Below are 52,452 nucleotides of genomic sequence, written 5' to 3'. Positions count from 1 at the left end.
ATAAGGCACCTGGCTTACCATGAGAAAACAGGTGTAAGGTTTGGGTATCTTTTACTACCGCCTGTGTTAAGAGTTGTGCCTCTGGTAAACTTGCTTCTACAAAAACAGAAGATGGTTTATTAAGGGTATTTATTAGAGTAACCTTTTGAGCTTCCTCTACAACATTTGTAATCTTAATATTACTTGCTTGTAATACATTAAAATTAGAAATCACAGTGAGTGTGATTAGCATTTTAAAACCTATTGTTGCTAATTTTTTGCAGTGCGTAAAGTTATCTTTCATGATACCTATTAATTAATTTTTGTACTATAAAAGTGTGATTAAAATCTTACAATACCTAATAAAATGTATTATTTGTTATTTTTGGCACAACAGCAAACTATACAATTCCGTTTTAGTAATCTATCCTATCTGTCTGTTTTTATGAATTTTAATGGCTTACAGGGCGTGTTTTATGATTGGTTTTTAAACTAAAACGACCCTATTTTTTTGTAATATTCGGTTTAGACTTATAAAAATTAAATTTAAAAAAATCGGATGAAATGCTATTTTTAACCGTTAAACTACAACTTGCCAAACGATGCCTTACCAAAGGCTGAAGCCATTAATTGAGATAATAATTCATTATTTTTTAATATTTACCCGCATAACCCTATAGCGTACTGCCTCGCATTATGTTGTAGAATCTCTATATAAAAAAGTTCTTTACAGAGTTATTTAATTATAAAAGACAAAGGGCGTAGTTTGTTTATTTTCTCTATCTGTGAGTTTCTAAATTGGTAATTAATGCGGTCTATGAGAATAGATTTAGCCCTACTACAACAGCACCAAGAAGCTCTGCACCTTCTTTATCTAATAAACCACCTCTTGTTGCTGGACCTAATGAGACTTTTCCCAATATCTTTAATTGGTATTGCTGTATAATCTTAGGATGTAACGACCCTATTTACTAGGTCTTCAATAGATTTTACATAACCTAAACCAGGCACTAAATATTCAGCATTATTAATTTCAATAGTTTGTGCAGCAATGTTTTTATTACTTTCCTTATCTGCTTTTACAACCTGATGCAACCCAATGTTATATTGACGCATCAATTCTGGATTAATATCTACTTGGTATTCTTGGACATAACCACCAATGGAAGCTACTTCAGAAACACCACTTGCAGAGGATAGCGCATATTTCAGAGGGTAATCTTGAATACTCCGTAATTCTTGTAAATCCCAACCAGCAGTAACGTTTCTGTTTTTATCACGTCCTTAGAGCGTGTGCCAAAATATATGCCCTAATTCTGTTGCTTCTGGTCTCAAAGCAGCATTAACACCTTAAGGTCACAAACCACTTGGTCATGAGTGTCGTTTTTTGAGACTACGATTTCTGCTCCCGTAAAATTCTATATCTTCTTCAAAAAATGATATAGATACTTGAAAAGCCAAACTAAAAGAGAAAGATTACGTCCAACGCATTATGTAAAGGTTAAATCTCTGAAGCAAAAACTGATTCGCTTACAAGATCTTTATCTTGATGGAGAATTCAGTTCTACCGAATATCAAAAAGCTAAGTTTCGTAGTCATGGGCAATTAAAGGAGCTTAAAGATATGGAACAGTCATTTGAAAAATTAAAAAACTTGAATCCTTCGACAAGCAATTTGAAGTGTGTGATTTAGATTAAAAAAGACAACTCGTAGGATCGATTTTTCCAATTTTCCAAAAAAGTTTCTATTTGAAAAACTTCAAGTTCGAACCAAAGGTATATATCCAATTCTTCTCACAATTGCTAATGTGCATAGGGTCTTTAAAGGTAATAAAAAAAGGGACAAACCAAATAATATTGATTTGTCCCCGGATGTACTCAAGGTGGGAATCGAACCCACACTTCCGAAGAAATCGGATTTTGAATCCGACGCGTCTACCAATTCCGCCACTTGAGCCTTAAAATTGGATTGCAAAAATAGAAAATAATTTCTGTCAATCAACTAAAAATACTAGGTTTTATGTTTTTTGCTAGGCAAATATTTTTCTAAATTTGAATATATTTTTACAACTGCAACAAACTAACATAATACAACACAAAAAATGCCTTACGACTCAACTGAAGCAAAAATTTTTACTTGTACTCAAAGTAAATTTTTAGCTAAAAAAATTGCTAATGCCTATGGCGTTAAGCTTGGTAATGTTATCACATCTAGATACAGCGATGGCGAATTCCAACCATCTTATGAAGAATCTATTCGCGGCACCAGAATATTTATAATTGGATCTACACACCCAGGACCAGAAAACTTAATGGAAATGCTTTTGATGATTGATGCTGCCAAACGCGCATCAGCAAGACATATTACCGCTGTTTTACCTTATTTTGGATGGGCAAGACAAGATAGAAAAGATAAACCTCGTGTACCTATTGCAGCAAAGCTTGTTGCAAAAATGTTGGAAGCTGCTGGAGCTACACGTATTATTACAATGGATTTACATGCGGATCAGATTCAAGGCTTCTTTGAAAAGCCAGTAGACCATTTATTTGCTTCCACTATATTTTTACCGTATCTCAGGTCTTTAAATTTAGATAATCTTACTATTGCTTCTCCAGATATGGGAGGCTCAAAACGTGCTTATGCTTATTCAAAAGCTTTAGAAAGTGATGTTGTCATCTGTTACAAACAACGTGCTAAAGCAAATGTAATTTCTCATATGGAGCTCATTGGTAACGTTACTGGAAAAAATGTAGTGTTGGTCGATGATATGGTTGATACTGCAGGGACGCTTACCAAAGCTGCTGATTTAATGATGGAACGCGGTGCCTTAAGTGTTAGAGCAATTTGTACGCATCCTATTTTATCTGGGAGTGCCTACGAAAAATTAGAAAACTCTAAACTTGAAGAATTAATTGTTACAGACTCTATTCCTTTGACTAAAGAAAGTAAAAAATTAAGGGTTTTGAGTTGTGCAGACCTCTTTGCTGAAGTTATGCAAAACGTACATTATAATAAGTCTATAAGTTCTAAATTTGTAATGTAAACTTTCTAGGGTTTAAAAAACTAAATTTAAAAAAGGATAATTGGTAATATATTAGTACATTTGCAGCCCTCAAAAAGAGGTATTTAACTATTACAAATTAAACTTTTAAAAATGAAATCAATTACAATTAATGGATCTCAAAGAGAAAGCGTTGGCAAAAAATCAACAAAAGCCTTACGTAATGCTGGTCAGGTTCCTTGCGTTATATACGGAGGAGACAAACCATTGCATTTCTCTGCACTAGAGTTGGCATTCTCTAAACTTGTATACACACCAGACGCGCATACTGTTGTGATTGCCTTAGATAATGGAGAAACTTATAATGCAATAATGCAGGATATTCAGTTTCACCCAGTGACAGACAGAATTTTACATGTAGACTTCTATCAAATTTTTGAAAAGAAAGAAATTACAATGGATATTCCTGTTAAAACCGTTGGTAGCTCTAAAGGTGTTTTAAATGGTGGTAACTTAAGGGTTCCTTTCAGAAAGCTTAGAGTAAAAGCTATCCCTTCTAAATTACCAGAATTTATAGAAATAGATATTACGCCATTAAAAATTGGAAGTAAATTCTATATTTCTGAATTAAAGAATGATGACTTCAAATTACTGCACCCAGACAATGTTGTTGTTTGCCAAGTAAGAAGAAGTAGATTAGCAGTTATTGATGTTGAAGAAGATGAAGATGTAGAAACTACAGATGCAGCTCCAGCAGCTGATGCAGCGCAATAATAAAGTAGATATATACTTTTTTAATATATTAAAAGAAGCATTCTGTAATTCAGGATGCTTTTTTACTTTTGAATAAAGAAATAAGATGATGTTGAAATGGTTGACTAACCTTTTTAAAGCAAAAGAAAAAATTGACCCGATGAAAAAATTCTTAGTAGTTGGTTTAGGGAATGTTGGTGATAAATATGAAAATACACGACACAATATCGGATTTAAAATTCTCGATGAATTTGCTAAAACCGAGGAATTTTCGTTTTCTACAGATAAGCTTGGTGATATTGCTACCTACAAATTAAAAGGTCGGCTATTTATTTTCTTAAAACCTAGCACATATATGAACCTAAGTGGAAAGGCCATAAAATATTGGCTTGAAAAAGAAAAAGTTCCCTTAGAAAACTTACTCGTTGTAACAGACGACCTTAATTTACCTTTTGGAACATTGCGTTTAAAAACTAAAGGAAGTGATGGCGGCCACAATGGACTTAAAGACATACAGGATAAATTACAAACCACAAAATACAATCGATTTAGATTTGGTATCAGTGATAGTTTTTCAAAAGGCAGACAAGTAGATTATGTATTAGGCGAATGGTCTAATGAGGAAGAAAAACAATTACTAGAAAGACTTAAAAAGTCTATCGAAGTCATAAAGTCTTTTGTCTTATCTGGGATGAAAAACACAATGAATACTTTTAATGGTAAATAAAAAGGCTTCTCTAACGAGAAGCCTTTTTAAATATAAATCTGTTTGACTTTATTCGATTAGTTCGCTTTAGGAAAACTAATACGTATAAGAACTTCATGAGTTCCATCATTAGTGTTATTTAAAACTTCTCTTGAAGAACCTTCATAGGCATAACCTAAATCCATCCAATCGGATAAGTTGAACATTAACATTCCTGCCCAACCTCCAGTTGTTCTATACATAGCCGCTAATTCTAAACGCTCATTATATCTAAAAGCTCCTGTTAAGTCTGCCGCAATTGGAGCTCCACCAACGGATCTTACCATTGTAGATGGTCTAAATTCCCAATCACTTGAGATATCGAAGTTATAACCACCTGACAAATAAAAATGTGTTTTTTCATTAGCCGTAGTTAAACGACCGTTCTCCAAATTAATACGCTCACTTAAGAGTATTCTAGGAATAGATAATGAGACAAAATATTTATCATTCACTAAATAAGCACCAGCACCTACATTTGGTCTAAATCCAGTATCTAGATTTCCTAGAGCTGGATCTACAGGGAATGCTAAATTAGCTAATCCGCCACGGTCAAAATTATACGTACTTCCTCCTGCTTTGATTCCTAAAAATAAATTAGTAGCATCATTAAGCTGTAACTTATAAGAAAAATCAACCATGAAACTTGTGTTGTTTTCTACAAATACATTATCGTTAACAAGGCTAAGCCCTAAACCTACTTTATCACCTAAAGCTGTTTCAAAAAATAATGTCTGAGTTTCTGGAGCATCATTGACATTAATCCACTGACTTCTAAAGTTAGCTGTTAATCTTGATACACCATCAGCCCCTGCATAAGCAGGGTTGATAGCGTTCATTGTATATCTATACAGTGCGTAGTTTGGTTGTTGTTGAGCGTACATAACTCCAAATAACAACAATGCACCTATTTTTATTGAGTTTTTAAGAAAATTCATTGTTTTGGTTTTAATTAATTAATAGGCTTACTTAGAATATGATTACCATCCAACCTTTAATGATTGTATCTCCTGTACCTCCTTGGTCTAATATATAGTAATAAGATCCTGCTGGTAATATTTTACCTCCAGGTCCTGTACCATTCCAATCATTATTGTAATTGTTGGAAGCAAATACCTCATCACCCCATCTACTAAAGACTTTTACCTTAGTGCCAGGGAATCTTTGGATATTAATAATCGTCCAAGTATCGTTAATTAAATCTCCGTTAGGTGATAAAACATCGTTAGCTGTTAAGCCATCACAAACATCTCCCGTACCATCAAGGTCAATATCTGCCTGATCTGTGTTAGCCGTAAAAGGACAGTTATCATCTTCATCTAATACATCATCATTATCATCATCCGGATCACAAATATCTCCTATACCATCGCCATCGTTATCTGCTTGATCTGCATTAGGTGTAAATTGACAGTTATCATCAACATCTAATACGCCATCATTATCATCATCGTCATCACATAAATCACCTTCTCCATCTCCATCATTGTCGGCTTGATCATCGTTAAACACCAATAGACAATTGTCTACGTCATTTAAAACACCATCACCGTCAAAATCTTCTAAATCTACAAGTCCACATATATCTATAGACCAAGAGTTAAATGAGCCTCCGTCTCCGTCAACCATATCAACAACGGCTAATCCCCAAGTACCTCTTGACATTGTGCCATTGAATGTAGATAATGGTGTGTCTGGTATAAACTCCCCAGCAAATGGTCCTGAACCAGAACCTATTGGTGTTGTAGCATCATCGTCAAATACAGTATTCTCATAGTTATCAGAAGTGCCTCCGTTTTCAAAAGATAAGAAAATAAAGTCATCTATACCAGATGGAGGAATCAACGCAATTCTAACATCACCGTTCCAGGTATGAGTTATATCTACAGTAACATTTATATCTTCAATCATAAAATTATCTTCAACAAATACCTCAGAAATATAAACCTGTGGTTCATCCTGTTCTTCGGCAATTGCTATTGGCGTATCTTCAGATACTGCTGAATCACATACTTCTTGACACGCTTCACCTTGACCGTCATTATCTAAATCGGCTTGGTCAGGGTTAAAGGTATCAGGACAGTTGTCTTCATCATTAAGAATACCATCACCATCTCTATCAACGTCACAAACATTACCAATTCCATTACCATCATCATCTGCTTGATCAGTATTTGCCGTATCAGGACAGTTATCATCTGCATCAGCAATACCATCAGAATCAGCATCTGGTTGTGGCAAAATAGTACACACTTTTAAAGACCAGTTGACAATAGAACCGGTATCTCCACCTACTCCATCGGAAACAAAAAGTGACCATTCTCCTCCACTTGCTTCTCCCATGAACGCTGACAAGTCACCTTGTGGAGCAAACGTATCTGTAAAAGGAGCAGAAGCAAAATCTATAGAGTTACTAGAATCATTATCAAAAACAGTGTTTGTAAAGTTATCACCATCTCCTCCTACTCCTGAGGCTAAAACCACTGAAGTGCCAGCAGGACTAACTAAGCTTATAGTTAAATCATCAACCCAGGTATGCGTTATATTTACTGTTACAATTACAGAATTAACTGTGGCTGCTTCGTTAACGAGCAAAGAAGAACTAACACCTATTGGTGTATTATCTGGGATATCTAAAGGAACATCGGTAGAATCAAAATCGAAACACTCGATGTCACATAAATCTCCTATTCCGTCTCCATCCAAATCAGACTGGTCTGTATTTGCAGTTTCTGGACAGTTGTCATCTACGTTAAGTACAGAGTCACCATCTACATCATCATCACATATATCTCCAATATTGTCACCATCTAAATCTGCTTGATCAGCATTGGCTGTTGCTGGACAGTTATCAACTGCATCAGGAATACCGTCTCCGTCAGCATCTGGTTGTGGAGCACCGCATATTTCCAATATCCAATTATTTATAGTTCCAGTATCGCCAGAAAAAGCATCAAATGCTGTTAAAGTCCATGTTCCTGTTGCAATAGTTCCATTGAGTACAGACAAATCTCCTTGTGGAGCGAAAGTTCCTGTAAATGGTGGTGCTCCATCATTAATAGACGTGGCAGCATCACTATCAAAAACAGTGTCTGCATAATCGTCGCCGTCACCACCTAAAGCACTTGTAAGTGTTATTTGATCACCTGCTGGACTTGTTAAAATAAGTGTAAGATCAGAAACCCATGTGTGCGTTATATTAACAGTAACATTAACATCTGTTATTTCTGTAGCACTAACAATTTCTAATACAGAATTGGCTGGTGGACCATTTTGTGGCCCAAAGAATCCTGCTCCATCTGGAATAGCAACTGGAGTGTCTGTTGAATCATAATTTGTACATACAATATTTGCAGTAATAAAACTTGCTGTTAGGTATTCTCCTGGTGTACCACAGTCATTTACACCTCTTACTCTCCAAAAATATTCTGTATCTGCCATTAATGAAGTAGGAGAATACACTGTCATTGGAGCATCTACAACGCCTCCTTCTGCTATTGACGAGAATCCTGCATCAGTAGATACGTCAACCTCGTAAGCAAGAGCATTATCATTAACTTCCCATGATAACTCTACACTATCAGCATTTAAATCTGTTGCTGCGTCAGCAGGTGCAAGTAAAACTGGAGCTGCTATCATATCATTAAATACTGTGACATCTACAGGAACACTTTGAGATAAAGCACCAGATGTTCCTACAATATCAAAAGGATAATTACCAGTAGCTAATGTAGAAATCCCTGAAATTATTACTGTTACCGAAGTTCCGTCTGCAGTCGCAGAAGCAGGGCTAAATGCCGCTGTTACACCCATTGGTAACCCTGTTGCAGAAAAATCTGTTGGGTCTGTAAAACCAAGGAATGTATTATAAGTAAATGTGTAAGATGTTGTATCTGTTGGCAAACATACTTCCGTAGAAGAAGGGTCATCTGCAGTTAATACGTATTCAGACTCTTGAATAGAAAAATCTGCTGTATTAATTGCATAAAAGATGTTATTAGCACCCTTAACCATAACTCTAGCAGTTGATGTATCACCTCCAGTTATTGGTACTGATATATCTGCAGTTCCTGTATTTGGATAAGTGCCCGCTGCAAACGGAAACGTCATACCTCCATCTGTAGAAATAAAAACATCTACGTCTGTAGCATCAATACCGTTGGCGTCTGTTCCTGCCACATCCCATGTAATAGTTTGTGTAGAGCCCGCATCCCAAGTTTCATTTGTTGTTTGAGACGTTACGGCAAACGTAGCTCCAGTATCTACAACAGTAACCGTCATCTGATCAAAACTAGATTGTGGATTCTGACCTACGCCATCTGCCTCAGAACGATCTCTTACTATAAGTGCAAAGTTTAAGTCTCTATCTACAGTAGATACCGTTTCCCATGTAGAGTTGTCCGGAGAATCTAAGGGGTTAGTTTCGGTTAACTGACCTGCTAACACTCTTTCTCTTATTGGCATATTTCTAACAGGCGATGTGCTTGGAGGTCTAGATCTCCATACAGCACCATTGGTCTTAGTAGGGCCAAAATCTCCTGAAGTAGTTACACCATTATCTATCTGTTCCCAATTATATGTGAGAACATCTGAAGCGTCTGCGTCCGTAGCAGAACCTTCTAACATAAATGCTGCATCGCCTGGAATAGTATAATCTGGACCGGCATCTGCAACTGGAGGGTTGTTAGTTAAAGTAATTTCTGTTTGACATGTTTTAGTATCTAAGTTATTTAATACTTGATCAATACTTGCATAATGAAAATAAGGATCGCTATGATTTTGTACATCGTTAGCACCAGTAATACCTGCATAGCCCATTATAGTAGTACCACTGCCTGGCTCCATATTAACACCTGTACCTTCAGAATTAAAAGACCACGTGTGGTTTGCTCCCATTTGGTGCCCTATTTCATGAGGTACATAATCGATATCAAAAAAGTCATTCATGTATGGACCACCATCATTATCTAAAAAATCATGTTGTGAAAAACCAGAACCTTTAGCTCCGTCTTCACAAACACAACCAATACAACCTGCATTTCCGTTCTTAGGCCCAAAAGCAAATAAATGACCAATGTCATAATTTTCTTCACCAACTTCATTAGTCAATGTTGTTTGTAATGCGCCATTCAAACCACCAGCACCATAAGGGTCAGTGGCTGGATTAGGAAAAACTAATTCAGTTCCTGTAACCAGTGTAAAAGTGACAGCCATGTCTACTTCAAAAACTTCATTATTTCTGTTTAGAGTTGACACCACTTGCGCTAAACCATCTTCTTGTGCATCACCATTAGTATCATCACCATCATCCCAAAATTCTGTGTACTCACCATTTGTTGAGATAGCCATTCTAAAATCTCTTAGTATTTGGTCGTTAGCATCTCTACCAGAAATACCATTTGCATTTATAGGAAGTACTTCTGCGGAAGTTAAACATTCAAAATCCTTGACACTATTAACAATTGTACCTCGGTTGTATGAGATATAATCAGATGTATTTCCTTTACTTGTAGGCACCGTAAAAGATGTTGGCTTATCTAGATAAGATAACATAGTCTGAAGTCCTTGAGGTGTAACACTAAAACGTGCTCTTACTCCTGGCTCATCAACGGAATATCCAATATATGTTTTAATATTTGGATACCTTGCTGACAATTCAGCTGATAAAATAGGAGCTTCAACAACTCTAAATGGTTTTACCTCACCATTTTCGTTAGGTAAATAAATAATAGTTCTAGAATTGCTTACCGCATTTCGCATAGGAGCTCCAACCAAACCTGCTTTGAAGGTATTAAAGTCTAGATGGTAAGTCTCGTAATGTTCTTCATTAAGATTAGCATGCTTTTGCGAACTTTCAACACTTGTTTTTGACACGCTTTGCCAATAGTTTTGGCCAAATGCCGAAAACACACATGTAAGCATCATAACTGATAAAGCTAAATGTAATTTGTTTTTCATTTGAAGTGAATTTGATTAATATATCAAAGTCTTTTATCCAAACAATATTATATTTGGAGTAAAGACTTTAAAAAAGGTTAGTTAAAAAAAGAATATAAATATTTTGTATGAGGGGTTAAAAGTAATTTTTTTATCATTCAGATTGAATTAGTTTAGTTTAGTTTAACAAATATGGACTCAAATTTATACTTTTTTTTCACATATCCTTAACAAAAAATAAAAAATCTGTCAATGTCGCTGAATAATGATCTTTTCTCTAAAACTTTAACAATTGGAACCTTTGATGGTGTGCACATTGGCCACCAAAAAATACTCGAAAAAGTAGTTAATCTATCACAAGCTAATAATCAAATCCCTAGTGTATTAACTTTTTTTCCACATCCCAGAATGGTACTCCATCAAGACAAATCTATAAAGCTTCTTAACACCATTTCTGAACGAAAATTATTGTTAGAAAAGTTTGGAATAGAATTAATTTGCGTCAAAACGTTTACAAAAGAGTTTTCTAAATTATCGGCAGAAGAATACGTCAAGGGTATATTGATAGATGAGTTAAATGCCAAACAAATTGTCATTGGTTACGACCACCATTTCGGAAAAAACAGAAGCGCTAATATCACCGATCTAAAAAAGTTTGCGAAAGAATTCAATTTTGAAATTGAAGAAATCTCAGCAAAAGATATCGAAAATGTGACCATTAGCTCAACAAAAATCAGAAATGCATTAGTTAATGGCAATGTATCTCTTGCTAATTCCTATTTGGGTTATAATTATTTTTTAACCGGTAGAGTTGTAAAAGGGCAAAAAATTGGTCGTACGCTCGATTTCCCAACAGCAAACATATATATAGAAGAAGACTATAAATTGATTCCGAAAGATGGAGTTTATGTCGTGAAAGCAAAGATTGAAGATACGCATTACTTTGGTATGATGAACATTGGTTTAAACCCAACTATAGAAAATAAGCCGCGATCAATCGAAGTTCATTTTTTTGATTTTAAAAAAGATGTTTACGGAAAACAAATTGTCATTGAAATGCTCACAAGACTTAGAGACGAACATAAATTTAATTCTATCGACGCACTAAAAACTCAACTTAAATCTGATAAAAAAAATGCGCTAGCTTATATAAAATCAAAAAATGAATACGTTTCTTTTTAAACATATTGATAATTCGTCACTTATTGTTTTTAGGATTTTCTTTGGTCTACTCTGCTTCTTAGAATCTGTAGGTGCAATATTTACAGGTTGGGTAAAAAACACACTGATTAATCCCCAATTTACATTCAACTTTATGGGTTTTGATTGGCTACAACCCTTACCCGGAAACTGGATGTATGCTTATTATATCTTAATGGGAATTTTTGGACTCCTAATTATGTTTGGTTATAAATACCGTTGGAGTGCCTTAGGTTTTGCCATAATGTGGGCTGGTACTTATTTTATGCAAAAATCATCTTACAACAATCATTACTACTTATTGTTTCTCTTAAGTTTTATCATGGTTCTTTTACCTGCTCATAAGTATGCCTCTGTAGACGTAAACCTCAACCCTAAACTCAAACGCATGTCCATGCCCAATTGGTGCCGTTGGGTGTTTATACTTCAATTATTTATAGTCTACACCTATGCATCTGTAGCCAAAATTTATCCTGATTGGTTAGACGGCTCTGCCGTTAGGTTATTAATGCTAAACAAGTCTCACTTTCCGATTGTTGGAGAACTGCTTCAGCAGAATTATATGCATTACTTTATTGCTTACTCTGGTATTTTATTTGATGGTCTTATAATTCCGCTTTTGCTTTACAAGCCAACCCGAAAGTATGCCTTTTACGCTTCTATATTTTTTCATCTTTTCAATTCTTTTGTATTCCATATTGGCATATTCCCTTATTTGTCATTAGCTTTTTGCCTCTTCTTTTTTGATGCTAAAACAGTTAGAAATCTATTCTTTAAAAAGAAAGAATTATATACAGAAAATCATATTGAAGTTCCCAACTACAACACTATTCTGAAGATAGGTTTTGGTATTTATTTTATAATTCAGATGGCGTTGCCGCTTCGTCATTATTTTATAGAAGACCATGTACTATGGACAGAAGAAGGTCATCGCCTATCATGGCGAATGATGCTTAGATCTAAAAGTGGACGTATTCATTTTAGAGTTGTTGATAATGCTACAAATACCATTATCCCCATAAAACTTGATGATTATCTAACTAAAAAACAACAACGAAGTGTTAAGACAAAACCCGATTTTATCTGGCAGTTTTCGCAACGCTTGAAACAAAAATTTGAAGCTGAAGGCATACTTGTTTCTATCTATGTGACATCTTATTTGAGCGTGAATGGCAAACCATCAAAACGTTATGTTAACCCAGATGTTGACTTGGCAAAAGTTGAATGGAATCAATTTAAACATAGCACTTGGCTTTTACCTTCAAAATAGGGTAGTAATAGTTTTACCAGCCGTAAAATCTTTTTACTTTTGCGGTTTGATAATTAGCGCAACTTTAAGCGCAAAAAACAGTAACTATGTTACAAGTTTCTTATATAAGAGAAAATAGCGAGGACATCGTAAAGCGCATGACCGTTAGAAATATCGACGCCCAACCAATCATTGATGCTGTCTTAACTTTTGATGAGCAGCGCCGCAAACTGCAGACAACTCTCGATGCTACAAAAGCCGAAATGAATACACTTTCTAAAGAAATTGGAAATTTATTCAAATCCGGACAAGCAGAAAAAGCTAACGAACTCAAAAATAAAACCTCTGAGCTTAAAGAAACTATTAAAACCGTTGAGCAACAACTTAATGAGAAAGCTGATGCATTAAATGAACTGCTTTATAAAATTCCTAATGTTCCAAATCTGTTAGTTCCTACAGGAAATTCAGATGAAGACAATTTAGAAACTCTACGCGATGGCAAAATGCCTCAACTTCATGATAGTGCCTTACCGCATTGGGAACTGGCAAAAAAATACAACATCATCGATTTTGAGTTGGGTAATAAAATTACGGGTGCTGGTTTCCCCGTTTATAAGGGTAAAGGTGCACGCTTGCAACGCGCTTTAATTGCTTATTTTTTAGATAAAAATACCGAGGCTGGGTATACTGAATACCAACTACCTCATTTAGTTAATGAAGCTTCTGGTTTTGGCACAGGTCAATTACCGGATAAGGAAGGTCAGATGTATCATGTTATGGAAGACAATTTATATTTAATTCCGACAGCAGAAGTTCCCGGAACTAATATTTTTAGAGATGTAATTCTCAGCGAAAATGAATTACCTATTGGCATTACTGGCTACACACCTTGTTTTAGACGTGAAGCAGGTAGTTATGGTGCTCATGTTCGTGGGCTTAATCGTTTACATCAATTTGATAAAGTTGAAATTATTCGCGTTGAGCATCCTTCAAAATCTTATGAAGCTTTAGATAGCATGGTTGCTCATGTACAAGACATTTTGAAAGAATTGGAATTACCATATAGAATTCTAAGACTTTGCGGTGGTGATTTGACTTTTGCTTCTGCGTTGACTTACGATTTTGAAGTGTTTTCTGCTGCGCAAGAGCGTTGGTTAGAAGTGTCATCAGTTTCAAATTTTGAAAGCTTTCAATCTAACCGATTAAAATTACGCTTTAAAAACAGTGATGGTAAAAACGAATTAGCTCATACATTGAACGGAAGTTCTTTAGCTTTGCCCCGTATTTTGGCAAGCATTTTAGAAAACTACCAAACGGAAGATGGCATTAAAGTCCCTGAGGTATTAATTCCGTATACAGGTTTTGATAAAATAAGTTAGTTTTTTACACATAAGATAAAATCAAAAAATGCCCAAGTAACCTTGGGCATTTTTTATGATACCATTTGCAATATCTATAAGTCCCATTTGTTATATTTACAACTTATGAGGTTTCAGAAATACATAATTATTCTTTTTATCTCTGTTTTTTCTTTCAATTTTGCACAAGTGCAGGAAATGACTAAAAAGCAAGAACAGGATCAATTAGATTTGGCAGATACATATTTTAAGAAAGGCCAGTTTAAAAAAGCACTGCTTTTATATAATACACTGTATAAAGCTAAGCCTTATAATTATATCTATAAGTATGTCGAAACCTTTCAACAATTAGAACAATACGATAGCGCTAAAGTAGTTTTAGAAAAACGCTTAAAAACCAATCGAGTTCCATACCTAGTTGTAGAACTAGGCTATAACTATCAACTATCTGATAGTATCGCCAAGGCCGAAAGCCTTTATAAAGAAGCAATTGGCGCCCTAGATGAACGACCAACTTACGTATACAGTATAGGTCAACGTTTTGAGAAACATTCACTTTTACCACAAGCTATAAAAGCTTACAAGAAGGCGACAGAATTATTACCAGAAAAGAACTTTAGCATACAACTAGCGCGTATTTATGGCGACTTGGGTGATTTACAAAATATGTTTTCGAGTTATCTCGATTATGTCTCCTACAAGCCAAATGCACTAAATAATATAAAGCGAAATCTGAGTCAGTTTATTTCAGAAAATAGAGATACCGAGAGTAATAAGTCACTTCGCATTTTATTGCTTAAAAAAATTCAATCAAATCCTGACATCTATTGGTACGAATTATTGAGTTGGCTATATGTGCAGGAGAAACAATACAATAAATCTTTTGTGCAAGAAAAGGCTTTGTACAAAAGAAATCCTGAAAGCCTAGACAGAATTATAGACTTGGCCATTACAGCCAGAGATGATGGAGATAACGAGACAGCTACATCCATTTTCAATTATATTTTAGACACATCACAGGAAAAAGATGTCTTATTATTAGCGCATCAATCTTTACTTGAGATACAAACAAAATCAGCGTCCAAAAAAGAATTAGAACATGTAAACAAAAGATACCTAGAGCTTTTTGAAACCTTTGGAACCTTTGAATCTACTTTGTCGCTTCAGTTGTCTTACGGTCAGTTTTTGGCCTTTGATTACAACCAACCTAAGGCAGCTTCAGAATTTTTGAAAAAAGCTTATAAATTAGATATTTCGCCGTTTCAAGAAGGCATGGTAAAATTACGCTTAGCAGATATTTTAGTTCTTCAAGAAAAATTTAATGAGGCTCTTATTTTCTATACTCAAATAAAAACTAGCCTAAAAAATAGTACGCTTGCACAAGAAGCTGCCTATAAAATTGCGAAGACCAGTTACTACAAAGGTGATTTTGAATGGGCAGAGTCTCAACTCAAAGTCTTAAAAGCTTCAACTTCCCAATTGATTGCCAATGATGCTTTGGATTTAAAACTGTTGATTTCTGACAACAAGTGGGACGATAGCACTCAAACAGCTTTAAAATATTACGCAAAAGCAGACTTATTTGCCTTTCAGAATAAAACAAATGAAGCCATAAAACTACTAGATAAAATACTAACTGAACACATTGGCGAAAGTATTATTGACGAAACTTTATACACACAAGCTAGATTGTACGAATCGCAACAACAATACGAAAAAGCAGAAATAAATTACCAAAAAATCATAGCCGATTATCGCGAAGATATCTTTATTGATGATGCTTATTATCATTTAGCAGAGCTCTATAACTTACATCTAGAAAAGCCTGAAGAGGCAAAAGAGCTCTACGAAAAAATTATCTTTGACCATGAAGACAGTATTTATTTTGTCGAAGCCCGAAAGAAATTTAGGATGTTGCGAGGAGATACCATAAATTAATCTATAATTTTCAATAAACATCAGATAATCTCTCAAAGACCAAAGTCTAATTAAATCTTGCTAAATCTCCACCCTCAAGCTTCGGGACTAGATTACAAAAAGGATTACCTTTGGTCTTTAGAATTTTAATAGTATGATTATATACAACGTCACCGTAAACATAGACGATTCCGTTCATGACGAATGGTTAATTTGGATTAAAGAGCACATCCCAAAAGTTTTGTCTACTGGAAAATTTGATAGAGCTACCTTTTCAAAAGTTTTGGTCGATGAAGAAATGGGAGGGCAAACCTATTCCATTCAATTCCGTTCATATTCCCGAAAAGCACTAGACACCTATTACCGAGACGATGCAGATAGATTGCGTCAAGACGGTCTAAAGCGTTTTGCCGATAAAATGGTAGCCTTTAGAACAGAACTAGAAGTTGTTGATGAATATGCTGTAAATTTTAAATAATCATGAATTGATTATCCTTTTTTAATCATAAATTGAAAAATATAATGATTTCTCTGTCATTTCAAGCGTGGTCACAGAGCGTGGTCACAGAGCGTAGTCACAGAGCGTAGTCGAAGTGTAGTCGAAGTGTGGTCGAGAAACCGTAAGGTTCAGCGTAGCTAAATCTAAAATATTGTTTTACAAGGCATTTCGACTTTAGTTTATTCTCAGTACTCAATGTGACAGAATGAGTTTGAAATTTTAATTATTACTCATTACGGACATTTAAAATCATGAATAACTTAATATATAATAACAAAACGCTACTAATAGCAATAAGTGTACTAATTATAGCATCAGGAGCAATATTAACATATTTGCAGTATAATATTGAGCCTTGGGAAACAGTTGGTGGATTTCTTTGTGGACTTGGTTTAGGGTTATTACTTATTTTTATTTCATTAAAGAAACCTTTGGATTAATCATATGAGCGTAAAAGCAAAAAAACACCTCGGTCAACATTTTCTTAAAGATGAAAATATTGCCAAAAAAATAGCAGATACTTTATCTTTAAAAGGTTACGATGATGTATTAGAAATTGGCCCTGGTATGGGCGTGTTAACCAAGTATCTACTTGAAAAAAACACCACAACTCACGTTATAGAAATAGATACTGAGTCTGTAGATTACCTAAAAAACAACTATCTCCATCTCGCTGATAGAATTTATGAAAAAGATTTTTTAAAATACAACCTAAACTTAGTATTCAAAGGAAAGCCGTTCGCCGTAATCGGTAATTTTCCCTATAATATTTCTTCACAAATAGTCTTTAAAACCTTAGAGATGCGTGCCCAAATTCCGGAGTTTTCTGGAATGTTCCAAAAAGAAGTTGCCTTACGCATTTGCTCTAAAGAAGGTAACAAAGTATATGGTATACTTTCTGTATTAACACAAGCTTTTTATGATGCAAAGTATTTATTTACTGTACCTCCAAATGTTTTTAATCCACCTCCAAAAGTAGATTCTGGAGTGTTATTATTAACTCGTAAAGAGAATTATACCTTGCCTTGCGACGAAAAATTATTCTTTAGAGTTGTCAAAACAAGTTTTCAGCAACGAAGAAAAACATTGCGTAATAGTTTAAAAATATTTAATCTATCGGATAATTTAAAAGCAAATACTATATTTGGGCAACGCCCAGAACAATTAAGTGTTGACCAATTTATTGAGCTGACCACTTCAATTGAAAATGATGAAAATTAATTTTTAAGAATTAAACTTCTTAGTGGAAGAAACTCAAGAAAACATCCAATTTCAACTTACTGACGAGCTTTTAGAAAACGTTCAGTTACTTATCTCAAATCAAGATGACAAGGGATTAAAGGTGCTTTTAAATGAGTTTCACTACGCAGACATTGCTGAGATTTTAGATGAGTTAAATTTTGATAAATCCATCTATATTATTAAGCTTTTAGATAGCGAGACCACATCAGATATTATAACGGAGCTTGATGAAGATGTCCGAGAAAAAATTCTTGAAAACCTTTCTACAAAAGAAATTGCCGAAGAGGTTGAAGAGTTAGATACCGATGACGCAGCAGATATCATTGCAGAATTACCAGAAGAACGTCAAGAAGCCGTTATTTCCCAGATTGAAGACCAGGAACACAAGGCCGAAATACAAGAACTTTTAGCTTACGATGAGGATACTGCCGGTGGTCTTATGGCTAAAGAATTGGTTAAAGTTTATGGAACTTGGACAGTAGCTGGTTGTATACGTCGTATTAGAGGACAAGCAAAAGATGTGACAAGAGTACACTCTATATATGTTGTCAATAAAGAAGAAAAACTTATTGGACGTCTTTCGCTTAAAGACTTAATTACTGCTAAAAGCGATGAAAAAATTGCCGATATCGCCAAAGATAATGTCGATTGGGTAAATGTTAATGATGGTGCAGAAGATGTAGCAAAAGTAATGGCAAAGTACGATTTGGAAGCCATACCAGTCGTAGATGACGAACAAACCCTAGTTGGACGTATTACGATTGATGATATTGTAGATGTACTTAAAGAAGAAGCCGATAAAGACTACCAATTAGCTGCTGGTATTACCCAAGATGTAGATTCTGACGATAGTATTGTAGAATTGACAAAAGCACGTTTACCATGGTTATTTTTAGGTTTAGTTGGTGGTATAGGTGCTTTTTTAATAATGGAAGGCTTTCAGGAAGCTTTTAAGGGCGAAGCTTTTGTACTTTTCTTTTTTACACCACTAATAGCGGCTATGGCAGGAAATGTTGGTGTACAATCTAGTGCCATTATCGTTCAAGGTTTAGCCAATGATGATGTAAGAGGCAGTGTAAATAATCGATTACTTAAAGAGATGTTTTTAGCAGCTTTAAACGGAGTTATTCTTGCTATATTTTTATTTTTATTTGTTTGGGCAACTAAAGGAGAAATTAACACAGCTTTTGCTATTTCAGTTTCACTAGTCGCTGTTATTATAATGGCTGGTCTTATTGGCACATTTGTCCCATTATTTTTAGATAAACGTGGAATTGACCCAGCTATAGCAACAGGACCTTTTATAACTACGAGTAATGATATCCTTGGCATTTTACTCTACTTTTGGATTGCCAGATTAATTCTAGGTATATAATTCGCCTTGCTTTTGTAACTTTACTATATTAAAGCAATAAATATTGAAGACAAACACGCACTTTTCACTAAACAATGGCACCCACATCGCATCGCAATGGTGGATAACATGCAAGTAATATTAGCCAAGATTAAAGGCGAATTTGTATGGCATAGTCACGAAAATGAAGATGAGTTATTTCAAGTTGTAAAAGGCACACTTTATATGCAGTTTAGAGATAGAACCGAAATTGTAAAAGAAGGAGAACTCATTGTAGTGCCAAAAGGTGTGGAGCATAATCCATGTACTAAAAATGACGAAGAAGTACATCTTCTACTCTTCGAAATGTTAAACACTGCGCATACAGGTGATATAGAACATGAAAAGACCCAAACAGAATACCCTTGGATTTGAAAATACTTCACATAGACACCAACCACCAACTCCTCATAAATCAACTTAACGATTTAGGCTTTACCAATCATGAAGATTACACCTCATCTAAATCTCAAATTGAAGCTAAAATATCTGATTACGATGGCATTATTATCCGAAGCCGATTTAGCATTAATAAACAATTTTTAGATGCTGCCAAGAATTTAAAGTTCATTGGTCGTGTTGGCGCCGGCTTAGAAAATATAGACTGTGATTATGCAGAATCTAAAGGTGTGACTTTATTTAATGCCCCAGAAGGCAATAGGAATGCTGTTGCTGAACATGCTTTGGGCATGCTATTATCCTTGTTTAACAAACTCAACAAAGCAGACAAGGAAGTTAGACAAGGCAAATGGTTACGAGAAGCTAATCGCGGTATTGAGTTAGATGGAAAAACAGTTGGACTTATTGGTTATGGAAATATGGGTAAAGCTTTTGCTAAAAAACTTAGAGGTTTTGATGTTAAAGTCATTTGCTATGACATTAAACCAAACGTTGAAGATGAGAATTGCACTCAAGTTTCGCTAGAAGAATTGAAAGAAAAAGCCGACGTTCTAAGTTTACATACACCACAAACCCCATTAACTCTAAAGATGATGAATACTGAATTCATTAATAATTTTAAAAACCCTTTTTGGCTCATAAACACAGCTCGTGGCAAAAGTGTTGTTACAGAAGATTTAATAAGCGCATTAGATTCTGGAAAAATTTTAGGTGCTGGTTTAGATGTTTTAGAATATGAAAAAACATCTTTTGAGGATTTGTTTAAAGTTGAAGAACCTAAATTTCGATGGATGCGAAAAGGAAAAAAAAGTAACTTGCCTGAAGCTTTTCAATACCTCATAAATGCTGACAATGTAATTTTAACGCCACATGTTGCAGGCTGGACCAATGAAAGCAAAGAGAAATTGGCGCAAACTATAGTAGATAAAATCAAAGCAAAATTTTGCTAATTTTATTGTATGAAGAAAATCATACTTTTAAATGAAAGTTAGCGCTATTTGGCACTTTAGTATGACATAAAAGTAGCAACAAGACAATAGATTTGTGACCTAATTTTAAACTAAAAATCATGAAACGCACCATTATTAAATTTGGCGGTTACAGCTGTTTACTGCTAATTGCTGTATTTGGGATTTCATTTCTATTTGAAGACCAAATGGATTTTTCAACAAGTGAAATTTTTGGATACGCAACCATAGTCTTATCCTTGTCTTTTGTTTTCTTTGGCATTAAAAATTATCGCGATAAAGAAAACAATGGCATTATAAGTTTTGGCAAAGTACTTAAAATTGGACTTCTAATCACGCTTTTAGCTTCACTTACTTTTGGGCTTATTAATGTAATTTATACTGAAGTCATAAATCCAGAATTTTCAACTGAGTACTATAATTATTCCGTTGAAAAAATAAAAAAAGAATTACCCACAGAAGAATATAAAGCCAAAATTGAAGAACTAGAATCTCAACAAGACCTTTTTAGAAATCCCCTATTTAATTTCGTAGTAATGAGCTTGACTGTTTTTATTATTGGTTTTATTATTTCTTTAATTTCAGGGTTAATTTTACAACGTAAAAAATAAATCAATCATATTATGCAATACAAAGCTGACTCCCCAGAAGACTATATAAGTCAACTTCCTGAAGAACGGAAAGCTCCAATCACAAAACTTCATAACCTTATAAAAGATAATATGCCAAAAGGTTTAGAATCCGGAATGAGCTATGGTATGTTGGCCTACTTTGTGCCTAAATCTGTCTACCCAGCAGGGTATCATTGTAAGCCTTTTCCACCACTACCATTTCTAAATCTGGCATCACAAAAAAACTTTATTGCATTTTACCACATGGGGATCTATGCAAAAAAAGAACTGTATGATTGGTTTGTTGCAGAATACCCTAAACACTCAGACTATAAATTAGATATGGGTAAAAGTTGTGTGCGTTTTAAAAAAATAGACGCTATTCCTTATGATTTAATTGAACAGTTATTAGGAAGAATGTCTATTAAAGAATGGATTGACATTTACGAATCTACTATTAAAAAATAAAACTAATGAAAAAACGCGTCACAGGAATTGGTGGATTATTTTTTAAGTCTAAAGACCCAAAAGCCTCAAAAGATTGGTACAAAAAACACTTAGATTTTAATACCGATAATTACGGCTGTACCTTTTGGTGGAAGGACAAAGAAGGAAATGATGCAACCACACAATGGAGTCCATTTAAAGATGATACCACCTACTTTGAACCTTCTAAAAAAGACTTTATGTTTAACTATAGAGTCGAAGATTTAGAAACTCTTATAGAAACTTTAAGAGATGAAGGTGTAACAATTGTTGGTGATATGCAGACCTATGAGTATGGAAAGTTTGCTTGGATACTTGACAACGAAAACAATAAAATAGAATTATGGGAGCCCATTGATGCGGCATTTAAATAATTTGAATTGTTTTTTTGTTATTTTAAACGCTAATAAATATTAACCTTAAAACAAAAAACTATGTCAGACGATAATAAAAATTTAGGAGACGACCTTAACGATATGATTGGCGATGCCAAAGACAGCGCAAAAAAAACGGGCGATAAAATAAGCCAAAAAGCTAGTGAATTAGCAGACGATGCCAAAAAGCTTGGTCAGGAAGCTAAAGAAAAAGCTAGTGAGTTTGCTAAAGACGCCAAAGAAAGTGCAGGGAGCTTTGCTTCTGGTGCACAAGAAGTAATGAACAACAAAAAAGTTCTGGCTGGAATTATGGCAATACTTTTTGGGGCGCTTGGTGTACACAAATTTATCTTAGGCTATAATACTGAAGGTGGAATTTTACTAGGCCTTTTTATTGTAGGTCTAATTTTATCCTGTGTTGGTATAGGTGTTCTATTGGCTTGGCTATTAGGTATTGTTGGACTTATTGAAGGTATAATATATTTAACTAAATCCGATGAAGAATTTTACAATACCTACCAAGTAGGTAAGAAACCTTGGTTTTAGAGAATTATAATAATCATAAACTAAAAAACTCAGAATTTTATTCTGAGTTTTTTAGTTTTCTGTAAGTCCATAATCTGATGGTAAGGCATCACCAATACGTTGACTACCCATAAAACCTCCAAAAAGCACCACAGGAATGGGCGCATAATTACCGTATTTATCTACTGAAAACTGAATACTATCAGTTGTTTGAATAACCGATTCAGATAAGTCTTTGTAAAAAATATCTAGCCTTTTCTTTAAGCTTATAGTTTTGATACCATTTTTATTTGCTTCGGAAATTGTAAAAAATTTATAAGGATTTACTTTATATCCTTTCTTACCAAATATATAACCTTCTTCTTCAAATTGTTTGTGATATAAAGCTCGCATAAAATGCTGTATCGACCCTTTATAGGCTTTTAATCTATTTTTAAAATTCTTTTTCTTTCTTCTAGTATTTAAATCTTTATAAAATGAGGTTCCCGTATAGATAACCGATTCGGCATTCCAGTTTCCTATGACTATTTCACAATCTACGATATCAAAACTAAGCTCGTATTGTAGACTTTTATTTTTAACTAATACTGGTTTTTTTGACCACGCCATTAAGGTTCTCTTTTGCTTATTATATCTAAATCTTAAATCATTTTCATTTAATATTTTACAAGATTTACCAAATTCAGATTTACCCAAAAACTCCTTTCTAAACCATTTCAATTTTTGAGCTCTAGGCATTCCATCATCAGTATCTATAACGACTTCGTCTAGTTGATTTACGGATGCTTTAAGTTCTACTTTAATATCAGAAGAATTTCTATAATCTGAAATAAAGACTTTTTCATATCCTAAAAACGAAATAACTAAAGTAGATTGAACAGCATCATTATAATCTATAGAGAATTCGCCCATCTCGCTAGTGGTTGTTCCGATAGTTGTATTATCAAAATAGACAGAAACAGTCTCTAAAGGTTTTTTTGTTGTTGCATCTAAAACTTTACCTTTTAAGGTTTGAGCATGGGTTATTAAGCAAGATAAAAGAAGTAAAACAGAAGTTATTCTACTTGTCATTATTGTCCATAAATTTACGTTCTAATTCCGATTGAAATTCTTCCATAACTGGTCTTACAGTACTTTCTGGTAAGTCGGCAATTTTAATATACATCAATCCATCAACAGCATTATTAAAAAGTGGGTCTACATTAAACGCTACAAGCTTAGCGTTCTGTTTTATATATTTTTTTAGTAATACAGGAAGTCGTAATGCGCCAGGCTCTACTTCATCGATAATTTTATCGAACTTATTTAAATCGGCTTCGGTAGCATCAAAAACAAAGTCTTTATCTGCGTCTTTCAGTTTTACTTTGAATTCTTTTTTAGGATGAACATACTGTGCCACATAAGGGTCGTAATAATGTGATTTCATAAACTCAATCATCAAACTCTTTGAAAAGTTTGAAAACTGATTACTAATACTAACACCGCCAATTAAATATTTATGTTCTGGATAACGCAAGGTGGTATGCACAATGCCTTTCCATAGTAAAAATAATGGCATTGGTTTTTGCTGGTATTCTCTTATAATAAATGCACGACCCATCTCAATAGATTGACTCATCATTTTATACAATTCTGGCTCAAAACGGAACAAATCCTGAAGGTAAAACCCATCAATTCCATAACGCTCAAAAATCTTAGAACCTAAGCCCATACGGTAAGCTCCAGCAATTCTTTGTGTATTAGCATCCCATAAAAACATGTGGTGATAATAGGTATCAAAATCATCTAAGTCAATAGATTCATTGGTTCCTTCACCTACTTCTCTAAAAGTAATTTCTCGAAGTCTGCCAATTTCTCTCAGTATGTTTGGTATATCTTGCGCAGAGGCCAAATACACCTCGTAATTTTTACTCGTAAGTAACCTACAATCCTTTTCTCTTAAATGGTTAACCTCATTAATCATAGTTTGAGAATCCACAGGCGTCACTATTCGCTTAGCAAGTTTTGGGACTTTTAATGACGATTGAATATTGTCTAAAATTTTTGGTTTATCCTCAAAAGCACGAGATAACATATATGTTTTCTGTCTTAAGAAATCTGAAAAATCCTTTAAATCACTATGTCCCTTTTGGTCTTTCACTGATATAGATTTACCAATTCTGACTTTGATGACGCGACGTTTTTGAGTTAATAATTCTGATGGTAGCTTCGCCGTCCTGAGTGTGTCGCTTATTTTGGATAGTCTGTAAAATAAGCGGCTATTTTTAGCATGAAAATAAATAGGAACAACAGGAACTTCAGCCTTTTGAATCAATTTCATAGCTGCATCTTCCCAAGGTTTATCAACAACTAATTTTCCGTCACGATATGTAGACACTTCACCTGCTGGAAAAACTCCGAGCGGATGACCATCGCGTAAATGCATAATCGCATTTTTAAAGCCTGTGATACTACTTGCAGCGTCCTTTCTGTCTTCAAAAGGATTTACAGGCATAATGTATGGCTTTAAAGGCTCAATTCTATGTAATAAAAAATTGGCTATAATCTTAAAATCGCTTCGCTGCTCAATCATCAATTTAAGTAATAAAATACCATCAATACCACCAAGCGGATGGTTAGAAACTGTAATATATGGTCCTTCTTTGGGTAGGCGTTTTAAATCTTCCTCTGGAATTTCAAATTTTATCTGAAACTCATCAAGGATTCCGTCTAAAAACTCAAGTTTATTAAGATTTTTATTACGGTTATAAATTCTGTTGAGTGTAGATATCTTTAGGACTTTCATCAATATCCAACCTGCAAAAGTTCCCATAAATCCATACTTATCTGCATTAATGGCTTTTGCAACTTCTTTAGCGGATACTAATCCTGTGTTTGATGATTTAGTCATAAAAACAAATGTAGTAAATGTTTAGGTAGTTACTATTTGAACGGTTTTTTGGGTTAATTGTTTCAGTAATACCGTTTTATCCTTTTCAAGATTTCTAATAGCGTCTTCATTAAAATACCTAATCGTATAAAGATTCACATTTTTGTGCGCTGTGACTTTAAACTTTGCTTTTAAATGCTGAAGCAACTTTTCAAGAGTATTATATGTGTTTTCTAAACAAACTGAAAAGCTAATTGCCGAATTCTGAATGACATCAACCTTCATTTTATACAAATGTAAAAGGCTGAAAATTTCACTTATATTTTCTTCTACGATATATGAAAAATCAAGTGATGACAATGATATCAATACCTGGTTTTTCTTAACGATAAAGCAAGGGATTTCTGGCTCTATGGTTTTACCTTTACTCACACTTGTACCATCTTCTTGGGGATTTAAAAACGATTTTACATAAAGCGGAATCTCCTTTCGTTGCAATGGCTGAAGCGTTTTTGGATGAATTACAGAAGCGCCATAAAATGCCAACTCAATGGCTTCTCTATAAGAAATCTGGTTAAGCAGCTGTGCATTTTCAAAATAACGTGGGTCGGCATTTAATACCCCTGGTACGTCTTTCCAAATAGTAACGCTTGTAGCATTTAAACAATAGGCAAAAATTGCAGCTGTATAATCACTACCTTCACGTCCTAAAGTGGTTGTAAAATTATTGGTGTCACTCCCTAAAAATCCCTGAGTTATATTTAAAATATTGGTATTTAGATTTCTTGCTATCTGCTCTTGAGAGATATCCCAATCTACATTTGCGCGTCTATAGTAACTGTCTGTTTTAATGAACATACGTACATCTAACCAGTTATTATTGAGTCCTATTTCATTAAGATAATAACTAATAACTGTGGTAGAAATAAGCTCGCCAAACCCTATCGTTTGGTCATATACGAAGTTATAATCAGGTGATTTATTGACCTTTAAAAAATTCTCTAACTCTGTAAATAAAGACTTTACAGCTTGAAAAACAGGATGCCTTTCATTCTCAAAAAGGTCTAATAAAATCTGATTATGAAATTTTTTTACATCTTGTAAGGCACTTTGAAGCTCTGCTTTATTCTCAAAATAATTTTTGATGACCAACTCCATAGCATTGGTGGTTTTTCCCATAGCCGAAACTACAACAAGTGTGTTATTATAGCCTACAGTTTTTAAAACCGAAGCTACATTTCTTACACCTTCAGCATCTTTAACCGAGGCTCCACCAAATTTGAATATTTTCATCTATAATTTACTGATATAATCATCAATAGCTCGGCTATCCATCTGCACCACATCCCAATCTCGCATTACGTTAGCTCCTTTTTTCTTATAAAATTCTATGGCTGGCTCATTCCAATCTAATACTTCCCATGAAATGCGTTTTACGCCTTTTTCTTTTCCATATTTAACCACTTCATCAAGTAGTAAACTTCCTAAGCCTTTTCCTCGAGACGCTTGACTTACAATTAAATCTTCAAGGTGAATGACTTCACCCTTCCAAGTAGAATATCTCGTGTAAATTAAAGCTAAGCCTTCGACTTTGCCTTCAACCTCAATAACAAAACAAACAAATTTTGGGTGCTCTCCGTAGCCATCTCTAACGAGTTGCTCGACAGTAACTTCTACTGCATCTGGTTCTTTTTCAAAAATTGCCAATTCTTTAATGAGTTCGTAAACCCTTGGCATATCATCCTTGGTGGCAAGACGTGGTTGATTCATAAGTTGTGTAATGGTTTTCAAATATAGCTGAAAAGAACCATTTAGTTTAAATAATTTCATTTACGAAAACGTTATAGTTGGGAAAAAAAGCGATATTTGTCAAAAATTAAATCCATTTATATACGCATGTCTCAACGCAACCAGACCTTAGGTGAATTCATTATCGAAAATCAATCCTCTTTTAAATACACTTCTGGTGAGTTATCCCGACTTATAAATTCTATAAGATTAGCGGCGAAAGTGGTAAATCATGAGGTAAATAAAGCTGGTTTAGTGGATATTATTGGCACTGCTGGTGACACAAATATCCAAGGCGAAGACCAACAAAAACTAGACGTTTACGCCAATGATACATTTATAAAAACCATGACCAAGCGTAATATTGTTTGTGGCATTGCTAGTGAAGAAGAAGATGATTTTGTTGCTATTAATAGCCAAGATGAAAATCATCAAAATAAATATGTGGTTCTCATCGACCCACTTGATGGCTCATCTAACATAGACGTTAATGTCTCAGTAGGTACAATTTTCTCTATATACAGACGTGTGACTCCTGTTGGTACACCAGTGACTATTAAAGATTTTTTGCAAAAAGGAAACCAACAAGTTGCTGCTGGTTATGTCGTTTACGGTACCTCGACAATGCTAGTTTACACAACAGGACATGGTGTTAATGGCTTTACCTTAAATCCTGCAATTGGCACATTTTACCTATCACATCCAAATATGCAATTTCCTGAAAATGGCAGTATTTATTCTGTAAATGAAGGTAACTACATACATTTTCCTAAAGGTATAAAAGACTATATTAAATATTGCCAAATGGAAGAAGGTGACCGACCTTACACATCACGTTATATTGGGTCTTTAGTATCGGATTTTCATCGTAATATGATAAAAGGTGGTATCTATATGTACCCAAAAAGTTCAATGAATGCAAAAGGGAAACTTCGTTTACTATACGAATGCAACCCAATGGCCTTTTTAGCTGAGCAGGCCAATGGAAAGGCTAGTGATGGTTTTACCAGAATTATGGATATTGAACCTACAGAACTTCACGAACGCGTACCGTTTATCTGCGGAAGTAAAAATATGGTGGAAAAGGCAGAGGAATTTATGCAAAATGCATAAAAAAAGAAGACAAATTAAAACTTGACTTCTTTTATATCTTATAAAAACAATTAAAATTACTGGTTCATGTTTTTCATCTTATCTGTAAATTCATCTAAATCAACCTCGTAGTGTACAAGTGTCAAAGCCTTATCGGCGATATACCTTATGTTATCTTGATTAAAACCTAAACCAATACATAGCTTCTCTAATAAAGATACTTGATTAGGTCCTTCAATATGATCTGCCCAAACCATACGTGCTAAGTCATACAAACGCTCTAAACGCTCATCGTAAGAGTGTGGTGCATTAATCGGGTGAGACTTATAATCTTTAAGTATTTCTTTATAATCCTGTTCTGTAATATCTAATCGTGTTGCCAAACGGTCTAAAAATGCTTTTTCAGCATCATTAATAATTCCATCGCTCATAGCAACTCTTACTATTGCTGCAAAATGGTCCTCGTTTCTTTTTTTAAATCCGCTTTCGAATAAATCTGAAAATGACATATATCTTTATTTTTTTAGTCACAACAAATATAATTCTAATAAAAGATTTCCAATATAGATAGGCTTAAAAAATTTTATATTTGCAAACTCAAAATAAGGACATTGCCTAAAACGACAATTACCCAAACCTATGCACAGACTTTGCAAACGCAAAATCTGCAAACTGCTATTGCCCAAGCCGAAAATAAAACTCATTTAAAAGGTCTGGTTGGCTCATCACTTTCTATAGTTATATCTCAAGTTTTTAAAACTTCTGAAAAACCTTTTCTATTGGTTTTTGATGATAAAGAAGAAGCTGCATATTACCTCAATGACTTAGAGCAACTCATTAATGATAAAGATGTACTCTTCTATCCTGGCAGTTACCGCAGACCTTACCAAATTGAAGAAACCAATAATACTAACGTTTTGCTACGTGCTGAGGTTTTAAACCGGATTAACTCTCGTAAAAAACCAGCAATAATTGTTACGTATCCTGATGCACTTTTTGAGAAAGTAGTTACAAAAAAAGAACTAGAAAAGAATACTTTAAAAGTATCTGTTGGTAACGAACTAAGTATCGATTTTGTAAATGAAGTGCTTTTTGAATACCAATTTAAACGTGTGGATTTTGTAACCGAACCTGGAGAATTTTCGGTTAGAGGTGGTATTATCGATGTGTTTTCTTTTTCGCATGACCAGCCTTACCGCATCGAGTTTTTTGGTGATGAAGTCGATAGTATTAGAGCTTTTGACGTAGAAACACAACTCTCTATAGAGCGCATCAAAAAAGTGAGCATTATCCCCAATGTAGCTAATAAATTTATTGAAGAAAAACGTGAAAGCTTTCTAAAATATATCGCATCCAAAACTGTTGTTTTTTCTAAAAACTCGTCATTACTATTTTCAAGAATTGATGATTTTTATGAAAAAGCAGTTGAAGCATTTAACGGGCTTTCTAAAGAAATTAAACATGCGTCACCAGATGAACTGTTCTGTAATTCTGAACTATTAAAACGTCAGTTTTTGGAGTATAATTTGATAGAGTTCGGTACTTCATCAAACTTCAGTGACCAACATGTTGTTCAGTTTAATACCAAACCACAACCGTCTTTCAATAAACAATTCAATTTATTAATTGATGATTTAAATGATAATCATCATAAAGGTATTAAAAATTACATTGCATGTGTGAGTGAGCAACAAGCCAAACGTTTTCATGACATTTTTGATGACTCTGAAAAAGAGGTCCATTACAAAACTGTTGTCCTTTCACTTTATCAAGGTTTTGTAGATGGTGATAACAAAATTGCAATTTATACTGACCATCAGATTTTTGATCGCTATCACAAATTTCATCTTAAAAATGGATATGCTAAAAAGCAAGCCATAACCCTAAAAGAATTGACCAATCTCGAAATTGGAGATTACGTCACACACATTGACCATGGTATTGGTAAGTTTGGTGGGCTTCAAAAAATAGATGTCGAAGGCAAAAAACAAGAAGCTATAAAATTGGTTTATGGAGAACGTGATGTACTGTATTTAAGCATTCACTCGCTTCATAAAATCACCAAGTTTAATGGTAAGGATGGTAAACCACCAAAAGTTTACAAATTAGGCAGTAAGGCTTGGAAAACACTTAAACAAAAAACTAAATCGCGTGTTAAGGAAATTGCCTTTAACCTTATAAAACTATATGCAAAAAGAAGATTAAAAAAAGGCTTTCAATATGTTCCAGACAGCCATATGCAGCACGAGTTAGAAGCGTCTTTTGTTTACGAGGATACGCCAGACCAAATAAGCTCTACAGCAGATATAAAAGCAGATATGGAAAGTGAACGTCCAATGGACAGACTGGTCTGTGGCGATGTTGGTTTTGGTAAAACGGAAGTAGCAATAAGAGCTGCTTTTAAAGCTGTAGACAATGGTAAACAAGTTGCGGTTTTGGTGCCAACCACTATTCTAGCTTATCAGCATTCTCGAACATTTAAAGAGCGTTTAAAAGATTTTCCTGTAACCGTAGATTATGTGAATCGTTTTAGAACTGCCAAAGAAAAGCGAGAGACACTTGAAGGATTAGAAAAAGGAAGTGTAGATATTATAATCGGCACACATCAACTCGCTAACAAGAATGTAAAATTTAAAGACTTAGGTCTTCTCATCGTTGATGAAGAACAAAAATTTGGTGTTGCGGTTAAAGAGAAACTGAAAACCATAAAAGAAAACGTTGACGTCTTAACATTAACAGCTACGCCTATTCCTCGTACATTGCAGTTTAGTTTAATGGCTGCACGAGATTTATCTGTAATTACAACGGCTCCACCAAACCGCTATCCGATAGAAAGTCATGTCATTCGTTTTAATGAAGAAGCAATTCGTGATGCGATAAGCTATGAGATTCAACGTGGTGGACAAATCTTTTTTATTCATAATCGCATAGAAAACATAAAGGAAGTTGCTGGTATGATTCAACGTTTGGTTCCAGATGCCAAAATTGGCATAGGTCATGGCCAACTCGACGGCAAAAAACTAGAAGAGTTAATGCTTGCTTTTATAAACGGTGATTTTGATGTTCTTGTAAGTACAACCATTGTAGAGAGTGGTTTAGATGTACCAAATGCAAACACTATTTTCATAAATAATGCTAATAATTTTGGGTTAAGCGACTTACACCAAATGCGAGGTCGTGTTGGACGAAGTAATAAAAAAGCATTCTGCTACTTTATTACTCCAGAATATTCTGCGATGACTACTGATGCTCGGAAACGTATAACAGCACTAGAACAATTTACAGAGTTAGGTAGCGGATTTAATATAGCTATGAAGGATTTAGAAATCCGAGGTGCTGGTGATTTATTGGGAGGCGAACAAAGCGGATTTATCAATGATATTGGTTTCGATACCTATCAGAAAATTTTGAATGAAGCTATTGAAGAACTTAAAGAATCTGAATTTGCTGACCTTTATAAAGATGATAATAAACCCCAAGCATTTGTAAAGGACGTAACCATTGATAGTGATTTTGAATTGTTATTCCCAGACGATTATGTGAACAACATTACAGAACGTTTAAATCTTTATACAAAACTCAATGAGATAAAAACCGAAGAAGAATTACAAAAATTTGAATCGGAAATTATAGACCGTTTTGGAGAATTACCAACTCAAGTTGAAGATTTATTTGATAGCGTTAGGCTAAAATGGATTGCCACCAAAATAGGTATAGAAAAACTTATCATGAAACGAGGTAAACTCATTGGCTATTTCATTCAAGACCAACAAAGCGCCTTTTACAAAAGTGATAATTTTACAAAGGTTTTACAATACGTTCAGCAAAATGCTACTAAATGCACAATGAAAGAAAAACAAACCCGAAATGGCCTGCGTTTATTAATGAGTTTTGATACTATAAAATCAACATCTCAGGCACTGAAAGTACTATCAGATATATGAAATCCAACACGCATATTAACCATATTTTGTGGTTAACTGTGGCAACAATTTTTATCAGTACCTCTGGTAGTCTTGGTAAATTTATTGATATGCCAACACCCCTACTTATTTGGTGGCGTTCCGGGCTTGCAGCTATTTTTCTTTTCATTTTTTGCAAGTACAAAAACATTTCTTTAAAAATAGAAACGGGTAAAGACCGTCGTGTTTTTGTTTTGGCTTCCGTTTTTATGGCTGCACATTGGATAACTTATTTCTATGCATTAAAACTCTCCAATGTTGCTATCGGTATGCTTACACTATTTACATTGCCTGTAATAACCGCTTTATTAGAACCTATTTTTTCTAAAGTAAAATTAGACCCTATTCATATTCTTTTGGGTTTTTTTGTTCTTTTTGGTATTTACATCTTAGCTCCAGAATTTAATTTAGAAAGTTCAAAACTTCAAGGTGTTTTGTTGGGGCTACTTTCTGCAATATGTTATGCAATTCGCTTATTATTACTTAAAAACGAAGTCAAAAAATACAATGGCACAATGCTTATGTTTTACCAAGTAGCGATTATGACGCTTCTACTGCTTCCCTTTTTAGTTTTTGGTGATTCTTCAAATCTAGAATCCCAGTATCCTTTTGTTATTCTTTTAGCATTATTAACTACAGCAATTGGACATACCATGTTTGTGAATAGCCTCAAATATTTTAAAGCTAGTACTGCTAGTATTATTGGAAGTACACAACCTATTTTTGGTATTGTTATCGCCTACTTTTTTTTAAATGAAATACCGACACCAAATACTTTCTTTGGCGGAAGTCTCATTTTGGCAACTGTAATTATTGAAAGTATTAGGTCTAAAAAAGTATAAAATGTACTAAATTGGCTTGGTAGTTGTTGCAGAACTAATCTGAATTCAAAATATAAGGTTTCATGAAAAAATTATTCATCTTTCTTTTATTATTTCCATTGTTGCTTCTTTCGCAACAAAAGATTAACGGTACATTTTCACCAGCTGAAGATTTTACCTATGCTTTTCTATATAAAGCCACGCCAGATGGTGCTAATTATGTAAATAGAGCGAAGTTAGATAGTCTTGGTAATTTTTCGATTGCATTAGATGAGAATGCCAAAACAGGAATTTATAAAATCGTATACGCTATTCCACCAGAAGAAAACAATTTTGATTTGGTATTTAATGGTAAAGAAGATGTAAGCTTTGCGTTTAGCATGTCTGATGGTGTTAATTTTACAGAATCTACAGAAAACAAATTATGGGCTTCCTACTTAAACAGCATGGATGTCGTTAACCAAACTATAAGTAATTATTTTACAAGAGGCGGGAAAAATAAAAAAGCTTTCAACTCTATTTTTAAGACCTTAAAAGAAACCCAAACATCTTACGAAGGTTTAGCAAAAGGGAAGCTTATTGAAGTTTTTATTAAAGCCAATAGCCCTTATATTCCTGAAACTTTTGAAGACTTAGCTTCCTATTCAAAAAATCTAAAGGCTAACTTTTTTAATAGTGTAGATTTTACTGATGATTTATTAAGAAGTTCTAGCTTAATAACCGACCGTGTAAGTGGTTTTGTATTTGGCTTATCGGCAAATACAGACAATATTACTTATCAAAATCATGTAGATATTGTTGCCGAAGCAATAAAAGGTACAGATGCAAAAATACAATCGCCAGTTTTAGAAATGTTATGGCAAGAATTTAAGCGTCGTGAAAATCATGGTTTGGCTAATTACATTTCAGAAAATTTTCTGTTAGACATAGCTAAAGCAACAGAAAATAAAATTTTAGAACAACAATTAATAAGCTATAAAAATACATCTATAGGTGCAATCGCTCCAGATTTTACAATACAAAATGAACCTTCTCTAAAACTCTCAGAACTTAAAGGCGATAAATATTATGTGCTTATTTTTTGGAGTAGTGTTTGCGAGCATTGTCTTAAAGAACTTCCAAAGGTTAAGAACTTAATGAGTACAATATCTAACACAAAAATTGTGGCTTATGGGCTAGAAAAAGACGCTGTAAATTGGTCTGAAGAAATCAAAAAATATCCCGATTTTGTTCATGGTATTGGGTTAGGCAAGTGGGAAAACCCATTAGTACAAACCTTTGCTATTACAGCAACACCGACCTATTTTGTTTTAGATGCTAATAAAAAAATTATAGCTAAGCCTTACGACTTTGAAGGTTTGGAGAAGTTTTTAAGTATTGAAAAATAGTTTTTAATACGGAAAACGCCCAGTCGACAAGTGTCAACTGGGCGTTTTAGAAACTAAATAACCAACCAAAATTTAGTTTCGTTTGTGCTTTATTATTTTTATTTAAATGTCACACTGAACATCTAAATTTATATGCATTCTTCCAATTCAAATACACTGTTAGATGTTTCGTGTATTTTCTCTAGGGTTATCTTTCTTAACCGTTTTTTGCTTACGCTTTTTAGGCCTATCTGTCTGTTCTATCATTCTACCTTGAGCGTTGGAAGTTCTCAAAAATTCAATGTAACCAAGTCCTTTAAACTCATAAACTGCACCCGAAGCTGCGTGTAACAGTTCTATTGTACTATCGTTAATAACGGTCAAATCAAAATATTCATTGCTGAAGAAATCATAATTGAGTGTTAAAGTTTTATCGTACAATGTCCCTGCGACATTACCAACATTGTATACCCCTGTAAAATCCCAGAATATATTATTTGGGTTTGCAACATTAATATCTTGAGAACTTCTAAACTCAGAGTCATTATTAGTAGATAAAAACTGTAAGTAATTCTCATTATCAAACTCATTTAAAGCCCCGAAGTTACTTGTAAAGGTTTTTTCCCAAACTTCATATTCCTGTAAGAAATAATGAATATTGTCATAGAATACAAAATCATAATCAAAGTTTGATCTCTGATAACCATCTAAAAAGTAAGAGGTATCTGTAAATGGGTTGTACAACTCAATTGTATTATCATCTATCTGAAATACGTCAAAAGAATCAAAGCCATCTATATCGTGGTCAATATCTAATACCATATCGTAGGTGTTATAATCTCCGATTGGTATTCCAAATCCGTTTCCTTGGCTACCAATACCAACTAAATTATTGTTGGCAAACATGGTACCATTTCTAAAAGATACTGTAAATGCTATTTGCAAAAACGGTACTTCTCCAAATCCTTGTGTTGCGTTAACGTTCACATACCAAAGTTCATAGGAGTTGAGCAACTGATTAAGAGATATGGGTTGTGGACTATTATCTACAATAACCACATCGTCAACAACACAAGATGTTAATAGTGTTGCACTTAATACAAATACGAAAAGTAGTTTTAGTGTCTTCATAATTCCACAATTTTAAAGTTTATACGAATAGAATTTCAAAACGCGTGCCAAACTCATAATCCTAGAACTGGTCTTGGTTTGAAAGCCTTATTATTTTATGTATTTTTGAAATTATAAGATTTATTGTACGCCATGAATAAAAACACAAAATATGCCGTTTTTGGCTCAGGAAGCTGGGCAACAGCCATCGTAAAAATACTTTCTGAAAATCTTGACAAAATTGGTTGGTATATGCGCAGCGTTTACACCAAGGAGCATATTTTAAAAGAACAGCATAATCCTAACTATTTAAGCTCGGTAGAGTTTCATACAGAACAACTAATACTAAGCAACGATATTAATAAAATAGCAGATTGGGCTGATGTTCTCATTTTTGTTATTCCATCTGCATTTATCCATGCAGAGCTTCAAAAACTAACGGTAGATATCACAAATAAAGTAGTTGTATCCGCTGTTAAAGGGATTATTCCAGAAACTGGGTTATTGGTCGGCGAGCATTTTCATGACTATTATAATATTCCATTTGAACATATTGGTGTTATTGCTGGACCTTGCCACGCAGAAGAAGTAGCACTAGAGCGCTTATCTTACCTCACTATTTCTTGTGCTAACCCTGTAAAAGCGCAGGCTATTGCCAACGTTATGAAAAGCGATTATATAAAAACCAAAATTAGCGATGATATTATTGGTACAGAATACGCCGTAATGCTTAAAAATATTTATGCTATTGCCGCAGGAATTGCACATGGATTAGGCTATGGTGATAATTTTCAAAGTGTATTGATGAGTAATGCTATCAGAGAAATGAAGCGCTTCATTAAAAAAATGCATAAGATGAAACGCAACATTAATAATTCGGCTTATTTAGGTGATTTATTGGTAACTGGCTATTCTATTTTTTCTCGAAACCGTATGTTTGGAAATATGATTGGCAAAGGCTACACAGTTAAATCTGCACAAATGGAAATGAATATGGTTGCAGAAGGTTATTATGCTACCAAAAGTGCTTATTTACTTAATGAAAAGAACTCCAAAAAAACGCAGATGCCTATAATAAATGCGGTTTATGGAATTCTTTATGAAAACAAAGACCCAAAAAAGGTATTTAAAAAATTAACAGATAAATTAGATTAATAAAGTTTGTTTAAACAAGTCATTACTTTACCAATATACCTTTAACGCCCATCAAAGGAATTTTCTGAAAACCCTTTTCATTAATTGTATTTTTCCTGAAAGTATATGTTTTATCAAACATTGTGTTACCTTCAAAAAAAGAGACTTTAAACTGATTATTTAAAGCAAATAAATCTTCTTGGAGTAATTCTATTTTTGCAAAACTTTTTTTGGGTAAAACGTCTATTCGTTTTCTAAAGGTTGCTGTGATTTTATCTTTGTTATAACCATTAGAAACGATGATGACCATTTCTAAATCTACGTCTTTATCGTTGATGAGATATGCATACCAATCTTGGGTATTATGAACTTCACTGTGTTCTTTTACGACAGCGACACAAACGTCTTTTACTTCAGGTATATGGATGTCTTTTTTCAAGGGTTTACAAAGCTGACTTAAACTGCTCTAAAAAACGCACATCGTTTTCACTTAACAAACGGATATCACTTATCTGATGCAATAACAGTGCAATACGGTCAATACCCATTCCAAAAGCAAATCCTGAATATTCTTTAGAGTCAATCCCGCAGTTATCTAATACATTTGGATCTACCATACCGCAACCCATAATTTCTAGCCAACCTGTGCCTTTGGTCATTTTATAATCGGTTTCCGTTTCTAGACCCCAATATACATCTACCTCAGCGCTAGGCTCAGTAAATGGAAAATATGATGGGCGCAACCTTATCTTGGATTTCCCAAACATCTCGGTAGTAAAATATTGAAGTGTTTGCTTTAAATCTGCAAAACTTACATTTTTATCTATATACAATCCTTCAACCTGATGAAAAAAACAGTGCGATCGTGCTGAAATTGCTTCGTTACGGTATACGCGACCTGGAGAAATGGTACGTATCGGTGGTTTGTTTTCTTCCATGTAACGCACTTGTACAGAGCTTGTATGCGTACGTAATAAAATATCTGGATTAGTCTGAACAAAAAATGTGTCCTGCATATCACGTGCCGGATGATATTCTGGTAAGTTTAATGCTGTAAAATTATGCCAATCATCTTCAATTTCCGGACCTTCACTTACATTAAAACCAATGCGAGAAAAAATATCTATAATTTGGTTTTTTACAATAGAAATAGGGTGTCGCGCACCTAAAGCAATTGGCTCGCCTGGACGTGATAAGTCGCCATAAAGCCCATTATCCTCTTCTTGATTTTCAAGGGCTTCTTTTAAAGTATTAACCTTGTCTTCCGCTGTTTTTTTTAGCTGATTTATGGTTTGCCCAAACTCTTTTTTCTGCTCGTTTGCTACATTTTTAAACTCCGCAAAATACTCTTTTAACAGACCTTTTGAACCTAAATATTTAATACGAAACTGTTCAACCTCTTCTTTAGATTGTGTAGTAAATGCTTCGGCTTCGGTTATGAGTTCTTTTAACTTATCTATCATTATTCCTTCAATTGTGACCGCAAATTTAAAAAATCTTATTCGATATACTCTGTTTCTACAAAATAGTTGACAATGGCTTCTTTCATCAATACACTTTGTTCACCTGCCTTAAGATGAGGTAATTGAGATTTTACTTTATAATGCGGCCAACCTTGTTCGTCTACGAAATCAAATTCGTAAAACCCATAAGGTTCTAAAAGTTTGCAAATGGCAATGTGCATAAGGTCTAACTTATGGTCTTTTTTGTAATCGCGATGTATTTGTCCAAGCTCTTGAACGCCTATCAGATATATTATAGCATCTAAGTCTAGAGTATCTCCATCTGCAAATTGGGTAGACAATTTTTCTACTACAGAATCCCAACGCTCTTTTAATTGCTCGTCTCTTGCCATATCAATTTCCGCAGTGGCAGAAGTTTTGTGTTTTTTAAAAAAGCAAATTTACTAAACTAAATGCTCTCACTTTGCGTTATATTATTTAAATAATGGTAAAAAATGGTATGTTTGCCCAAACCGCTAGTTTTATGAGTATTATTGATATTGTTTTAGGAGCTCTTTTGTTATTTGGGTTAATCCGAGGAATTTTCAAAGGGCTCTTTGTTGAAGTAGCCTCTTTAGTTGCACTTGTTCTCGGTGTCTATGGTGCTATACATTTTAGTTATTTTGCTGCAGACTTATTAGAATCTAAAGTTGATTGGAATGAAAAAACCATTAATATTATCGCATTTGCTATAACTTTTGTCATTATTGTTTTAGCCATTAGCCTAGCTGGCAAAGCACTTACAAAATTAGCAGACTTTGCAGCTTTGGGCATATTAAATAAACTACTTGGCGGGGTATTTGGTGCTCTTAAAATTGGACTTATTTTAAGCGTTCTTCTTATAGTATTTAATAAACTTAATAATACGCTTCCTTTTATGGAGCAAGAGGAATTGGAAGAAAGCATACTCTATGAGCCTGTTAAATCTTTAGCTCCGATGATTTTTCCTATTTTAATAAAGAGTGAAGAAGAACAACTTGAAGATGAGGTATAATGAATTTTCCTTAAATGAGAGGTATAAAAAAGCCCTTAACTATTGGGGCTTTTTAATGATACTCTATAAAACATTATAAGTGTAAAGTAAAAATATCATCTAAATGCGCAGCACTATCCATGGATACTTTTAAATCTTTAATAATTCCATCTTTAAGCTCGTAAACCCAACCGTGTATTTCGAGTCCTGTATTGTCTTTCCAAGCCTGCTGGACGATTGATGTTTTTGCTAAATCGTAAACTTGAGCCTTAACATTAAGTTCTACTAGTCTATCAAAACGCTTTTTATCATCGTCAATCTTTTTAAGCTCAGTTTTGTTATCCTTATAAACTTCTTTAATGTTTCTTACCCATTTATTTATCAATCCTAAAGATTTGTTTTGCATTGCAGCTTGTACACCACCACAACCGTAATGTCCACAAACAATTACGTGCTTTACTTTAAGGTGATTAACCGCATAATCCAATACACTTAACATATTCATATCAGTATGTACAACCATGTTGGCAATATTTCTGTGAACAAAAAGCTCTCCGGGATGTGTGCCTGTAATTTCGTTTGCCGGCACACGACTATCTGCACATCCTATCCAAAGCACTGGCGGTTTTTGACCTTTAGATAAATTTTCGAAATAATTTTTATCCTTAGTGGTCATTTCATTGACCCATTCTTTATTATTAACGAGAAGTTGATGATAATATGTGTTTTTCATTTTGCTCTTTTTTTTAATTAATATTCGTCTTCTACATTGGTTTCAATCCAACGCATACAATCTGGAAAATTTTTAAAAATTCTATCTTCACAAATAAAATCTGGAATAATATCTATACGTTCCATCATATAACGTGGTTGGTTTAGCAAGTTAACAAATAATACATCGACATCTCTTTGTTTTAGATTCTGTAACATATCTTCCATAGCATAAAGTCCTGATTGGTCCATGTATTGCATACGTCCCAAACGCATGATAACTACTTTTGCTGTATCTGGAATTTGACCCGAAAGTGCTTGAAAATCGCTCGTAGAACCAAAAAATAATGGCCCTTTTATATGCTTAATAAACACTTCTTCTTGAAATTTTTTAGGAAAGTTAAGCTCATCTGACCAAAGGGTTTCTTTTATAGATTTTACGTCGCTACGTCTAGCAGTAATGTTTCCGATTTTTTTCATAAACATTAGAGAGGCAATAATAAGACCAATACCTACGGCATAGATTAAATCCCAAAATGTAGATAAGCCTAAAACTATGAGCATGATTAATACCTCTGAACTTAATTTAACTTTAAAAAATAACACCTTAAGGTTAATATCTTTAGGCAGAAAAGGGATTGCCTTTAAGCCTTTATAATCCATTACATTTACTCCGACCATAACTAAAATCCCAGCTAAAACAGCAGCAGGAACTCTTGATGCTATTGGTGCAAAAGCAAGCATAATTATAAGTAACATAACTCCTGCTATCATACCAGATAATCTAGTTTTACCACCTGCATTGATATTAACTACAGTTCTTATTGTAGCTCCAGCACCAGGAATACCTCCAAATATAGCAGCAATACTATTTCCTATACCTTGACCAACTAGCTCCTTATTAGGCTTATGCTTTGTTTTGGTCATATTATCTGCAACAACACTTGTTAGTAATGAGTCTATTGCACCTAATAATGCTAGTGTCAATGCTGTAAATATATATGGCGAAATTGTGCCTAAACTCATATTGGCAAAGATTTCAAGTTTGGGTATTGGGATACTCGATGGGATTTCTTCGATAGACCTATAATCTAAGTTAAAGGCAACAGCACTTACTGACATTACAATGAGTGCTACCAATGTACTAGGTACTTTTGTGGTAATTTTTTTAAATCCAAATACAATAATAATAGTGCCAATAGCCAAAGCTAACTCTAACCAATTAATATTTTTTAATGCTCTCGGGAGTACCCTTAAAGCACCCAATGTTCCCGATGCCTTTTTAGCTGCCAAGGTTTGGGACTCCTTTAATATATCTGCATCAGAAATTTCATCGGCACGGTTTATAGTTTCTTTAAAATTTTCAAGTACAAGAATCCCTTCGCCTGCTTCATCTTTCAAAATATTTTCTAAGATTACTTCTTCTGCTTGAGGTTTAAATTTTTCTACAAAATTCATATCCTCTTTTGGATAATACCCTACAGCAGGAAGGATTTGAGTTATAATTATGATGAGACCTATAGCCGTCATAAAACCAGACACTACAGGGTATGGAATGTACCTGATATATTCTCCAACTTTTAAAACCCCTAAACCAATTTGTATAATACCTGCAAGAAGAAACACTAATAATATTGAAGGCAAAGCCTTTTCAACATCACCATCATTAGTTGCAACAATACCTGCAATAACTATCATACTTACTGCTGTCATCGGTGCGGTTGGTCCAGATATCTGTGTGTTTGTACCGCCAAAAAGCGCAGCGAAAAAACTAATAAAAATCGCGCCATAAAGACCAGCCGTTGGTCCTAAACCAGATGAAACACCAAAAGCTAATGCTAATGGTAGTGCCACAATACCGGCAGTAACACCTCCAAAAGCGTCGCCTTTAAAGTTTAAAAAGAATTTATTCATTAGGATAGTATTGATTTAGTTAGCAATCTAAAATACATTTATTTTTTTAGAAAAAAACTAAACCAATAAAAGAAATATAAAATACTTTAAAATGAAAGATTTCTTAAAGTTTTGATATCTTCAGACGGAATCCAACCCGTAGTTTTATCGGCAATTTCAATCTTATACCAATTGTTATAAGCTTCTAATACTTGGACTTTAGTTCCTTCGTGAAGCCTAAACAATTCTTCACTGGTTTTATTTGGATCTGCTTTAACACGGGTTTCTTGCGCAAATACGATAGCTGGATTATTCTTTTTTTCTAAACTACTTTTTTGAAAAGCCATTATCACTGAAAATAAAGACAGTATAATACTAAAAAGACTTATCACAAAAGCAATTCTTTTTTGAGTTGTAGCATAGGCAAAATGATAAAACAGAAATAGAAGTACAAAAAGCAATACACCTCCAACAGCTATTTTTGCCCACGTATCAGCAGAAAAACGATTAATCAGATTATTGAATAATCTTGAAAACCCAACTTCTGGGACTTTATCTATAGCATCAATCGTCATGTTTTGAGCAAAGCTTAAATTATTTTGTATCTCTTTATCACTAGGCTTGAGTAATTTTGCTTTTTCGTAATAAAAAATACTTGGTGCAATATTATTGAGCTTGTAATGTGCATTACCTAGATTAAAATACAATGCTGCAGATTCTTTATCACTTTTTAAAAGCACTTCATATTTATCAACAGCTTCTGCATATTTTCCTTGATTATACAGAGTATTTCCTTCTTCGAAAATCGCTTCGTTCTGAGCATTATTAAAAACACTGAAACAACATAAAAATAGGACTAAAACTGCCTTCATATCATCGTATTTGTTTGTCAATAGCTCCAATGGTTTCTACAGATTTATCATAATCGTTCTGCATAGTAACTTGTGTTATTGGTGTGTACCTTGCCAATTCGCAATTCTCTAAGATTGAAATAAATTCTACCACTACAGAAGATTCTACACGACGTTCTAAAAGTAAATTTTGAATTTTTTCTTTATTAAAATCACTGGTTTCAATGTGTAGTTTTGCTTTTAAATAATTATGAAATGCTTTTTCCAAAGCAATATAAAATGCTTCTTTTTGCCCAAGTGTCTTCTTCGCTTCACTTAAATATTTTTTAGCCAAACGGTCTGCTTTTCTACGCTTGTTACCAATAACATCAGCACTTCGTTTTTCTTGATTTTTTCTGATGAAGATGGCTATCGGAATAAATAAAAATGGTATTAACAACAGCAACCAAAACAAGTTAGATTTGAAGAATGGCGTATTATTTTTAGATACCCAAGCCGAATTTGTTTTAATAAAAGCAAAGCTATTTGAGTTGATTGTAACCGCTTGCTTATTTGTGTTATCTGCAGCATTGGTATTTGAAGATGTCACCGACGAAGGGCCATTTACAACATCTACTACAATCTCATCAGATGTTATAGTCCTATAGGCTTTTGCTACTGGATTAAAATATGAAAATGAGACTTCTGGTATTGGATATTTCCCTTTATACTGAGGGACAATCGTATACGTATCGTAACTACGCCCTTGCATTCCACTTAAATTTACTTTAACATTTTCCTTATGCTCTGGTTCGTATACTTCTAATGAACTTGGGACCGTCAATTTTGGCAATTCAAATAACTTTAAATTTCCTTTTCCTGAAACTTGTACTCTAGCTTCAAGAGACTCACCTGCATCAAGAGACACTTTGTTTGTAGTAACATCTAACTCAAATAAACCAACTGCTCCATTAAAATTAGCAGGTTTCCCTGCTTCTGGCAGAGACTTTACATTTATTGTACGTTTGCCTGCAGTGATGGTTTGAGGTACTTTTTTCACAATTCGGTCTCCAAAAATATTATAACGACTCGTTGGGACTTCTACTGTTAGATCTAAGACGTAAGGCTCTAATTTTAGTGGTCCTGTCTTTTGAGGGTATAGGACGTATTTCTTTAGAACCACATAGCGATAATCCTCACCATTATATTTTGCATTTACTGGATTAAATGCCCTGACTTCAATATTCTGATTCCAAAAATCATTGAATCTAGGTGTTTCTTTATCTCTCCATCCACTTATTCCTGTGTCTAAGGCAACATATAGCTTATAAACAACTGTTATTGCTTCGTTGAGATAAGGGTCAGCTTTTGAAACTTCTGCAACTAAATGAATATTTTGTGAGGCAATATATGCAGGATCATTAGGGTCTTTAGGCTTCTCAATAGCTTTTGTAACCCGAATTGTAATTGGAAATGTTTTATAAACTTCTCCCTCAATTTCTATTTTTGCTTGCTTAATAGTGAAACTACCTTGTTTTTTAGGCGACAAAAAATAACTGTAAGTTTTTGTAAATGAACGTTTCCCGTTAGACCAGTAATTACTTACAGAGGTATTAGGACCACCAACCACAGTGAAGTCTTTAAAGCTAGGCGGTACAAAATTATCACCGTCCTTATTCATTTCAAAATCAATCCTTAAGCGTTCATTTATACCTAGCTTCGTTTTGCTAACTTTTGCTTGAAACTTCACTTGTGCAGTTATCGTAATAGACAACAGAAGAAGTGTTAGTATTGATATGTGTTTTTTGAATTTCATTTAGTTTCGATTTCAGATTTTGACTTTACAAATAGAGATGTTTTTACTCTAAAAATCATAAATCATCATTCGGTTTACCAGTCTTTTTCCGTTTTTACTCTAGCACCTTTTTGCTTTTTGGCATTAATTTTTTCTTGAACTTTCTGCTCTTGATTGTTCATCGCCTCAAGAATATTTTTTATTTGCTGTGGTGACATTTTTCCTGGTTGTTGTTTTGGTTTTTGTTGAGGCTTCTCTTTATCACCTTTTCCGTCATCTTTTTTTTCATCTTTTGACTTAGCATCTTCGTCTTTTTTATCATCACCCTTCTTTTTGTCTTTATCGCCTTCTTCCTCTTCTTTATCTTTATCTTGTTCTTCTTTGTTCTCTTTTTCTTTGTCTTTATCTTTTTGGTCTTCTTTCTTTTGGTCTTCCTTATTATCTTCACCACCGCCGTCTTGGTCTTTTTGCTGCTCTGCACACTCCTTAGCTAATGCAAAATTGTAGCGCGTTTCTTCATCAGATGGATTACTACGAAGTGCATTTTTAAATGCTTCAACGGCCTCTTTACATTTTTTATTTTGCATTAAAATATTACCAATATTATGAAATGCACGGTGTTTCTCTTCTTTAGTTTCTGCATTATTAGCAGCTTCTTGAGTTCTAAATAATGCCTCATCAAAATTGCCTTTTTTGTAATAAGAATGTGCTAAATTATAAACTCCTGCTACATTATCTTTTTGTTTGGAAATTGCCTTTCTATATTCCATTTCTGCGGAAACAAAATCATCTTTTTCTAATAATGCGTTGGCTTCGTATACGAGGTCTTTTGATTTTTGCTCTGCCATTTTTCGTTCCTTTTCAAAATCTTGAGAAAAGCCAAAGGCAGACACTATAAGTGCAAGAATTATACTGTAAGTTTTTATGTCATTCATCTTTTTCATTATCTCTAAATTACTAAAGCTTCATTTTATTAGCGTTAAAATAGTACTAAAACTCCTCATTAAACAGGTTAAGTTTCTTTAACCATTCAGTTTTTCGTTCTAATAAGAAAATATCTATGAACAAAAACAAAATTCCAAAACCTAAAAACCACTGAAACTGATCTTTAAAATCTGCTATTTGTTTTGATTCAAACTCCTTTTTGTCCATTTTATCTAACAAATCCTTAATAGTATCTACAACTTCGCTAGTACTTGAACCATTAATGTAAACACCATTGGCTTCCTTAGCTATTTCCTTGAGTGTTTCTTCATTAAGTTTGGTGATTACCGTCTCACCATTTCTGTCTTTTTTATAATTAAGAATAACACCGTTTCGTTTTATTGGGATTGGTCCACCTTTTTCATTACCCACACCAATCGTGAAAATACGAATTCCTTGTTCGCTAGCTTCCTCTGCTATTTCAGCTGCGTCTCCTTCATGGTCTTCACCATCAGAAATGATGACCAAAATTCTATTGGTTTGCTCCTCATCGTCGTAGTAGGTTTTTGCAAGTTCAATGGCTTCTCTGATGGCTGTACCTTGAGAAGTCATCATATCGGTATTCATATTCTGTAAGAACATTTTTGACGCCGCATAATCTGTAGTTATAGGCAACTGCGGAAATGCTTTACCTGCATAAGCAATAATACCAACGCGATCACTAGCCAAATTATTAATGATTTGGGTAACGAGCTGTTTTGACTTTTCGATACGGTTGGGAGCAATATCTTCGGCAAGCATACTTTTAGATACATCGACTGCAAAAACAATGTCTACACCTTGACTTCTTACCGTTTCTAGTTTTGTGCCAATTTTTGGGTTGACTAATACCAGCGATAGAAATACAAATGCTCCACAGAGCACAAGTAATTTCAAAACACTTTTAAAAAGAGATTGGTTTGGGCTTAACCGCTTTAATAGTCGAGAATTGGCAAACTTTTTCTGTGCTGATTTTTTCCATAATTGTACTACTATAAATAGCAAAATAATCACTGGAATTACCAGTAACGTCCAAAACCATATTTTTTCATCTAGTCTAAACAAAACTTCTAAATATTGTGTGTTTTAAAACCAACTCTATTAACAATAATAATCCAGCAAGCAAGACCAATGGTCTGTACTTCTCTTCATAATTATAATATTTGCGTTCTTCTACTTCTGTAGTTTCAAGTTTGTTGATTTCGGCATAAATTTCAGCCAACTTTTTATTATTTGTAGCTCTAAAATACTTTCCACCAGTAGCTTCGGCTATTTCTTTCAGTAATTTTTCATCAATTTCAACTTGAGAGCGTCCATATCTAAAAGTACCATTAGGATTAAACCCTATCGGTGTTAGAGCCATACCGTTTGTTCCTAATCCTATGGTATATGTTTTTATACCATATTCTACAGCCAACTCACTTGCTGTTTTAGGATCTATGAAGCCTCCGTTGTTTACACCGTCGGTTAATAATATAATGACCTTGCTTTTTGCTTTGCTATCTTTTAGACGATTTACCGAAGTCGCTAAACCCATGCCTATGGCTGTTCCTTGCTGGATAATGGTATTGTACTTAATATCTCTCAAAGAGCGTAAAACTATATTTTTATCGCTAGTAATTGGTGTTTTTGTAAAGGCTTCGCCAGCATATTCTACAAGTCCTATACGGTCATTTGGTCTACCGTTTATAAAGTCTGCTGCTACTTTTTTTAGGGCTTCTAGTCGATCTGGTACTAAATCTTTTGCTAACATACTTGCAGAAACATCAATTGCCATAACGATATCAATTCCTCTTGTTGTTTTTGTTTTGGTAGATACATCGACTGTACGAGGTCTTGCTATTGCTGTTATTAGTAAGGCTAGAGCAATGAGACGTAAAGCAAAAAGTACATGTTTAAATTTTGACCAAAACGACCCTGAGGTTTTAAAACCCTGAACAGATGATATTCTTAACTCTGCCGTCTGCCGTTTTGATTTTAAAACATACCAAATTATAGCTAGAGGCAAAAGCAATAGCAGCCAGAATAATTCTTTATTTAAAAATTCTATATTCTCTAACATCATTTGGTTTCCTCTTCGCGTTTAACGTTTGGATTTAGTTCTACAGATTCTACAATTCGGTTTACAATATCGTTGGCATAGGGGTCATCGGAACGCCAGACTATAATAATTTGCTGAATTATTTGTTCAGTAGTGAAACTGAGCAAGATATATTCCCCATCGTAAAATTCGCCTTCTTTTACTGCTGGAAATTGTGCTGTTCCATAGGTTTTTAAACCTTGGGCATCATTTGGTGTTTTAAATTCTTCATTTTGCGTAATGATATTCTGAACGCCTTGTGCTTCCCATGTTTTAAGGTTTCCTTCAATAACTCTAGAAATATTTAAAGCTTTTTGTTTATCCGTATCTTGTTCTTGTTGTCGACCTATTAATGTGGTTGAAGTCGCTATGTTAAAATCGTCAATCAAACTTCCGTAGCCAAACACTGTTATCTTTGCTTTATTTTTCATTTCTGGCGGAAGCTCAACATCCTGACGCTTTAATACTTTTGGTGTTTCTATGTAAATTGGTGGAAATCCGTAAGCAGATTTCACCCATTCACCTTCTAGTAATTCAATACTGCTATGACCTAAAATTTTATCTTTCACATAACCAAAACCATAAGTAGCACCAAAGACTACAAACGTTGTAATCAGTAGAAATAGCGAAATAGCTATCGTAAATAATATCTTCTTTGTCTTTTGCTTTCGCTCTAGTTGTTCTTTATATTGTTTGTTTAATAATTTTTCTTCTTCACTTGGTTCAGGAAGCGTAGCTTTTATAGCATCAATTTCTTTATCTACCGTTTGCTTATCTAACTCCGCTAAAGCACTATCTGGTTTAGACTTTGCAAATTTTACTAAATCGGCACGTTTAAAAATAGTTTCTATATTGGCAATAGTATCTCTCTTTAATGCAAATTGATTACCATCTTTGAGAAGCTGCAGTCGGTCTATCAACTCGTCCGTTGTACTCTCTAATGAACGGTCGTAGACTTTGTCGTCTAAAAACTTTCTGATGATAAAGGTCAACTCTGAATAAAACCCTTTTAAATCATTTTTAGCTAAAAAATTCTGCTCATCTAATTTACTGATAGCTAATTTTGCACGGTCGTAAGATGGTAACAAGGCAATTTCTTCTTCCTCTGTTAATGGTTTTTTTCGCCATATAAACCAATACACTAAAAAAGCAACTAAGGCAATTACACCTAAAGTAATTAATACGTAGAGCCACCACTTACTCGCACTTTTTTCGACTTCTATAATTGGTTTAATATCGTAAAGCCCTTGTTTTGTTGTATCTACCTCAATAGTATTGACCTCTACTTTTAATGAATCTGTAAAAAAAGAATTATCACCTATTATGACTTTTTGTTTTGGAATATAATATGAGCCTGAATCGAATTGTGTGAGCTTGTATTCGCGAAGCAACTGAAATTTTGATGTTTTTTTAGTCGTATCTACCTTTAAAGCTTCAACAACTTCTAAGGGTAAAAAAGTTTGCCCTTCTGGAAAGACTACAAGTTTTGTAGAATCTGTTTCAACTGTAATCTTATAAGAAACCTGCTCACCAATACGGATGTTAGTGGTATCGATTTCAGTAGTAACTTGGCTGTATGAGAAAAAAGAAATTAGAAAAAATAGAATAGACAACAGACCTGAAGCTATCAGTTGAAAGCTTAAAGTTTGAATATTCCTAATTCTTAATTTTGTATTCATAATCTGCTTATCCTCTTTGTTTAAAATAGCCTAAAAGTTTTTTTACATAACTTTCATCAACACGACAATCAATAGTTCCTGCGCCAGATTTTTTGAAAGCATCTTTAAAATAATTTACTTTATCACGATAAAACTTACCGTAGTCATTTCTAACTTTTTTTGAAGCCGTGTTAACTAATAAAGACTCTCCTGTTTCTTCATCTTGCATCTGCACCATACCAAGGTTTGGAATGGTTTCTTCATGCCTGTCAAAAACTCTAATGCCAGTTATATCATGTTTACCGGCTGCAATTTTTAAAGTCTGCTTATAATTATCTGCAATGAAGTCTGAAAGCATAAATACAATGGCTTTCTTTTTCATAACGTTAGACAAGAATTTTATCGCTTCTGAAATATTAGTCTTCTTACTTTTGGGTTGAAACTCTATCAATTCTCTAATGATTCGTAATACATGAGATCGCCCTTTTTTTGGCGGAATAAATAACTCTATGTCATCTGAAAAGAGAATAAGTCCTATTTTATCATTGTTTTGAGTTGCGGAAAATGCTAAGGTTGCTGCAATCTCGGTTACGATTTCGTCTTTAAATTGACTTTGTGTACCAAATAATTTACTCCCTGAAACATCTGCCATAAGCATCATGGTGAGTTCACGTTCTTCTTCAAAAACTTTAATGTGTGGCTCATTGGTCCGGGCAGTTACATTCCAATCAATATTACGTACGTCATCGCCAAATTGGTATTGTCTAACTTCAGAAAAGGTCATACCACGACCTTTAAAGGTCGAGTGGTACTCACCACCAAAAATATGATCAGACAAACGTCGTGTCTTAATCTCTATTTTTCGTACTTTTTTAAGAAGTTCTTTGGTATCCATTTTTCAATTTTCGATTGAAGATTGTTGATTTACGATTTCTAAAATCGTTATTCGTAATTCTAAAATCTTAAATGTTATGGTACTTCAATGACATTAACAATCTTATTGATGATATCTTCGGAAGTAATATTTTCGGCTTCAGCTTCGTAAGTGATACCTATTCTGTGTCGCAAAACATCATGTACTACAGCCCTAACGTCCTCTGGAATGACATAGCCACGACGCTTAATAAATGCGTAACATTTTGCTGCTGTTGCAAGATTAATACTTCCACGAGGAGAAGCACCAAAAGAAATTAGTCCTTTTAAATCTGAAAGATTATAGTTTTCTGGATAGCGTGTCGCAAAAACGATATCTAGAATGTATTTCTCAATCTTTTCGTCCATGTAAACTTCTCGAACCGCGCTTTGAGCTTTCAAAATTTGTGCTACAGAAACTACTGGATTTACTTTATCCCAAGTTCCTTTTAAGTTGGCACGCATAATGAGTTGCTCCTCAGCTTGCTTTGGGTAATCAATAACAGTTTTTAACATAAAACGGTCGACCTGAGCTTCAGGTAAAGGATAAGTTCCTTCTTGCTCCACAGGATTTTGCGTTGCCATTACTAAAAATGGCTTATCTAAAATAAAGGTTTCATCACCGATAGTTACTTGCTTTTCTTGCATGGCTTCAAGCAATGCAGATTGCACTTTTGCAGGTGCTCTATTAATCTCATCTGCTAATACAAAATTGGCAAAAATTGGTCCTTTTTTAATTGAAAAATCATTCTCCTTAATATTATAAATCAAAGTACCTACTACATCTGCTGGTAATAAATCTGGTGTAAATTGAATACGACTAAAACTACCGTCAACAGCCTTAGACATTGTGTTTATGGCTAAAGTCTTTGCTAAACCAGGAACACCTTCTAACAAAATATGCCCTTGTCCAAGCAAACCTATAAGTAATCTTTCTACCATGTGTTTTTGGCCTACGATAACCTTGTTCATTTCTAAGGTTAAAAGGTCTACAAAAGCACTTTCTTTTTCTATCTTTTCGTTAATTGATTTTATATCAATGGTATTCGTTTCTTCCATATTCGTTTTGTTTTGAAACCTAAGATTTATTCAACTGTTTTAAGTTTTGCAAATTGTTAAAATTATTCTTGTATCGCTGTTAATGATTGGTTAAAATAAACACTTATATGATAATTAGTATTAGGCAAAAAAAGAAGACTCTAAATCCATTAAAAATGGATATTTTTATACAACTATTAATTCATTAGGGAATGAAAAAATATTCAAAAATCATAAGCGGTACTATGACTTGGGGTGTCTGGGGCAAACAGTTTTCTACTACAGAAATGGAAACTATGATTCAGCACTGCATATCAATTGGAATTACCACTTTTGACCATGCTGATATCTACGGCGGTTACACGACTGAAGCCGAATTTGGGAAAGCTTTTACCAATTCTGGAATTCAACGTGAATCTATTCAGTTAATATCTAAATGTGGCATCCAATACATATCCGAAAATCGAAACAATAAAGTAAAGCACTACGATTATAGCAAAGATTATATTATCTGGTCTGTTGAAGAAAGTTTAAAGCATTTACAAACTGAATATTTAGACTTGCTTTTATTACATAGACCGAGTCCTCTTATGCAGCCCGATGAAATTGCAGAGGCTATTACAATTCTAAAAAAACAAGGGAAAATTAGAGACTTTGGCGTTTCTAATTTTACACCATCTCAAATGGAAATGCTTGGACTATGCATTATAGTCGATAGCAACCAAATAGAATTTTCCCTAACTGCACACCAAGCAATGCATGATGGCACTTTGAATTACATGCTAACCAACGGCATAGAACCTATGTCTTGGTCACCTTTAGGTTCTGTTTTTAAAGAAGATAACGAGCAAACACGACGCATTCATAAACAACTCGGTGCGTTACTCAAAAAATACAATGCTACCGAAGACCAATTATTACTCTCCTGGATACTAAAACATCCCGCAGGAGTTATACCAGTGGTTGGCACAACAAACAAAATACGATTACAACAAGCTATAGAAGCTAGTAAAATAGAGCTTGAACTCGAAGATTGGTTTTTAATTTTAGTAGCTTCACAAGGACACAAAGTCCCTTAACAAGAAATAAGTAAAGAAAATTATGAAACGCGCATGCTAAACATATTATCATCCAAAGGAATGATTAATAGCGAACAGCATGTGTCCTTAAAAAAACAATACATATAAACACATGAAACCTCCATTACGGCGCAAAATAATTTTAGAGGAATCCGTCACAAAAGGATATGAATAAGTAAAAAAAGTCCGTCTATTATTACCTTAGGGTATTATTAACAAAAAAACAGACGGACATGAAA

Annotated in this window: 46 protein-coding genes, 1 tRNA gene and 1 pseudogene; 24 read left to right on the top strand and 24 right to left on the bottom strand. The window is 34.1% G+C overall.

Annotated features, from left to right (window positions below; all coding sequences use genetic code 11):
• From HKP48_RS07030 to HKP48_RS07020, 3 genes and pseudogenes are all read right to left on the bottom strand, one after another.
• On the bottom strand, window positions 1-283 hold a 283-nt coding region (locus HKP48_RS07030; protein ID WP_296344238.1), incomplete at its 3' end, for a hypothetical protein.
• A gap of 532 nt (window positions 284-815) precedes the next feature.
• Window positions 816-1,441: pseudogene (locus HKP48_RS07025) on the bottom strand (efflux RND transporter permease subunit); the annotation flags it as partial.
• A gap of 412 nt (window positions 1,442-1,853) precedes the next feature.
• Window positions 1,854-1,935: transfer RNA gene (locus HKP48_RS07020), tRNA-Leu, on the bottom strand.
• A 145-nt stretch (window positions 1,936-2,080) separates the two neighbouring features.
• Here HKP48_RS07020 and HKP48_RS07015 point away from each other — a divergent pair.
• The 3 genes from HKP48_RS07015 (at window position 2,081) to pth (ending at window position 4,460) form a co-directional block, all read left to right on the top strand.
• Window positions 2,081-3,022 carry a ribose-phosphate pyrophosphokinase gene (locus HKP48_RS07015; RefSeq protein ID WP_296344237.1) on the top strand — a complete coding sequence of 314 codons (942 nt, stop codon included), beginning with the start codon at window positions 2,081-2,083 and terminating at the stop codon, window positions 3,020-3,022.
• 111 nt (window positions 3,023-3,133) lie between these two features.
• A complete protein-coding gene (locus tag HKP48_RS07010; RefSeq protein ID WP_296344234.1) occupies window positions 3,134-3,754 on the top strand; it encodes a 50S ribosomal protein L25/general stress protein Ctc in 621 nt (206 codons plus the stop codon).
• Between the two features lie 139 nt (window positions 3,755-3,893).
• Window positions 3,894-4,460 (top strand): aminoacyl-tRNA hydrolase, encoded by a 567-nt coding sequence (gene pth, locus HKP48_RS07005; protein WP_296344231.1) that lies wholly within the window; start codon window positions 3,894-3,896, stop codon window positions 4,458-4,460.
• Window positions 4,461-4,516: 56 nt separating this feature from the next.
• Here pth and HKP48_RS07000 read toward each other — a convergent pair whose 3' ends face one another.
• Both HKP48_RS07000 and HKP48_RS06995 read right to left on the bottom strand, forming a co-directional pair.
• Complete coding sequence (locus HKP48_RS07000) at window positions 4,517-5,416, bottom strand: type IX secretion system membrane protein PorP/SprF (RefSeq protein WP_296344229.1); 900 nt, start codon at window positions 5,414-5,416, stop codon at window positions 4,517-4,519.
• 31 nt (window positions 5,417-5,447) lie between these two features.
• Window positions 5,448-10,436, bottom strand: coding sequence for a thrombospondin type 3 repeat-containing protein (locus HKP48_RS06995; RefSeq protein ID WP_296344227.1), 4,989 nt, complete (start codon window positions 10,434-10,436; stop codon window positions 5,448-5,450).
• Window positions 10,437-10,667: 231 nt separating this feature from the next.
• On the opposite strand from HKP48_RS06995, the gene HKP48_RS06990 reads away from it, so the two are divergent.
• The 14 genes from HKP48_RS06990 (at window position 10,668) to HKP48_RS06925 (ending at window position 22,657) form a co-directional block, all read left to right on the top strand.
• On the top strand, window positions 10,668-11,597 hold the full coding sequence (locus HKP48_RS06990) for a bifunctional riboflavin kinase/FAD synthetase (RefSeq protein WP_296344225.1): 930 nt from the start codon (window positions 10,668-10,670) through the stop codon (window positions 11,595-11,597).
• A complete protein-coding gene (locus HKP48_RS06985; RefSeq protein ID WP_296344223.1) occupies window positions 11,578-12,885 on the top strand; it encodes an HTTM domain-containing protein in 1,308 nt (435 codons plus the stop codon). Before HKP48_RS06990 ends, HKP48_RS06985 begins: the two co-directional genes overlap by 20 nt.
• Before the next feature lie 86 nt (window positions 12,886-12,971).
• Window positions 12,972-14,243, top strand: coding sequence for a serine--tRNA ligase (gene serS / locus HKP48_RS06980; protein ID WP_296344221.1), 1,272 nt, complete (start codon window positions 12,972-12,974; stop codon window positions 14,241-14,243).
• 177 nt (window positions 14,244-14,420) lie between these two features.
• Complete coding sequence (locus HKP48_RS06975) at window positions 14,421-16,160, top strand: tetratricopeptide repeat protein (protein WP_296344219.1); 1,740 nt, start codon at window positions 14,421-14,423, stop codon at window positions 16,158-16,160.
• Between the two features lie 133 nt (window positions 16,161-16,293).
• A complete protein-coding gene (locus HKP48_RS06970) occupies window positions 16,294-16,617 on the top strand; it encodes a DUF4286 family protein (RefSeq protein ID WP_296344217.1) in 324 nt (107 codons plus the stop codon).
• A gap of 272 nt (window positions 16,618-16,889) precedes the next feature.
• On the top strand, window positions 16,890-17,078 hold the full coding sequence (locus tag HKP48_RS06965; protein ID WP_296344215.1) for a hypothetical protein: 189 nt from the start codon (window positions 16,890-16,892) through the stop codon (window positions 17,076-17,078).
• Between the two features lie 4 nt (window positions 17,079-17,082).
• Complete coding sequence (gene rsmA, locus HKP48_RS06960) at window positions 17,083-17,859, top strand: 16S rRNA (adenine(1518)-N(6)/adenine(1519)-N(6))-dimethyltransferase RsmA (protein ID WP_296344213.1); 777 nt, start codon at window positions 17,083-17,085, stop codon at window positions 17,857-17,859.
• A gap of 22 nt (window positions 17,860-17,881) precedes the next feature.
• Window positions 17,882-19,255, top strand: a complete 1,374-nt coding sequence (mgtE, locus tag HKP48_RS06955) for a magnesium transporter (protein ID WP_296344211.1) — start codon at window positions 17,882-17,884, stop codon at window positions 19,253-19,255.
• A 27-nt stretch (window positions 19,256-19,282) separates the two neighbouring features.
• The gene (locus HKP48_RS06950) at window positions 19,283-19,648 is read left to right on the top strand and encodes a cupin domain-containing protein (protein ID WP_296344244.1); all 366 of its coding nucleotides are present in this window, start codon (window positions 19,283-19,285) and stop codon (window positions 19,646-19,648) included.
• Window positions 19,645-20,622 carry a 2-hydroxyacid dehydrogenase gene (locus HKP48_RS06945; protein WP_296344209.1) on the top strand — a complete coding sequence of 326 codons (978 nt, stop codon included), beginning with the start codon at window positions 19,645-19,647 and terminating at the stop codon, window positions 20,620-20,622. The genes HKP48_RS06950 and HKP48_RS06945 overlap by 4 nt, the downstream gene beginning before the upstream one ends.
• A 119-nt stretch (window positions 20,623-20,741) precedes the next feature.
• On the top strand, window positions 20,742-21,251 hold the full coding sequence (locus HKP48_RS06940) for a DUF4199 domain-containing protein (protein WP_296344207.1): 510 nt from the start codon (window positions 20,742-20,744) through the stop codon (window positions 21,249-21,251).
• Window positions 21,252-21,263: 12 nt separating this feature from the next.
• On the top strand, window positions 21,264-21,719 hold the full coding sequence (locus tag HKP48_RS06935; protein WP_296344205.1) for a DUF1801 domain-containing protein: 456 nt from the start codon (window positions 21,264-21,266) through the stop codon (window positions 21,717-21,719).
• Between the two features lie 5 nt (window positions 21,720-21,724).
• Window positions 21,725-22,111: a VOC family protein gene (locus tag HKP48_RS06930; RefSeq protein WP_296344204.1), complete on the top strand. Its 387-nt coding sequence runs from the start codon at window positions 21,725-21,727 to the stop codon at window positions 22,109-22,111.
• Between the two features lie 60 nt (window positions 22,112-22,171).
• Window positions 22,172-22,657: an NINE protein gene (locus tag HKP48_RS06925; protein WP_296344202.1), complete on the top strand. Its 486-nt coding sequence runs from the start codon at window positions 22,172-22,174 to the stop codon at window positions 22,655-22,657.
• Window positions 22,658-22,708: 51 nt separating this feature from the next.
• Here HKP48_RS06925 and HKP48_RS06920 read toward each other — a convergent pair whose 3' ends face one another.
• The 4 genes from HKP48_RS06920 to HKP48_RS06905 are packed head-to-tail and all read right to left on the bottom strand — an operon-like array spanning window position 22,709 to window position 27,275.
• The gene (locus HKP48_RS06920; RefSeq protein ID WP_296344201.1) at window positions 22,709-23,707 is read right to left on the bottom strand and encodes a carboxypeptidase-like regulatory domain-containing protein; all 999 of its coding nucleotides are present in this window, start codon (window positions 23,705-23,707) and stop codon (window positions 22,709-22,711) included.
• Window positions 23,697-25,526, bottom strand: coding sequence for a lysophospholipid acyltransferase family protein (locus HKP48_RS06915; protein WP_296344200.1), 1,830 nt, complete (start codon window positions 25,524-25,526; stop codon window positions 23,697-23,699). The genes HKP48_RS06920 and HKP48_RS06915 overlap by 11 nt, the downstream gene beginning before the upstream one ends.
• Window positions 25,527-25,547: 21 nt before the next feature.
• Complete coding sequence (locus tag HKP48_RS06910; RefSeq protein ID WP_296344198.1) at window positions 25,548-26,798, bottom strand: aspartate kinase; 1,251 nt, start codon at window positions 26,796-26,798, stop codon at window positions 25,548-25,550.
• Window positions 26,799-27,275: a GNAT family N-acetyltransferase gene (locus HKP48_RS06905; protein WP_296344242.1), complete on the bottom strand. Its 477-nt coding sequence runs from the start codon at window positions 27,273-27,275 to the stop codon at window positions 26,799-26,801. It abuts the gene before it with no gap.
• A gap of 126 nt (window positions 27,276-27,401) precedes the next feature.
• On the opposite strand from HKP48_RS06905, the gene fbp reads away from it, so the two are divergent.
• Window positions 27,402-28,406, top strand: coding sequence for a class 1 fructose-bisphosphatase (gene fbp / locus HKP48_RS06900; protein WP_296344241.1), 1,005 nt, complete (start codon window positions 27,402-27,404; stop codon window positions 28,404-28,406).
• Between the two features lie 56 nt (window positions 28,407-28,462).
• On the opposite strand, the gene HKP48_RS06895 is transcribed toward fbp, so the two are convergent.
• Entirely contained in the window at window positions 28,463-28,894 is a 432-nt protein-coding gene (locus tag HKP48_RS06895; RefSeq protein WP_296344196.1) for a TerB family tellurite resistance protein, read from the bottom strand.
• A gap of 102 nt (window positions 28,895-28,996) precedes the next feature.
• Between HKP48_RS06895 and mfd the strand changes: the two genes are divergently transcribed.
• The 3 genes from mfd (at window position 28,997) to HKP48_RS06880 (ending at window position 34,556) form a co-directional block, all read left to right on the top strand.
• The gene (gene mfd, locus HKP48_RS06890) at window positions 28,997-32,329 is read left to right on the top strand and encodes a transcription-repair coupling factor (RefSeq protein ID WP_296344194.1); all 3,333 of its coding nucleotides are present in this window, start codon (window positions 28,997-28,999) and stop codon (window positions 32,327-32,329) included.
• Entirely contained in the window at window positions 32,326-33,189 is an 864-nt protein-coding gene (locus HKP48_RS06885; protein WP_296344192.1) for a DMT family transporter, read from the top strand. The genes mfd and HKP48_RS06885 overlap by 4 nt, the downstream gene beginning before the upstream one ends.
• 62 nt (window positions 33,190-33,251) lie before the next feature.
• Window positions 33,252-34,556 (top strand): thioredoxin-like domain-containing protein, encoded by a 1,305-nt coding sequence (locus tag HKP48_RS06880; RefSeq protein ID WP_296344190.1) that lies wholly within the window; start codon window positions 33,252-33,254, stop codon window positions 34,554-34,556.
• A 159-nt stretch (window positions 34,557-34,715) separates the two neighbouring features.
• On the opposite strand, the gene HKP48_RS06875 is transcribed toward HKP48_RS06880, so the two are convergent.
• A complete protein-coding gene (locus HKP48_RS06875) occupies window positions 34,716-35,666 on the bottom strand; it encodes a nicotinic acid mononucleotide adenyltransferase (protein ID WP_296344187.1) in 951 nt (316 codons plus the stop codon).
• Window positions 35,667-35,798: 132 nt separating this feature from the next.
• On the opposite strand from HKP48_RS06875, the gene HKP48_RS06870 reads away from it, so the two are divergent.
• On the top strand, window positions 35,799-36,800 hold the full coding sequence (locus HKP48_RS06870; RefSeq protein ID WP_296344185.1) for an NAD(P)H-dependent glycerol-3-phosphate dehydrogenase: 1,002 nt from the start codon (window positions 35,799-35,801) through the stop codon (window positions 36,798-36,800).
• A gap of 22 nt (window positions 36,801-36,822) precedes the next feature.
• On the opposite strand, the gene HKP48_RS06865 is transcribed toward HKP48_RS06870, so the two are convergent.
• From HKP48_RS06865 to HKP48_RS06855, 3 genes are read right to left on the bottom strand one after another with little or no spacing between them, the layout of a single operon-like run.
• The gene (locus tag HKP48_RS06865) at window positions 36,823-37,218 is read right to left on the bottom strand and encodes a hypothetical protein (protein ID WP_296344182.1); all 396 of its coding nucleotides are present in this window, start codon (window positions 37,216-37,218) and stop codon (window positions 36,823-36,825) included.
• 4 nt (window positions 37,219-37,222) lie between these two features.
• Window positions 37,223-38,242: a phenylalanine--tRNA ligase subunit alpha gene (gene pheS / locus HKP48_RS06860; protein WP_296344180.1), complete on the bottom strand. Its 1,020-nt coding sequence runs from the start codon at window positions 38,240-38,242 to the stop codon at window positions 37,223-37,225.
• A gap of 35 nt (window positions 38,243-38,277) precedes the next feature.
• The gene (locus HKP48_RS06855; protein WP_296344178.1) at window positions 38,278-38,634 is read right to left on the bottom strand and encodes a hypothetical protein; all 357 of its coding nucleotides are present in this window, start codon (window positions 38,632-38,634) and stop codon (window positions 38,278-38,280) included.
• A 131-nt stretch (window positions 38,635-38,765) separates the two neighbouring features.
• Here HKP48_RS06855 and HKP48_RS06850 point away from each other — a divergent pair, with 131 nt between their 5' ends.
• A complete protein-coding gene (locus HKP48_RS06850) occupies window positions 38,766-39,275 on the top strand; it encodes a CvpA family protein (protein WP_296344177.1) in 510 nt (169 codons plus the stop codon).
• A 73-nt stretch (window positions 39,276-39,348) separates the two neighbouring features.
• Here HKP48_RS06850 and can read toward each other — a convergent pair whose 3' ends face one another.
• From can to HKP48_RS06800, 10 genes are all read right to left on the bottom strand, one after another.
• Window positions 39,349-39,987, bottom strand: coding sequence for a carbonate dehydratase (can, locus tag HKP48_RS06845; RefSeq protein ID WP_296344175.1), 639 nt, complete (start codon window positions 39,985-39,987; stop codon window positions 39,349-39,351).
• A 17-nt stretch (window positions 39,988-40,004) separates the two neighbouring features.
• The gene (locus HKP48_RS06840; RefSeq protein WP_296344173.1) at window positions 40,005-41,879 is read right to left on the bottom strand and encodes a SulP family inorganic anion transporter; all 1,875 of its coding nucleotides are present in this window, start codon (window positions 41,877-41,879) and stop codon (window positions 40,005-40,007) included.
• Window positions 41,880-41,965: 86 nt separating this feature from the next.
• A complete protein-coding gene (locus HKP48_RS06835) occupies window positions 41,966-42,730 on the bottom strand; it encodes a tetratricopeptide repeat protein (RefSeq protein ID WP_296344171.1) in 765 nt (254 codons plus the stop codon).
• Between the two features lies 1 nt (window position 42,731).
• Window positions 42,732-44,504 carry a BatD family protein gene (locus tag HKP48_RS06830; protein ID WP_296344168.1) on the bottom strand — a complete coding sequence of 591 codons (1,773 nt, stop codon included), beginning with the start codon at window positions 44,502-44,504 and terminating at the stop codon, window positions 42,732-42,734.
• 74 nt (window positions 44,505-44,578) lie between these two features.
• Entirely contained in the window at window positions 44,579-45,418 is an 840-nt protein-coding gene (locus tag HKP48_RS06825; protein ID WP_296344167.1) for a tetratricopeptide repeat protein, read from the bottom strand.
• Between the two features lie 55 nt (window positions 45,419-45,473).
• Window positions 45,474-46,511 (bottom strand): VWA domain-containing protein, encoded by a 1,038-nt coding sequence (locus tag HKP48_RS06820; protein WP_296344165.1) that lies wholly within the window; start codon window positions 46,509-46,511, stop codon window positions 45,474-45,476.
• Window positions 46,504-47,508: a VWA domain-containing protein gene (locus tag HKP48_RS06815; RefSeq protein WP_296344239.1), complete on the bottom strand. Its 1,005-nt coding sequence runs from the start codon at window positions 47,506-47,508 to the stop codon at window positions 46,504-46,506. The genes HKP48_RS06820 and HKP48_RS06815 overlap by 8 nt, the downstream gene beginning before the upstream one ends.
• Window positions 47,508-49,205: a hypothetical protein gene (locus tag HKP48_RS06810; RefSeq protein WP_296344163.1), complete on the bottom strand. Its 1,698-nt coding sequence runs from the start codon at window positions 49,203-49,205 to the stop codon at window positions 47,508-47,510. The genes HKP48_RS06815 and HKP48_RS06810 overlap by 1 nt, the downstream gene beginning before the upstream one ends.
• 7 nt (window positions 49,206-49,212) lie before the next feature.
• Entirely contained in the window at window positions 49,213-50,079 is an 867-nt protein-coding gene (locus tag HKP48_RS06805; RefSeq protein WP_296344162.1) for a DUF58 domain-containing protein, read from the bottom strand.
• Between the two features lie 74 nt (window positions 50,080-50,153).
• Window positions 50,154-51,155, bottom strand: a complete 1,002-nt coding sequence (locus HKP48_RS06800) for a MoxR family ATPase (protein WP_296344160.1) — start codon at window positions 51,153-51,155, stop codon at window positions 50,154-50,156.
• A gap of 191 nt (window positions 51,156-51,346) precedes the next feature.
• Here HKP48_RS06800 and HKP48_RS06795 point away from each other — a divergent pair, with 191 nt between their 5' ends.
• Window positions 51,347-52,213: an aldo/keto reductase gene (locus tag HKP48_RS06795; RefSeq protein ID WP_296344158.1), complete on the top strand. Its 867-nt coding sequence runs from the start codon at window positions 51,347-51,349 to the stop codon at window positions 52,211-52,213.
• The last annotated feature ends 239 nt before the right edge of the window (window positions 52,214-52,452 follow it).

The organism is Winogradskyella sp., assembly GCF_013042245.1.
In the GTDB taxonomy this organism is placed as follows: Bacteria; Bacteroidota; Bacteroidia; order Flavobacteriales; family Flavobacteriaceae; genus Winogradskyella.
The sequence above is the reverse complement of the archived record's forward strand: the minus strand, read 5'-3'. Positions and strand labels throughout refer to the sequence as shown.

What these genes read in the sequence shown, in the direction of transcription:
- HKP48_RS07015 (WP_296344237.1), top strand. Translation starts at nt 2,081, where the DNA reads ATGCCTTACGACTCAACTGAAGCAAAAATTTTTACTTGTACTCAAAGT.
- HKP48_RS07010 (WP_296344234.1), top strand. Translation starts at nt 3,134, where the DNA reads ATGAAATCAATTACAATTAATGGATCTCAAAGAGAAAGCGTTGGCAAA.
- pth (WP_296344231.1), top strand. Translation starts at nt 3,894, where the DNA reads ATGAAAAAATTCTTAGTAGTTGGTTTAGGGAATGTTGGTGATAAATAT.
- HKP48_RS07000 (WP_296344229.1), bottom strand. Translation starts at nt 5,416, where the DNA reads ATGAATTTTCTTAAAAACTCAATAAAAATAGGTGCATTGTTGTTATTT.
- HKP48_RS06995 (WP_296344227.1), bottom strand. Translation starts at nt 10,436, where the DNA reads ATGAAAAACAAATTACATTTAGCTTTATCAGTTATGATGCTTACATGT.
- HKP48_RS06990 (WP_296344225.1), top strand. Translation starts at nt 10,668, where the DNA reads ATGTCGCTGAATAATGATCTTTTCTCTAAAACTTTAACAATTGGAACC.
- HKP48_RS06985 (WP_296344223.1), top strand. Translation starts at nt 11,578, where the DNA reads ATGAATACGTTTCTTTTTAAACATATTGATAATTCGTCACTTATTGTT.
- serS (WP_296344221.1), top strand. Translation starts at nt 12,972, where the DNA reads ATGTTACAAGTTTCTTATATAAGAGAAAATAGCGAGGACATCGTAAAG.
- HKP48_RS06975 (WP_296344219.1), top strand. Translation starts at nt 14,421, where the DNA reads ATGACTAAAAAGCAAGAACAGGATCAATTAGATTTGGCAGATACATAT.
- HKP48_RS06970 (WP_296344217.1), top strand. Translation starts at nt 16,294, where the DNA reads ATGATTATATACAACGTCACCGTAAACATAGACGATTCCGTTCATGAC.
- HKP48_RS06965 (WP_296344215.1), top strand. Translation starts at nt 16,890, where the DNA reads ATGAATAACTTAATATATAATAACAAAACGCTACTAATAGCAATAAGT.
- rsmA (WP_296344213.1), top strand. Translation starts at nt 17,083, where the DNA reads ATGAGCGTAAAAGCAAAAAAACACCTCGGTCAACATTTTCTTAAAGAT.
- HKP48_RS06940 (WP_296344207.1), top strand. Translation starts at nt 20,742, where the DNA reads ATGAAACGCACCATTATTAAATTTGGCGGTTACAGCTGTTTACTGCTA.
- HKP48_RS06935 (WP_296344205.1), top strand. Translation starts at nt 21,264, where the DNA reads ATGCAATACAAAGCTGACTCCCCAGAAGACTATATAAGTCAACTTCCT.
- HKP48_RS06930 (WP_296344204.1), top strand. Translation starts at nt 21,725, where the DNA reads ATGAAAAAACGCGTCACAGGAATTGGTGGATTATTTTTTAAGTCTAAA.
- HKP48_RS06925 (WP_296344202.1), top strand. Translation starts at nt 22,172, where the DNA reads ATGTCAGACGATAATAAAAATTTAGGAGACGACCTTAACGATATGATT.
- HKP48_RS06920 (WP_296344201.1), bottom strand. Translation starts at nt 23,707, where the DNA reads ATGACAAGTAGAATAACTTCTGTTTTACTTCTTTTATCTTGCTTAATA.
- HKP48_RS06915 (WP_296344200.1), bottom strand. Translation starts at nt 25,526, where the DNA reads ATGACTAAATCATCAAACACAGGATTAGTATCCGCTAAAGAAGTTGCA.
- HKP48_RS06910 (WP_296344198.1), bottom strand. Translation starts at nt 26,798, where the DNA reads ATGAAAATATTCAAATTTGGTGGAGCCTCGGTTAAAGATGCTGAAGGT.
- HKP48_RS06905 (WP_296344242.1), bottom strand. Translation starts at nt 27,275, where the DNA reads ATGAATCAACCACGTCTTGCCACCAAGGATGATATGCCAAGGGTTTAC.
- fbp (WP_296344241.1), top strand. Translation starts at nt 27,402, where the DNA reads ATGTCTCAACGCAACCAGACCTTAGGTGAATTCATTATCGAAAATCAA.
- HKP48_RS06895 (WP_296344196.1), bottom strand. Translation starts at nt 28,894, where the DNA reads ATGTCATTTTCAGATTTATTCGAAAGCGGATTTAAAAAAAGAAACGAG.
- HKP48_RS06885 (WP_296344192.1), top strand. Translation starts at nt 32,326, where the DNA reads ATGAAATCCAACACGCATATTAACCATATTTTGTGGTTAACTGTGGCA.
- HKP48_RS06880 (WP_296344190.1), top strand. Translation starts at nt 33,252, where the DNA reads ATGAAAAAATTATTCATCTTTCTTTTATTATTTCCATTGTTGCTTCTT.
- HKP48_RS06875 (WP_296344187.1), bottom strand. Translation starts at nt 35,666, where the DNA reads ATGAAGACACTAAAACTACTTTTCGTATTTGTATTAAGTGCAACACTA.
- HKP48_RS06870 (WP_296344185.1), top strand. Translation starts at nt 35,799, where the DNA reads ATGAATAAAAACACAAAATATGCCGTTTTTGGCTCAGGAAGCTGGGCA.
- pheS (WP_296344180.1), bottom strand. Translation starts at nt 38,242, where the DNA reads ATGATAGATAAGTTAAAAGAACTCATAACCGAAGCCGAAGCATTTACT.
- HKP48_RS06855 (WP_296344178.1), bottom strand. Translation starts at nt 38,634, where the DNA reads ATGGCAAGAGACGAGCAATTAAAAGAGCGTTGGGATTCTGTAGTAGAA.
- HKP48_RS06850 (WP_296344177.1), top strand. Translation starts at nt 38,766, where the DNA reads ATGAGTATTATTGATATTGTTTTAGGAGCTCTTTTGTTATTTGGGTTA.
- can (WP_296344175.1), bottom strand. Translation starts at nt 39,987, where the DNA reads ATGAAAAACACATATTATCATCAACTTCTCGTTAATAATAAAGAATGG.
- HKP48_RS06840 (WP_296344173.1), bottom strand. Translation starts at nt 41,879, where the DNA reads ATGAATAAATTCTTTTTAAACTTTAAAGGCGACGCTTTTGGAGGTGTT.
- HKP48_RS06835 (WP_296344171.1), bottom strand. Translation starts at nt 42,730, where the DNA reads ATGAAGGCAGTTTTAGTCCTATTTTTATGTTGTTTCAGTGTTTTTAAT.
- HKP48_RS06830 (WP_296344168.1), bottom strand. Translation starts at nt 44,504, where the DNA reads ATGAAATTCAAAAAACACATATCAATACTAACACTTCTTCTGTTGTCT.
- HKP48_RS06825 (WP_296344167.1), bottom strand. Translation starts at nt 45,418, where the DNA reads ATGAATGACATAAAAACTTACAGTATAATTCTTGCACTTATAGTGTCT.
- HKP48_RS06815 (WP_296344239.1), bottom strand. Translation starts at nt 47,508, where the DNA reads ATGTTAGAGAATATAGAATTTTTAAATAAAGAATTATTCTGGCTGCTA.
- HKP48_RS06810 (WP_296344163.1), bottom strand. Translation starts at nt 49,205, where the DNA reads ATGAATACAAAATTAAGAATTAGGAATATTCAAACTTTAAGCTTTCAA.
- HKP48_RS06805 (WP_296344162.1), bottom strand. Translation starts at nt 50,079, where the DNA reads ATGGATACCAAAGAACTTCTTAAAAAAGTACGAAAAATAGAGATTAAG.
- HKP48_RS06800 (WP_296344160.1), bottom strand. Translation starts at nt 51,155, where the DNA reads ATGGAAGAAACGAATACCATTGATATAAAATCAATTAACGAAAAGATA.
- HKP48_RS06795 (WP_296344158.1), top strand. Translation starts at nt 51,347, where the DNA reads ATGAAAAAATATTCAAAAATCATAAGCGGTACTATGACTTGGGGTGTC.